The organism is Serratia sp. SM04 (assembly GCF_040280225.1).
Taxonomy (GTDB): domain Bacteria; phylum Pseudomonadota; class Gammaproteobacteria; order Enterobacterales; family Enterobacteriaceae; genus Serratia; species Serratia sarumanii.
Map to the genome: position 1 here is coordinate 288,358 of NZ_JBEOQT010000002.1, position 55,455 is coordinate 343,812.

General features: G+C 60.8%; 57 protein-coding genes (2 of these 57 cut by a window edge). 26 read left to right on the forward strand and 31 right to left on the reverse strand.

Going from position 1 to position 55,455, the window contains the following annotated elements; translation table 11 throughout:
* Positions 1-386 carry the beginning of a betaine-aldehyde dehydrogenase gene (gene betB / locus ABTW55_RS04300; RefSeq protein ID WP_033646830.1) on the reverse strand. It extends 1,087 nt beyond the left edge of the window, so only the first 386 of its 1,473 coding nucleotides appear in the window; the start codon lies at positions 384-386; its stop codon lies off the left edge, out of view.
* Positions 387-400: 14 nt separating this feature from the next.
* On the reverse strand, positions 401-1,003 hold the full coding sequence (betI, locus tag ABTW55_RS04305) for a transcriptional regulator BetI (RefSeq protein ID WP_004939107.1): 603 nt from the start codon (positions 1,001-1,003) through the stop codon (positions 401-403).
* Positions 1,004-1,402: 399 nt separating this feature from the next.
* On the opposite strand from betI, the gene ABTW55_RS04310 reads away from it, so the two are divergent.
* Complete coding sequence (locus tag ABTW55_RS04310) at positions 1,403-3,442, forward strand: choline transporter (RefSeq protein ID WP_033653535.1); 2,040 nt, start codon at positions 1,403-1,405, stop codon at positions 3,440-3,442.
* A 44-nt stretch (positions 3,443-3,486) separates the two neighbouring features.
* On the opposite strand, the gene ABTW55_RS04315 is transcribed toward ABTW55_RS04310, so the two are convergent.
* The 4 genes from ABTW55_RS04315 to ABTW55_RS04330 form a co-directional block, all read right to left on the reverse strand.
* Positions 3,487-3,957, reverse strand: coding sequence for a YkgB family protein (locus ABTW55_RS04315; protein ID WP_033637683.1), 471 nt, complete (start codon positions 3,955-3,957; stop codon positions 3,487-3,489).
* Between the two features lie 65 nt (positions 3,958-4,022).
* Positions 4,023-4,328, reverse strand: coding sequence for a pentapeptide MXKDX repeat protein (locus tag ABTW55_RS04320; RefSeq protein ID WP_060419923.1), 306 nt, complete (start codon positions 4,326-4,328; stop codon positions 4,023-4,025).
* Between the two features lie 59 nt (positions 4,329-4,387).
* The gene (locus ABTW55_RS04325) at positions 4,388-5,164 is read right to left on the reverse strand and encodes a molybdopterin-dependent oxidoreductase (protein WP_049213469.1); all 777 of its coding nucleotides are present in this window, start codon (positions 5,162-5,164) and stop codon (positions 4,388-4,390) included.
* A gap of 10 nt (positions 5,165-5,174) precedes the next feature.
* Complete coding sequence (locus tag ABTW55_RS04330) at positions 5,175-5,786, reverse strand: cytochrome b/b6 domain-containing protein (protein WP_033637680.1); 612 nt, start codon at positions 5,784-5,786, stop codon at positions 5,175-5,177.
* Positions 5,787-5,936: 150 nt separating this feature from the next.
* Here ABTW55_RS04330 and ABTW55_RS04335 point away from each other — a divergent pair, with 150 nt between their 5' ends.
* Both ABTW55_RS04335 and ABTW55_RS04340 read left to right on the forward strand, forming a co-directional pair.
* Positions 5,937-6,650 carry a response regulator transcription factor gene (locus tag ABTW55_RS04335; protein WP_041034140.1) on the forward strand — a complete coding sequence of 238 codons (714 nt, stop codon included), beginning with the start codon at positions 5,937-5,939 and terminating at the stop codon, positions 6,648-6,650.
* Between the two features lie 3 nt (positions 6,651-6,653).
* The gene (locus tag ABTW55_RS04340; RefSeq protein ID WP_060419925.1) at positions 6,654-8,120 is read left to right on the forward strand and encodes an ATP-binding protein; all 1,467 of its coding nucleotides are present in this window, start codon (positions 6,654-6,656) and stop codon (positions 8,118-8,120) included.
* Here the strand turns inward: ABTW55_RS04340 and ABTW55_RS04345 are convergent.
* The 9 genes from ABTW55_RS04345 to ABTW55_RS04385 form a co-directional block, all read right to left on the reverse strand.
* Positions 8,117-8,776 carry a fimbria/pilus periplasmic chaperone gene (locus tag ABTW55_RS04345; RefSeq protein WP_110621476.1) on the reverse strand — a complete coding sequence of 220 codons (660 nt, stop codon included), beginning with the start codon at positions 8,774-8,776 and terminating at the stop codon, positions 8,117-8,119. The genes ABTW55_RS04340 and ABTW55_RS04345 overlap by 4 nt on opposite strands.
* A gap of 18 nt (positions 8,777-8,794) precedes the next feature.
* Entirely contained in the window at positions 8,795-10,429 is a 1,635-nt protein-coding gene (locus ABTW55_RS04350) for a hypothetical protein (RefSeq protein ID WP_060419931.1), read from the reverse strand.
* Positions 10,419-12,938, reverse strand: coding sequence for a fimbrial biogenesis outer membrane usher protein (locus tag ABTW55_RS04355; RefSeq protein WP_080431144.1), 2,520 nt, complete (start codon positions 12,936-12,938; stop codon positions 10,419-10,421). The genes ABTW55_RS04350 and ABTW55_RS04355 overlap by 11 nt, the downstream gene beginning before the upstream one ends.
* Positions 12,939-12,988: 50 nt before the next feature.
* Positions 12,989-13,657, reverse strand: coding sequence for a hypothetical protein (locus tag ABTW55_RS04360; RefSeq protein WP_060419932.1), 669 nt, complete (start codon positions 13,655-13,657; stop codon positions 12,989-12,991).
* A gap of 77 nt (positions 13,658-13,734) precedes the next feature.
* Complete coding sequence (locus ABTW55_RS04365; RefSeq protein ID WP_033646847.1) at positions 13,735-14,322, reverse strand: common pilus major fimbrillin subunit EcpA; 588 nt, start codon at positions 14,320-14,322, stop codon at positions 13,735-13,737.
* Between the two features lie 426 nt (positions 14,323-14,748).
* Positions 14,749-15,378, reverse strand: coding sequence for a LuxR C-terminal-related transcriptional regulator (locus ABTW55_RS04370; RefSeq protein ID WP_060419935.1), 630 nt, complete (start codon positions 15,376-15,378; stop codon positions 14,749-14,751).
* 168 nt (positions 15,379-15,546) lie between these two features.
* Positions 15,547-16,386, reverse strand: a complete 840-nt coding sequence (locus tag ABTW55_RS04375; protein WP_033646852.1) for a winged helix-turn-helix domain-containing protein — start codon at positions 16,384-16,386, stop codon at positions 15,547-15,549.
* A 516-nt stretch (positions 16,387-16,902) separates the two neighbouring features.
* Entirely contained in the window at positions 16,903-18,324 is a 1,422-nt protein-coding gene (locus tag ABTW55_RS04380) for a heavy metal sensor histidine kinase (protein WP_060419937.1), read from the reverse strand.
* Positions 18,321-18,992 (reverse strand): heavy metal response regulator transcription factor, encoded by a 672-nt coding sequence (locus tag ABTW55_RS04385; protein ID WP_033637675.1) that lies wholly within the window; start codon positions 18,990-18,992, stop codon positions 18,321-18,323. Before ABTW55_RS04385 ends, ABTW55_RS04380 begins: the two co-directional genes overlap by 4 nt.
* Positions 18,993-19,132: 140 nt before the next feature.
* On the opposite strand from ABTW55_RS04385, the gene ABTW55_RS04390 reads away from it, so the two are divergent.
* The 4 genes from ABTW55_RS04390 (at position 19,133) to ABTW55_RS04405 (ending at position 21,788) form a co-directional block, all read left to right on the forward strand.
* Positions 19,133-19,759, forward strand: coding sequence for a hypothetical protein (locus ABTW55_RS04390; protein ID WP_033653393.1), 627 nt, complete (start codon positions 19,133-19,135; stop codon positions 19,757-19,759).
* A 12-nt stretch (positions 19,760-19,771) separates the two neighbouring features.
* Positions 19,772-20,377 carry a cytochrome b/b6 domain-containing protein gene (locus ABTW55_RS04395; RefSeq protein WP_033637673.1) on the forward strand — a complete coding sequence of 202 codons (606 nt, stop codon included), beginning with the start codon at positions 19,772-19,774 and terminating at the stop codon, positions 20,375-20,377.
* On the forward strand, positions 20,370-21,137 hold the full coding sequence (locus tag ABTW55_RS04400) for a molybdopterin-dependent oxidoreductase (protein WP_033637672.1): 768 nt from the start codon (positions 20,370-20,372) through the stop codon (positions 21,135-21,137). Before ABTW55_RS04395 ends, ABTW55_RS04400 begins: the two co-directional genes overlap by 8 nt.
* Positions 21,138-21,260: 123 nt before the next feature.
* Complete coding sequence (locus ABTW55_RS04405) at positions 21,261-21,788, forward strand: hypothetical protein (RefSeq protein WP_060419940.1); 528 nt, start codon at positions 21,261-21,263, stop codon at positions 21,786-21,788.
* A 149-nt stretch (positions 21,789-21,937) separates the two neighbouring features.
* Here ABTW55_RS04405 and ygbI read toward each other — a convergent pair whose 3' ends face one another.
* Complete coding sequence (ygbI, locus tag ABTW55_RS04410) at positions 21,938-22,708, reverse strand: DNA-binding transcriptional repressor YgbI (RefSeq protein WP_033637671.1); 771 nt, start codon at positions 22,706-22,708, stop codon at positions 21,938-21,940.
* 282 nt (positions 22,709-22,990) lie between these two features.
* On the opposite strand from ygbI, the gene ltnD reads away from it, so the two are divergent.
* The 6 genes from ltnD (at position 22,991) to ABTW55_RS04440 (ending at position 28,643) form a co-directional block, all read left to right on the forward strand.
* Positions 22,991-23,905, forward strand: a complete 915-nt coding sequence (gene ltnD / locus ABTW55_RS04415; protein WP_033646860.1) for an L-threonate dehydrogenase — start codon at positions 22,991-22,993, stop codon at positions 23,903-23,905.
* Positions 23,905-25,164, forward strand: coding sequence for a 3-oxo-tetronate kinase (gene otnK, locus ABTW55_RS04420; protein ID WP_080289896.1), 1,260 nt, complete (start codon positions 23,905-23,907; stop codon positions 25,162-25,164). Before ltnD ends, otnK begins: the two co-directional genes overlap by 1 nt.
* Complete coding sequence (locus ABTW55_RS04425; protein ID WP_033637668.1) at positions 25,161-25,793, forward strand: aldolase; 633 nt, start codon at positions 25,161-25,163, stop codon at positions 25,791-25,793. The genes otnK and ABTW55_RS04425 overlap by 4 nt, the downstream gene beginning before the upstream one ends.
* A gap of 3 nt (positions 25,794-25,796) precedes the next feature.
* Complete coding sequence (otnI, locus tag ABTW55_RS04430; RefSeq protein ID WP_060419944.1) at positions 25,797-26,573, forward strand: 2-oxo-tetronate isomerase; 777 nt, start codon at positions 25,797-25,799, stop codon at positions 26,571-26,573.
* 105 nt (positions 26,574-26,678) lie between these two features.
* Complete coding sequence (locus tag ABTW55_RS04435) at positions 26,679-28,049, forward strand: GntP family transporter (RefSeq protein WP_033646865.1); 1,371 nt, start codon at positions 26,679-26,681, stop codon at positions 28,047-28,049.
* Positions 28,050-28,112: 63 nt separating this feature from the next.
* Entirely contained in the window at positions 28,113-28,643 is a 531-nt protein-coding gene (locus ABTW55_RS04440) for a GNAT family N-acetyltransferase (protein ID WP_033646867.1), read from the forward strand.
* Positions 28,644-28,646: 3 nt separating this feature from the next.
* Here ABTW55_RS04440 and ABTW55_RS04445 read toward each other — a convergent pair whose 3' ends face one another.
* Positions 28,647-29,519, reverse strand: coding sequence for a LysR family transcriptional regulator (locus ABTW55_RS04445; protein WP_060419948.1), 873 nt, complete (start codon positions 29,517-29,519; stop codon positions 28,647-28,649).
* Between the two features lie 91 nt (positions 29,520-29,610).
* Between ABTW55_RS04445 and ABTW55_RS04450 the strand changes: the two genes are divergently transcribed.
* Positions 29,611-30,594, forward strand: a complete 984-nt coding sequence (locus tag ABTW55_RS04450) for a nitrilase family protein (RefSeq protein WP_033637663.1) — start codon at positions 29,611-29,613, stop codon at positions 30,592-30,594.
* An 87-nt stretch (positions 30,595-30,681) separates the two neighbouring features.
* Here ABTW55_RS04450 and ompX read toward each other — a convergent pair whose 3' ends face one another.
* On the reverse strand, positions 30,682-31,200 hold the full coding sequence (ompX, locus tag ABTW55_RS04455; protein ID WP_033637662.1) for an outer membrane protein OmpX: 519 nt from the start codon (positions 31,198-31,200) through the stop codon (positions 30,682-30,684).
* Between the two features lie 400 nt (positions 31,201-31,600).
* Here ompX and rhtA point away from each other — a divergent pair, with 400 nt between their 5' ends.
* Both rhtA and ABTW55_RS04465 read left to right on the forward strand, forming a co-directional pair.
* Entirely contained in the window at positions 31,601-32,488 is an 888-nt protein-coding gene (gene rhtA / locus ABTW55_RS04460) for a threonine/homoserine exporter RhtA (protein ID WP_004939202.1), read from the forward strand.
* 132 nt (positions 32,489-32,620) lie between these two features.
* A complete protein-coding gene (locus ABTW55_RS04465; RefSeq protein WP_033646871.1) occupies positions 32,621-33,088 on the forward strand; it encodes a YhcH/YjgK/YiaL family protein in 468 nt (155 codons plus the stop codon).
* Here ABTW55_RS04465 and ABTW55_RS04470 read toward each other — a convergent pair.
* Entirely contained in the window at positions 33,070-33,621 is a 552-nt protein-coding gene (locus ABTW55_RS04470; protein WP_060422237.1) for an AAA family ATPase, read from the reverse strand. The genes ABTW55_RS04465 and ABTW55_RS04470 overlap by 19 nt on opposite strands.
* 355 nt (positions 33,622-33,976) lie before the next feature.
* Here ABTW55_RS04470 and dps point away from each other — a divergent pair, with 355 nt between their 5' ends.
* The 6 genes from dps to ybiO all read left to right on the forward strand — a co-directional run bounded on the left by dps (position 33,977) and on the right by ybiO (position 39,833).
* The gene (gene dps / locus ABTW55_RS04475) at positions 33,977-34,480 is read left to right on the forward strand and encodes a DNA starvation/stationary phase protection protein Dps (RefSeq protein WP_004939215.1); all 504 of its coding nucleotides are present in this window, start codon (positions 33,977-33,979) and stop codon (positions 34,478-34,480) included.
* Positions 34,481-34,620: 140 nt separating this feature from the next.
* Positions 34,621-34,887: a DksA/TraR family C4-type zinc finger protein gene (locus ABTW55_RS04480; RefSeq protein WP_049196278.1), complete on the forward strand. Its 267-nt coding sequence runs from the start codon at positions 34,621-34,623 to the stop codon at positions 34,885-34,887.
* Between the two features lie 341 nt (positions 34,888-35,228).
* Positions 35,229-35,972: a glutamine ABC transporter substrate-binding protein GlnH gene (glnH, locus tag ABTW55_RS04485; RefSeq protein ID WP_004939223.1), complete on the forward strand. Its 744-nt coding sequence runs from the start codon at positions 35,229-35,231 to the stop codon at positions 35,970-35,972.
* Between the two features lie 102 nt (positions 35,973-36,074).
* Positions 36,075-36,734, forward strand: a complete 660-nt coding sequence (gene glnP / locus ABTW55_RS04490; protein ID WP_004939229.1) for a glutamine ABC transporter permease GlnP — start codon at positions 36,075-36,077, stop codon at positions 36,732-36,734.
* Positions 36,731-37,453, forward strand: coding sequence for a glutamine ABC transporter ATP-binding protein GlnQ (gene glnQ / locus ABTW55_RS04495; protein ID WP_004939230.1), 723 nt, complete (start codon positions 36,731-36,733; stop codon positions 37,451-37,453). The genes glnP and glnQ overlap by 4 nt, the downstream gene beginning before the upstream one ends.
* Positions 37,454-37,607: 154 nt before the next feature.
* Positions 37,608-39,833 (forward strand): mechanosensitive channel protein, encoded by a 2,226-nt coding sequence (gene ybiO / locus ABTW55_RS04500; RefSeq protein ID WP_060425330.1) that lies wholly within the window; start codon positions 37,608-37,610, stop codon positions 39,831-39,833.
* On the opposite strand, the gene ABTW55_RS04505 is transcribed toward ybiO, so the two are convergent.
* The 5 genes from ABTW55_RS04505 to rlmF all read right to left on the reverse strand — a co-directional run bounded on the left by ABTW55_RS04505 (position 39,830) and on the right by rlmF (position 44,731).
* Positions 39,830-40,780: a S9 family peptidase gene (locus tag ABTW55_RS04505; protein ID WP_060419956.1), complete on the reverse strand. Its 951-nt coding sequence runs from the start codon at positions 40,778-40,780 to the stop codon at positions 39,830-39,832. The genes ybiO and ABTW55_RS04505 overlap by 4 nt on opposite strands.
* The gene (locus tag ABTW55_RS04510; protein ID WP_033653402.1) at positions 40,768-41,406 is read right to left on the reverse strand and encodes an N-acetyltransferase; all 639 of its coding nucleotides are present in this window, start codon (positions 41,404-41,406) and stop codon (positions 40,768-40,770) included. Before ABTW55_RS04510 ends, ABTW55_RS04505 begins: the two co-directional genes overlap by 13 nt.
* 11 nt (positions 41,407-41,417) lie before the next feature.
* Positions 41,418-41,987: a TetR/AcrR family transcriptional regulator gene (locus ABTW55_RS04515; protein ID WP_033653404.1), complete on the reverse strand. Its 570-nt coding sequence runs from the start codon at positions 41,985-41,987 to the stop codon at positions 41,418-41,420.
* 178 nt (positions 41,988-42,165) lie between these two features.
* Complete coding sequence (locus tag ABTW55_RS04520) at positions 42,166-43,470, reverse strand: PAS domain-containing methyl-accepting chemotaxis protein (protein WP_033646874.1); 1,305 nt, start codon at positions 43,468-43,470, stop codon at positions 42,166-42,168.
* A gap of 295 nt (positions 43,471-43,765) precedes the next feature.
* Positions 43,766-44,731: a 23S rRNA (adenine(1618)-N(6))-methyltransferase RlmF gene (rlmF, locus tag ABTW55_RS04525; protein ID WP_165791075.1), complete on the reverse strand. Its 966-nt coding sequence runs from the start codon at positions 44,729-44,731 to the stop codon at positions 43,766-43,768.
* 118 nt (positions 44,732-44,849) lie between these two features.
* On the opposite strand from rlmF, the gene ABTW55_RS04530 reads away from it, so the two are divergent.
* From ABTW55_RS04530 to ABTW55_RS04540, 3 genes are all read left to right on the forward strand, one after another.
* Positions 44,850-45,479, forward strand: coding sequence for a flavin reductase family protein (locus ABTW55_RS04530; protein ID WP_060419959.1), 630 nt, complete (start codon positions 44,850-44,852; stop codon positions 45,477-45,479).
* A 167-nt stretch (positions 45,480-45,646) separates the two neighbouring features.
* The gene (locus ABTW55_RS04535; protein WP_060419964.1) at positions 45,647-45,907 is read left to right on the forward strand and encodes a YdgH/BhsA/McbA-like domain containing protein; all 261 of its coding nucleotides are present in this window, start codon (positions 45,647-45,649) and stop codon (positions 45,905-45,907) included.
* 287 nt (positions 45,908-46,194) lie between these two features.
* Entirely contained in the window at positions 46,195-46,830 is a 636-nt protein-coding gene (locus ABTW55_RS04540; protein WP_004939270.1) for a carbonic anhydrase, read from the forward strand.
* Positions 46,831-46,896: 66 nt separating this feature from the next.
* On the opposite strand, the gene ABTW55_RS04545 is transcribed toward ABTW55_RS04540, so the two are convergent.
* The 4 genes from ABTW55_RS04545 to ABTW55_RS04560 are packed head-to-tail and all read right to left on the reverse strand — an operon-like array spanning position 46,897 to position 51,908.
* A complete protein-coding gene (locus ABTW55_RS04545) occupies positions 46,897-48,753 on the reverse strand; it encodes a M3 family metallopeptidase (RefSeq protein WP_060419967.1) in 1,857 nt (618 codons plus the stop codon).
* Positions 48,754-48,799: 46 nt separating this feature from the next.
* Positions 48,800-49,759 carry a DNA-binding protein YbiB gene (gene ybiB, locus ABTW55_RS04550; RefSeq protein ID WP_060419970.1) on the reverse strand — a complete coding sequence of 320 codons (960 nt, stop codon included), beginning with the start codon at positions 49,757-49,759 and terminating at the stop codon, positions 48,800-48,802.
* 38 nt (positions 49,760-49,797) lie between these two features.
* Positions 49,798-50,427, reverse strand: a complete 630-nt coding sequence (locus ABTW55_RS04555; protein ID WP_060419973.1) for an FMN-binding negative transcriptional regulator — start codon at positions 50,425-50,427, stop codon at positions 49,798-49,800.
* A 56-nt stretch (positions 50,428-50,483) separates the two neighbouring features.
* A complete protein-coding gene (locus ABTW55_RS04560; RefSeq protein ID WP_060419976.1) occupies positions 50,484-51,908 on the reverse strand; it encodes an MFS transporter in 1,425 nt (474 codons plus the stop codon).
* Between the two features lie 99 nt (positions 51,909-52,007).
* Here ABTW55_RS04560 and ABTW55_RS04565 point away from each other — a divergent pair, with 99 nt between their 5' ends.
* Positions 52,008-52,847, forward strand: a complete 840-nt coding sequence (locus ABTW55_RS04565) for a helix-turn-helix transcriptional regulator (RefSeq protein ID WP_033637650.1) — start codon at positions 52,008-52,010, stop codon at positions 52,845-52,847.
* Here the strand turns inward: ABTW55_RS04565 and ABTW55_RS04570 are convergent.
* From ABTW55_RS04570 to prpC, 3 genes are all read right to left on the reverse strand, one after another.
* Positions 52,844-53,473, reverse strand: coding sequence for a LysE family translocator (locus ABTW55_RS04570; protein WP_048321374.1), 630 nt, complete (start codon positions 53,471-53,473; stop codon positions 52,844-52,846). The genes ABTW55_RS04565 and ABTW55_RS04570 overlap by 4 nt on opposite strands.
* Positions 53,474-53,552: 79 nt before the next feature.
* Positions 53,553-55,004: a bifunctional 2-methylcitrate dehydratase/aconitate hydratase gene (locus ABTW55_RS04575; RefSeq protein ID WP_060422241.1), complete on the reverse strand. Its 1,452-nt coding sequence runs from the start codon at positions 55,002-55,004 to the stop codon at positions 53,553-53,555.
* 50 nt (positions 55,005-55,054) lie between these two features.
* Positions 55,055-55,455, reverse strand: partial view of a 2-methylcitrate synthase gene (prpC, locus tag ABTW55_RS04580; protein WP_033646891.1) — the final stretch only. It continues 763 nt past the right edge of the window; the window shows 401 of its 1,164 coding nt (coding positions 764-1,164); its start codon lies off the right edge, out of view; the stop codon is at positions 55,055-55,057.

A 55,455-nucleotide genomic window follows, 5' to 3' on the forward strand; every position in this document is an offset into this window, starting at 1 on the left:
GGAATCTGTTCGCCTTCAATGGCCGGGATCAGGCCGGCGTAATACTCCAGCACGTCGGCGCCGGTGACGATGTCCACCGCGGTGGTTTCCGACATCGCTTTGCCGGTATCCAGCGTTTCCAACGCCGCCAGCTCATCGTTGCGCTCGCGCAGAATATCCACCGCGCGGCGCAGGATGCGCGAACGCGCCATCGCCGTCATCGCCGCCCACACCTTCTGCCCGCTGGCCGCGCTGGCCACTGCACGATCGACGTCTTCAGCGCCGGCGGCCTGGACTTCCGCCAGAACTTCGCCGTTCGCCGGGTTAATGGCGTTGAAGGTTTTTCCAGCGGTGCTGTCTACATAGGCGCCATGAATATAGAGCTTCTGCAAGCCAAAACGGGACATAGGATCTCCTTGGGTTATCCTCCGGGCGGCGTCTGCCCCCGGAGTTGGAACGTGATGTATTCGGTCGTGAGCGCCAGCGCCTGCGCCTGATTGAACGCCGAGCCGCGCAGCGCGCTGCGCAGCCACAGTCCGTCGATCAGCGCCGCCAGCCCCTTGGCCGCCAACCGCGCCTGCGGCTGCGGCATGACGCGGCGAAACTCGGCGCACAGGTTGGAATAGAGCCGGCGGCCGTTCACCTGCTGCAGCCGGTTGAGCTGCGGTTGGTGCAGACTGCTGGCCCAAAAGGCCAGCCAGGTCTTCATCGCCGCGCTGTTGATTTGGCTGTCGTCGAAGTTGCCGGCGACGATCGCCTGCAGCCGCGCCGCCGGGCTGTTATCGGTCAGCGCCTGCAAACGCAGCTTCACCGCCTCGCCCAGATGGCTGATCAGATAGCGCATCGTGGCTTCCAGCAGGCCGTTCTTGTCCTTGAAATAATGGCTGATGATGCCGTTGGAAACGCCGGCCCGCCGCGCGATCTGCGCGATGGTGGCGTCATGCATTCCCACTTCGTTTACCGCGGCGAGCGTGGCATCAATCAACTGCTGCCTTCTGATTGGCTGCATTCCTACCTTTGGCATATTTCGACTCTCACAAAACCGACTTCGGCCTTATCTCAGCGGGCAAATTTCACTGCCGTTTCGCCCGTGATTCAGGTCATCATGGGGACTATTAAACTTTTTTTTGATTGAACGTTCAATAAAAATTGCATATATTTTATTGCCGCCTGGTTAAAAATTTGTACTATCTGGTTGTGGAACTGGCTGATTTTTGTGAGGTAATTAACGAATCTGACCAAAATCAGTGGCTGTAAGCGGTTCCCGCCGCGAAGCGCGCCGGCGCTTCGTTAACAGGCGAAAGCGGCGTCACTCAGGCCCTCCTGATGGGGTGGCCGCCGCCTTCATTCGCCCGTTTTCCGGCGGCGCCAACGCGCCCCGAAATGCGGAGCGGCACGATTTTACTCAGTTCAGAGGATGACGATGACAACACGCGAAACCTCCTCCAAACCACAGCAGGACCGCCTCAACCCTGTGGTTTTCTTCACCTCGGCGGGGCTGATCCTGGCCTTCTCGCTGATGACCATCTTTTTCACCGACTTCTCCGGGCAGTGGATCACCCGCACGCTGAATTGGGTGTCGACCACCTTCGGTTGGTACTACCTGCTGGCGGCGACGCTGTACATCGTGTTCGTGGTGTTTATCGCCGCTTCGCGCTTCGGTTCGATCAAGCTCGGGCCGGAGCAGTCCAAGCCGGAGTTCAGCCTGATGAGCTGGGCGGCGATGCTGTTCGCCGCCGGCATCGGCATCGACCTGATGTTCTTCTCGGTCGCCGAGCCGGTGACCCAGTACATGATGCCGCCGGAAGGCGACGCGCAAACGCTGGAGGCCGCGCGCCAGGCGATGGTCTGGACGCTGTTCCACTACGGCCTGACCGGCTGGTCGATGTATGCGCTGATGGGCATCGCCCTCGGCTACTTCAGCTATCGCTACAATCTGCCGCTGACCATCCGCTCGGCGCTGTACCCGATCTTCGGTAAGCGCATCAATGGCCCGATCGGCCACAGCGTGGACATCGCCGCGGTGCTCGGCACCATCTTCGGCATCGCCACCACGCTGGGCATCGGCGTGGTGCAGCTCAACTACGGCCTCAAGGTGCTGTTCGAGATCCCGGAAAACCTGACGGTGCAGGGCTCGCTGATCCTGCTGTCGGTGATCATGGCCACCATCTCGGTCACCTCGGGCGTCAACAAGGGCATCCGCATCCTGTCTGAGCTGAACGTGCTGCTGGCGCTGGGCCTGATCCTGTTCGTGCTGTTCTTCGGCGACACCGAGTTCCTGCTCAATGCGCTGGTGCTCAACGTCGGCGATTACATCAACCGCTTTATGGGCATGACGCTCAACAGCTTCGCCTTCGATCGGCCGGTGGAGTGGATGAACAACTGGACGCTGTTCTTCTGGGCCTGGTGGGTGGCGTGGTCGCCGTTCGTCGGCCTGTTCCTGGCGCGCATCTCGCGCGGGCGCACCATTCGCCAGTTCGTGGTCGGCACGCTGATCATTCCGTTCGTGTTCACCCTGCTGTGGCTGTCTATCTTCGGCAACAGCGCGCTGTACCAGATCATTCACGGCAACGCCGAGTTTGCGCAGGAAGTGATGCAGTTCCCGGAGCGCGGCTTCTACAGCCTGCTGGCGCAATACCCCGGCTTCACCTTCAGCGCCTCGGTGGCCACCATCACCGGCCTGCTGTTCTACGTCACCTCGGCGGACTCCGGCTCGCTGGTGCTGGGCAACTTCACCTCGCGCCTGGCCGACATCAATAATGATGCGCCAAACTGGCTGCGGATTTTCTGGTCGGTGGCCATCGGCCTGCTGACCATCGGCATGCTGATGACCGATGGTGTGCCGGCGCTGCAGAAAACCACGGTGATCATGGGTCTGCCGTTCAGCTTCGTGATCTTCTTCGTGATGGCCGGGCTGTATAAATCGCTGCGGGTGGAAGACTACCGCAAGGCTAGCGCGCTCAGCACCCTGGCGCCGGTGCCGGTCTCCAGCCACGACGTGCTCAACTGGAAACAGCGCCTGTCGCGGGTGATGAACTACCCGGGCACCCAGTACACGCAGAAAATGTTGGATAAAGTCTGCCGCCCGGCAATGCAGGACGTGGCGCGCGAGCTGGAGCTGCGCGGCGCGAAAGTGGAGTTCAGTGAAGTGCCGCCGACCGAAGACGAGCGCCTGAACCACCTGGAGCTGCTGGTGCACCTGGGCGAGGAACAGAACTTCATCTATCAGATCTGGCCGATGCGCTACTCGGTGCCGGGCTTCACCTACCGCGCCCGCTCCGGCAAGTCGCACTACTACCGGCTGGAAACCTTCCTGATGGAAGGCACCCAGGGCAACGACCTGATGGACTACAGCAAGGAACAGGTGATTGGCGATATCCTCGACCAGTACGAGAAGCACCTGAACTTCCTGCACATTCATCGCGAAGCGCCGGGGGGCACCCTGACCTTCCCGGATATGTGACGGTCGATCAATAACCAGAGGGCGTAGCCAGGCTACGCCCTTTTTTATGCCTGCTCGGCCGGCAAATCGGCTTTCAGCAGCACCAGGGAACCGGCCAGCAACACCAGATCCTTGATCAAAAAGCTGGTGGCGCCGGCCATGGCCGGAAAACCGCCGGCGGAAGGCTCCCAGGCACCCGGCGTGGAAAATATCAGCGTCAGCGTGGTCAGGTAGGTCACCGTCGAACCGATCGCCCCCAGCAACCCCAGCCGCCGCGACCAGAATCCCGCCAGCAGCAGCAAACCGAAGCTCCACTCAGCGACGCCCAACGCATAGCTGGCGCCGCGGATGCCGAACGCCTGATGCATCCAGCTCAGCAGCGGGCTGTTGCCGATCAGCGGCACCAGCCCCTGCGCCTCGTAATCAAACCATTTGGCGTAGCCGAAGGCGGCGAAGATCACCACCAGCGCCGCGCGCATAAAGATAACGTCCCCGTTCGAGCGCTGAAAGCGCCGCAGCCATGTCGCCAGCATCATCCTCTCTCCTTATGTTGCCCGCGGCCGCCGCGGATCGCCCGCTGGCGGCCGCGGAGTGCGGCGGCTTAGTGCCCCATCGCGTCCTTCTTCATTTCGTCTTTCTTCATTTCGTCTTTCTTCATGCCGTCTTTGGCCATACCGTCTTTCGCCATGCCATCCTTTTTCATGGCGTCTTTGCCCATCTTGTCTTTCTTCATGCAGTCCTTGCCCATGCACTCTTTCTTCATCCCATCTTTCGCCATGCCGTCGTGCGACATCTGGCTCATGCCGTCCTTTTTCATCGCGTCTTTGCTCATGCCATCAGCGGCGTTGGCGCCGGCTACGCCCAGCATCAGCGTGCTGCACATCATCATTGCAAATAACTTTTTCATGGTATTTCCTTCCGTCATGTCAAAGGCACCGGAGTGCCGGAGAATGGCCGGCGGCCGCCTCAGCTGCCGCCAAACCAGTTGTAGCCCTGGTCTTCCCAGTAACCGCCCGGGAAGCGGTTGGTGACCTCGATCACCTGAATGTGTTTCGGGTTCTTGTAGCCCAGCTTGGTCGGCATGCGCAGCTTCATCGGGTAGCCGTACTTGCGCGGCAAGATCTGGCCGTCATAAGTCAGCGCGATAATCGTCTGTGGATGCAGCGCGGTGGCCATGTCGATGCTGGTGTAGTAGTCGTCGGCGCATTTGAAGCTGACGTAGCGGGCGCTCAGATCCGCGCCAATCACCTTGAGGAAGGTCGCGAACGGCACGCCGCCCCACTTGCCGATGGCGCTCCAGCCCTCGACACAGATATGGCGCGTCACCTGGCTGACCTGCGCCATCCGGTGCAGCTGCGGCAGGCTCCAGGCGCGTTTGTCCTGCACCAGTCCCGCCACCTCCAGCCGGTAGTCGTCGCCGTTGATGTCCGGCGCGTCCTCCTCGGCGTAGAAAGCGTTGAACGGAAACGGCCGGGTGATCATCGATTCCGGGTAGACCGGCGCCAGGCGATCGCCGTTGAACAGCCAGCCCTGCACCCGATCGTTGAAGCGCGACATGCGGCTCAGCGCCTGTTCGACGTTGGCGTTGTCGCTGAGATCGCAGCCGGTGAGCATGGCGATGCCGCCCAGCGTCAGGCCATTGCGCAGAAAGCGGCGGCGGGATGACGCGCTCAACAGCCGCTGCGCTTCTTTGACGATCGCCTGCCCTTCATCGATCGTCATGATCTGTTTATCCTTTTCCATCATTCACTCCTTAGCGTCCGCGCAGCATGGCCAGCAGCGTCCGCGGCACCAGCGCCACCATCACCAGGTGAATCGCAACGAAGGCCACCAGCGCCGACATGGCGAAAAAGTGGATATAGCGCGCCGCCTCATAACCGCCGAGCAGCGTGCGCAGCAGCGGAAACTGCACCGATTTCCACAGCACCAGCCCGGACAGCGCGCTCAGCGCACCGAGGATCATCACCGACAGATAGGCCACGCGTTGCACCATGTTGTAGTGGCGCAGGTCGGCGTGTTGCAGCCTGCCGCGCAGCGCGGCGCCTATATCGGCGAGAAACTGCCGTGGGCTGAGCGGCCAATATTTGCGTTTGAAGCGCCCGCTGGCCAGGTTGATCAGCAGGTAGCACAGCCCGTTGACACCGAACAGCCACATGCCGGCGAAGTGCCACTGCAGCGCGCCGCCCAGCCAGCCGCCGAGCGTCAGCTCATTGAGAAAGCTGAAGTTGAACAGCGGCGAGGCGTTGTAGATGCGCCAGCCGCTGGTCACCATGATCAGCATCGCCAGCGCATTCAGCCAGTGCGTCAACCGCAGCCACAGCGGATGCACCGTCTGTCGTTGTTCCGGGGTGAGAGTGAGGTTCATGCGAACTCCTGGCGACCAATGAGGCGATGAGCCGAGTATTCCCCGGATTTGTTCCCCAAGACCTCACGCAAAGTTAAATAAAATGTGATAACTCCGCCGGTGGGGGTTGTGTAGACTTCAGAGAGAAACGGGCAATCAGCGGTAATGAGAATGGACAAGCCAAAACGAATTTTGATCGTCGAGGACGACGGCGACATCGCCGAACTGCTGCAGCTGCATCTGCGCGACGAGGGTTACGCCATCAGCCACGCCGCCGACGGCAACCGGGGCATGGCGATGCTGGAACAGGGCGGCTGGGACGCCCTCATCCTCGATCTGATGCTGCCGGGCGTGGACGGATTGGAAATTTGCCGCCGGGCGCGCACCATGACGCGCTACACGCCGATCATCATCATCAGCGCGCGCTCCAGCGAGGTACACCGCGTGCTGGGGCTGGAACTGGGCGCCGACGACTATCTGGCCAAGCCCTTCTCCATGCTGGAGCTGGTGGCGCGGGTCAAGGCGCTGTTCCGCCGCCAGGAAGCGATGAGCCGCAACCTGCGCATGGACGCCGGCGTGCTCAGTTTCAACGATCTGACCATCGATCCCATCGCCCGCGAAGTGCACCTGCACCAGCAGCCGGTCGAGCTGACGCCGCGCGAATTCGACCTGCTGTACTTTTTCGCCCGCCACCCGGGTCAGGTGTTCTCGCGCCTGAGCCTGTTGAATCAGGTCTGGGGCTATCAGCACGAGGGGTATGAGCACACCGTCAACACCCATATCAACCGGCTGCGCATCAAGATAGAGCGCAACCCGGCGGAACCCGAGCGCATCCTCACGGTGTGGGGCATGGGCTATAAATTCGCGGCCGCGCCGCAAGAGTGAGCCATGAAAAACCTTACGTTAGCGCAACGCCTCACGCTGATCTTCGCGCTGCTGATCGTCATCGGCTGCGCCTTTTCCGGCTGGATGCAGGTGCGCAGCAGCACCCAGTACAGCCAGGCGGTGATCCAGCGCCTGTCCGGCAACCTGGCGCAGCATATCGCCGACAGCAACCCGCTGCTGGGGGTGAACGGGCCGGATCCGCAGGCGGTGCATACCCTGTTCGATCAGCTGATGGCGGTAAATCCCAGCGTTGAGGTTTACCTGCTCGACAAACAGGGCACGATTATCGGCAACGCCGCGCCGGCCGGGCATCTGAAGCGGCAGCGGGTCGCGCTGCCACCGCTGCAGGCGCTGCTCGGTGGCGCGCCGATGCCGGTGTATGGCGACGATCCGCGCAGCACGGACAGGCGCAAGGTGTTCAGCGTCGCGCCGCTAAAGGTTGATGGCCGGATCGAAGGCTATCTGTACGTGGTGCTGCTCGGCGAAGAGTACACGGCGCTGGCCAGCAACGCCCAGTTCAACTCGGCGGTCAGGATGGCGCTGTGGACCTCCGGGCTGATGGTGCTGTTCAGCCTGCTGGCCGGCGGTTTGGCGTTTTATTGGGTGACGCGCCCTATCCGTCGCCTGACCCGGCAGGTCAGCGCGCTGGACAGCGGCGGCATCGAGGCGGTGCAGGCCTACGCATCGCTGCCGGCGGTACGGGCCGGGCGCGACGAAGTCAGCCAGCTGCAGCAGGCCTTCCACCGCATGGCGCAGCGCCTTGCCGAACAGTGGCAAACGCTGGCGCAGCAGGATCGGCTGCGGCGCGAGTTCATCGCCAACGTCTCGCACGATCTGCGCACCCCGCTCACCTCGCTGCACGGCTATCTGGAAACGCTGTCGGTCAAAGCCGCCACCCTGAGCGAAGCCGATCGGCGGCGCTACCTAGAGATCGCGCTGGCGCAGAGCCGCAAGGTGGGCAAGCTGGCGCAGGAGCTGTTCGAGCTGGCGCGGCTGGAGTATGGCGTGGTGAAACCGCAGAAAGAGCCCTTCTCCCTCAGCGAGCTGTTGCAGGACGTGTTCCAAAAGTTCGAACTGCCGGCGGAGGCGCGCAACCAGCGGCTGCACGCCGACATTCCCCCCGGCATTCCGCCGGTGTTCGCCGATCTCAGCATGATTGAGCGGGTGCTGACCAACCTGTTGGACAACGCCATTCGCCATACGCCGCCCGGCGGCGACATCGGCGTGCGGCTGTGGCGGCAGGACGATCGGGTGATGGTGCAGGTCAGCGACAGCGGCCCTGGTATTCCGCAGACGCTGCGCGCCGATCTGTTCGTGCGCCCGTCTGTCCTGAGCGGCGCCCGGCGCCCTTCCGGCGGGCTGGGGTTGATGATCGTGCGGCGCATTTTGCAGCTGCACGACAGCGATATTCAGCTGATCGAACAAGCGCAAAGCGGCGCCTGCTTCCGCTTTGCCATTCCGCCGCGTTAATCGAGGCAGCTGCGATCGACGCTGATAAATTTGTCGTTATAAATAATGAATTTCTGCCCCTTCAGCCGAATACCGGCATGGGTCACCGTATCGCCGGGGCGCAGGTATTCGGTGACGCCCTCTTCATCCGTGCTGTTGCAGCCCGGCTTGAGCAGGAACTTGAAGTAGGTGTTGCCGGTGTTGGTGAGCGTGCCGCGCTGGGTATCGAGCCGATAGGCAAAGTTTACCTGACGCGGGCGCACCACCAGAATGGTGTCCATCACCACGATCGGCTCCAGGTTGACGCCGGCGCCCCGACGCGGCCCCGGCTCGAACAATCGGGTCGGCACTTCGCGAAATGATACCCGGTAATAACGCTCGCGATTATCCTGCGGCCCGCGGTAGAAAAACTTGTAGTACTCCGCCTGCCCGGCCTGCAGCGTCAGCTGGCGCGGCGCGAACAGCAGCTCGCCATCCGCCGGCCGGCTGCGCACCTCGCGCTCTCCCGGCCGATCGATGGCGCGAATGCTCACCTGATACAGGCGCGCGCTGCGGTTGTTATTCAACACCCGCTTGGCGGTGAATGAGCGATCCTGATCCATGGCAAACGTCAGGGTGCCGACATTGATTGCAGCGGCGGTAAAGGGGAAGGACAAACACAGCAACCCTATCAGCATAAGTTTCACGCTCTGCCCTCAATTGATGTTGCGCCAGGTGGCTTCGACATGAATTTCACCGGCGGCGCTGACGTCGCCGTACCAACCGTTGCCGTCGACGGTTCTCAGCGAGATCGGATTATTCATCGGAATGCTAAAGGTCACACGGGTCTTGTTCAGCACCCCCACTTCACCGGAAATATCATTCCACGGGGTGCTGCTCCAGAGCGCATTGGTCATGTCGTGCCACTGGCCATCGCAGCCGGCGGCGAAGCTCTGCTGGCCGTTGGTGCTGGTGGTGATGCCGAGGGTGGCGGGAAACGGCACCTGGGTACTGTTATCCGCGGAAGAAAAGAGGCAATAGTTCACCCCGTTGATCGCCTGAGTCGGCCCGGTCGCCATCACCCTCACCTGATCGGCGGCGGTTTTGCCGCTGGTAGTCACCAGGTAGCCGAACTCCAGCGCCGGCTCCGCCGGGCCGACATAACCTTCACGATGTGGGCTGTTGTCGTAATCATCGGAAATAATGCTGATGCTGAAATCACGCGGCTTGATAATCAGCTGGTTTGAGGTGGAAAACTCATACCATCCCGACTCCGGCGAGGTGGTGTTCTGAAAACGGAAATTGATCAGATCGCGGGTGCCGCTGTCGGAAATCCCCAGCGCAACCATCTGTTTGAAGAAGTTACTGGAGAAGAACACATAGACGGCATTACTGCTCTTCAGTTCGTTAAAGGTATAGTAGCTGCCGGTGCCCGACGTATTTTTCCAGGTGTTGCCGTTCAGACTGAACTGCAGATCGGCGGCGTTCACCGCGGATGACAGCGCCGCATGGTTAATCGCCGGGAAAACATGAATCGAGGTATTGCTGACGCTGCCGTCGGTCTGCAAATCATAGCTGACCATCTTGCACATGATGCCCGAGCGGGCGCCGATAGTCTGGTTCTTGCAATCGGCATTGCCCTCGCCGATGATCGGCACCCCATCGCTGTTGACGAACACCTCCGATACGGCGTTGGTATTGATAAAGCGCAGGTGGGCGGCCTTGCTGTGCGTGACGGTGCGCTTGTACCAGCTGCCGCTGGCCTGATCCTGGCAGCGGCCGCCGGCCGCGGCGTCGTAAGCCACCGACGTTTGGCAACCATTGATCTGCATGCTGAAAGCGTCACCCGCCGCCATCTGCTTCAGATACTGATAGAAGCTCGGCGACATCATGCCGTGCATCCATTTTGCGCCGCCGGACGTGACCACGGCGCCGTAAAATCCCTTTTCGTCGGTGGTCTGCGGCAGAATCAAGCTGGTATCCATATTGCAACCGGCATACCAGTTGATGCAACGCAAGCCGAGGAACGGATTCTTTATCGGCGCATTTTCCAGCCACATGTCATAGCGCCAGTTGGCATTCAGCACCGTGTTGTAGCCATTATCCACGTACCCCAGGCTTTGCTGATAAATAGTGCCGGAACCGCCGTATTTCAGCCCGGTCCACTTGTTGGCGCCGGTCATGCGCGGATCCAGCCCGCCGGCCGGCGTAACGAAAAAATTGTCGTCGGCGTTGTTCTCCACGAAGACAAATTTCATGACCGCCGCATCCGGCCAGTTGGTCTGGCTGACCGCCGCCTGCAGCGCGGGGGCGACCAGCGCCAACAACAACAGCGCAACGTTAGCTCTCATGGTCAGACTCCCCGGATGACAGATTGCCCGCATAGGTTTTCAGCCCGGTGCAGATCACGTCGCCGACCCACACCGCGCCTTGCGCCTTGCTGAGATCCAAATCCACTTCGCACGTCTGATTGCCGCTGTGGGTAAAATCGATAACCGGGAATTTTTTGTCGACGTCCATGATAAATTCGCCTTTCTCATCGGTGCGGGTGCGGCCGATATGGTTCTTGATATAGGCGTTGGCCAGCAGCGTGCCGTCCTCCGCCTTGATGCGGCCGAACACCGTCACCATCTGTTTTATCTCCGGCGAGATCACCGCCACGTTGCCCGGATACAGGGTGAGCTTGCTCTTGCGCTTGGTGACGATGTCGAAGCTCTCCGCCGAGTTTTTGTTGTTCATCAGCTCAACGTCGTACTGACCGTAAGGCGACAAAGGCAGGTAATTCTTATTGCCGCTCAGCTTCACCATCCGGCCGTCAACCCGTGCGGTCAGCAGGCCGTCGTTTTCAATGCCGGTATTGAAGATAATCCCGGCGTTGCCTTCGTTGCGGCCGCTGATGGCAATATCACGCCCTTGCCAGCCCATGCTGCCGCTCGCGGTCAGGCTGCTGTTAACATAGCCGTCGGCGGAGCTGCTGACGTTGAGCGTGCCGGCAGAATACTTGGTGTCGAAGCGCGCATAGCCACCACCGTTGAAGCGGTTGTCGCCGCGGGTATCACCGGAAATCGCCCGCGACAGGTTGGCGCCCAGGGTGCGGATCGGCCCGTCCTTGATGTCCTTGCGCGCCGCCAGGTTGGCGGTGGTGTAGCCGTTCTGGTTGGAAACGCCGGCGCTGAGCCAGTTGCCCATCGGCAGCGAAAAATCGAGCGCGATGTACTTGCCGGTATTGGCGTTGCTGCTGCCGTTGTTGTAGCGTTGCACGCCCGCACGCACGCCCAGCGTGCCGAAGCGGCCGGTAAAGATGTTCTGGTAATAGTCGGCGTTGTAATAGTGGCTGTCGTTCTTCTTATCGTCGTTGTAGCTGGCGCTCAGGGTGCCCAGCGGGGACCACAGCGCCCCCAGATTAAGGCTGCCGCCAACGGCGCGGTTATAGGCGTCATTTTGCAACAGACGATCGCCAATCTGCGTTTTCTCCTGATTGATCCATACGCTGCTGAAGCCGCCGGGCAACGCGGCGCTGACGCTATTGACCAGGCTCCAGGAGCGATCGGAGGCCGCCATATTTTGCAGGTTGATCTGAATCGACTCGGTCACCGGCAGGCTGACGCGGCTCTCGCCGACGGCGTTGCCGTCAAACGAATACCCCGACAGCGCCCAATTAAGCGTTTGCAGATTGCCGGTAGCCGAAGCGCCAAGCAAATAAGAGTCCTTTGCCGGGCGGTGGCGTTCCCGTTCGCCGCGCCAGTCGTCCATGCGCAGCATCCCGCCCCAGAATTGCCAGGCCAGCGGCGCATTGGCGCCGCGATTGGGGCTGAACAGTTTATTCACTCGCTGCATGCGTTTATCCACCACTTTGCCGTTGACCACGATCTCAACCTCGACGTCATAAATGCCGTAAGGCAGGCTGCCGGTGTCCACTTCATGGTTGCCCATCGTGAAGTTTTGCACGCTGAGCAGCCGCCCATCGCGCGACAAATGCACCTCGCCGGCCGAGGGGAAAAAAACCACGATCGGCGTCAGCGATTGGGAATTATCGAATACCGTCGAGTTGGCGCGGTTACCGTAGGACAGACCATAAATCTTGCTCGAGTTGATGGTGGTAACCGGCCCCAGCGACTGCAGATTCCAGCTGTCCAGCATGCCGGCGGCGAAACGGCGGCCGGCGAAATCACGCTCGTACATTGCTTTGTACAGCGTGGCGTTTTCATCGCCGCTGCCGATACCGTAGATGGAACCGTTCAACTCCACGTGGTGCTCACGCAACGCCGTGACGCTGTTGAGCGATAAATAACTGGAGGTGTTGCCTTCGCTGGCGCGGGCCCGGTTATCGTAGACCCCGAGGTTATAATCCAGCGTGCTGCTTACGGCATCCACGCTGGACGCGCCGATGTCGCTGGAGCGGGCGCGCAGCACCGTTCCGAGCGCGGATTCTTTCACCACCAACTGCAGGTTGAGCTGCCGGAAATCCAGCGCCAGCCAGGCGTCGTCCGCGACCCGGATATGCTGCTGCCGATCGAATGGCGCATCCTGCAAAGCCTGCAGCTGGCCGGCTATCGCCGCCGTCAGCCGGGCGCCGTCGTCGTTATCCTCCAGCGTCACCCGACGAATCGTTAGCCTGTCCTGATCCAGGTAGAGAAAGGCATGGCCGATGCGGCTGTCGTCTTTGACGCCATCGCTCTTTTCATAATGCAACAACAGCGGAATACTCATCCCCTCGCGCAACGCCAGGCTGAAGGTTTGCGGGATCAGCACGCCGTTAATCTGCGTCAAACCGGCCGCCATCGCCATACGGCCAGGCAACAGCGTCGGCAGTGCCAGCGCACCGGCAGCCAGAAGCGTTTTCAACAGCACAGCGTTCACATGCCACTCCTTGCGTGATTGTTTTGCATCCATCGTGGATAACGCGCGCATTACTTCACCGGGATAAACTGTTCGCCGTGCCACAGCGCGACGCGCCCTTTTTTATCGTTGACGTCAACCTTGCTGAAGGCGCGATCCTTGCCCGGCATCACGAAATAGTTCTCCTTGCAGTCGCTGCCGTCTTGCTTGTTCCTGCAATTGCCGTAGGCCACCACTTTGAACGTGGCGTTGCCGATGTTTTTGATCCGTCCGTTGGCGAACTGATAGGCGAAGCGATCCTGCCGAGGCGCCACCACCAAAATGGTGCCGATGCGCGCCGACGTGGTGGCCACGGCATTACGCCGATCCGAGTTTTGCCCCGCCTCGCTCAGCGCCTGATCGAACCAAACGATGCGGTAGTAGCGCTCCTGAGCATCGTTCGGCCCCTTGTAGTAAAAGCGGATCACGTCGCTGGCGTTGGCCGGCAAGATCAGGCTGGCGGGCGACAGCAGCATTTCATCCCGGCTGCTCATCGGGATCGCCGTACCGGAGGCCAGGGGGCTGGAAATGCGTTCGATCTTGATGTTCACCAGCCGGCCGCTGTCGGTGGTGTTTTTGATTTCCTTGCTCAGGCGCACGCTGTCGCCAGGCATGAAGGAGCTGATCTCACCCACATCGAGAGCCAAAGCCGGCCGCAGCAGCATTAACATCAGGGTGACGGCGAGAGAAAAGCGTGTCATTGCGGTATTCCACTGGCGTTGATGAGCGATAAATAGCAGGAGGTCTCCCCCCTGCCAGGTGCAGATCGTTCGGGGGATTAAGAAGTCCAGGTCGCGTTGAACTCGACGCTGACGTCGCCGCTCCAGATACCTTCCGGCAACGTGCTGAAATCCGTGACGGCGGTGGTGCCGTTTGACGTCGCGCCGATGATGCTGAAGGTGAATTGATCCTGCGCGCTGGTGCGGCCGGCCTGGTTATAGGCGTTGGACAGGGCGCTCAGATTGCCGCCCAAAATGCCGGCGGTGGTGTCGATCATGGTGGTTTCAGCCGTTTTCTCTACCGCAGCACCGTTGTAGTTCACCCCGACTTCCAGCGTAGAACCGGAAGTATCCAGCTGAGTCAGCGTATTGGAGACCAGTTTTGAGGTCAGTTTGAAAGCGGTGGCCGTGGTATCGCCTTCCACGGTGACGTCAAACAGGCCTTTCTGACTGTTGAAACCCTTAATGCCTTCTGCATAGTTGAAGGTCAGGCTGCCAATCGGCGTCACAACCAGTTTGCTGGTGGTGTCTTTCTTGGCGGTCGCAGACCAGGTTGCCAACGCCTGAGCGGTAACGTCGGCGGCTTGAGCAGTGCTGACCGCTGCAAAGGCGGAAACGATCGCCAGAGCCAGTGTCATTTTCTTCATGGTATAACTCCCTTCAATGTTGAATATGTTTTCTTTCTTTCGTCCATTCTCAGCCAGCCGTTTGCATCACTGCGTTTAGCCAGTCTGCTTGACGCCACAAGAATATCCCCAGCCGATCAAAAAAGAATCATTAACTATTAAAGTTTAAATATTTAGATTTAAATACCGCAATTAAGGTTTTAACCACCTCCAGTCACGTTAAAACACGGATTAAGCCTTTGATGAAAGCACAATCATATTGTGGTTTAACCCCATCAAAGCGGTTGTTATTTAACCACAAAGCAGCCCTGTTTATCCTTGCCATGTCCGTACAGAATTTCAGCGCCGCATCATTCGTTGAGGAGAGAAGATTGATTGGATTAACTCAGGAGAGCAGCAGCCAATGAAGATCGACTGCTGCAGAGAAGAGGTGACTCTTGCCACATTTCAGGAAGGATAGCGGGTTCTCAGGGTAAGAATAAGCCGCATAAAACCGGCCTGATTAAGGCCCAGTTTTCGCATAATATTCAGTTTATGGGAGCTGATGGTTTTGTAACTTCGCCGGGTCAGGTTGGCAATGCTTCGTGGAGATGCGCCGGCAGCCATCATGGCCAAAACTCGCCATTCACCGTCAGATAATGCGACAGGCGAATGGGCCAACCGGGCGCGAATATGCGGGGAACGATAGCCGGAGAACTCACCCGCAGCCGCAATGGCATCACGCAGGCAATGCAAAGGTTCCTCCTTTGCCACTATAGCTATGCGCGCATCCGTCGCTAACAGCGCTAATATACCGGGGTGTTCTACCGCGGTGAAAATCACCAAGGGAAGTTCCGGCCAGACATTTTTTGCCGTCAGAACGAACCGCAATACATCATACAAATATTCGTTCTGATGATATAACTCCATAATAAGCGCGCGCGGCTTCCCCCCTTTCAATGCTCCCTCCAGCTCGCTCAAGGTATCGATAAAATACCTGTCACTTGATCGGGTAACGAGAAATGCTTCCATTCCTGTTCTCACTAAATAGCTGGGTTCAAAAAATAGCAGCGCATCACCGAAATCGGCTTTAACCATACATAATCACCATAATGAGGTAGAAAGCGGTAGAGAAAGGGAAATACCTCTCGATAAACGCCACACGGCACCCCGCCAAATGAAAATCGAACGTTCAATTTCAATGCTGTAATATTTTTGTCATATCCACCGTCCTTTCAATCACGTTGGGCCGACGGCTATCGATGGTCAATTAATAAACTCGGCATTGTCGCTTTCCAAACCGGAACAGATCTCCATTTTATGTTCACGCAAAATCTTGCAGCGCAGCAGGAATAAGCGGGAAATGCCGGAAATGTAAGCCCTGACCTGATTGCTGCGCACCACCAGCAAAAACTCATCGCCGCTGCATTCCCCCGTTTGGTGAGCGGCGTAAGCCAGAATGTCCCGATTCAGGCTGGCGTTGACCGACGCCGAGGCGGCAGGCAAGGACATGAAAACCTTACAATTGCCGGACTTTCCCAGGTAGCTCTCCTGCCGGGCCTCCGAGCCGCTGAAATAGGCGGTGACAGCAATGGCCATGAGGATGCCCCCCAGGACCAATGCACAGATCATCAGCCAGCCGCGGCGGGAATCACCGAAAAAAGAGGTGGCCCGGTTGATGACAGTTGCGGATGGCGGGTTTATCGCCGCTTCGGGCGCAGGCTCCGGCAAAGAGGCGGCGGGTTCTGCATCGTGTCTATCTTCCGCTTCCTCATAAGACTCGATGGTAATCTCATCACGCAGCATAAAACCCACTTTAGGGACAGTGACAATAACCTCTTCTTCGACGCCCAGATTTTTAATCACCCGGCGTAATTTGCTGACGCACTGATTAAGATTATTATTGCTGGAAACCATGCCGTAATCGTCCCAGACCTTCTTGAATATCAATTCACGCCCCACGGCCTCGCCATGGTGGGCAATCAGCAGCAGCAACAACCGCTTGGAAGGACTGGATATGGATATGGGATCGTCAGAAAAATCAGTTGGGCTAAGGGTTCTGGTGTCTGCGTCAAAGAGAATATGGTCATTAAATCTATATTTCATTTTATTCACATGTTTTCACTATAGCGATAATTTATAGTTTGGCGTCAAATGTTAATGAAATATTAAATCGGGTTAATTCGCAAAAACACCCAAATGCAGGCAAGAAAAACCACGCAATCAACGCCACGAAATACGCTTTTTCACCTCACCACCGTTATATAGGATTTTTCTTGCAAACCATAACCAAAGGTTAACCAATCACCACGCCCATTGATATATTGACGTGATAAAAACCACAAAGTTAGTTTTTTATATCGCAAATTACAAACTCTAAGGAAAATCATCTCAAAAAATGGCCGAAGAACTAAATTTTAATAAAAAAATAATAACACGTGAATGTTGAGCGCAATCACATATAGCCGGCATACGCATTAGCCTGATGAATTAACGCGCTTGCCGCGACGCAAATGTTAAAGTTTAGGTTCAGCCAAGGCGCTGGGGAAATAATAATGAAAGGAAAAGCTTACGAATGACGCCTGTCGCATTATTCGCAACAGGCGAAAACATTCGCGCAGTTCATTGAACTGATGAAGGGAATATCAGGCTAAAGGTCAAGCAAGCAGCATCCTGGCCAGCGGAACACTGCGCGCGCACCTCACCGCCGTGCAGTGTCATGATGGCGCGCACGATAGAAAGCCCCAGCCCACTGGCATTATTGCCGGCGCTGCGCGCGGGATCGGCGCGGTAGAAACGATCGAACAGCTTTTCCAGCTGTGCCGGCGCGATCGGCGGCCCCTGATTGATAACCTGCACCCACCAGGCATCGGCGCGCCGTTCAGCCCGCAACGCGATCAGGCTGTTTTCATCGGCATAGCGCACCGCGTTGGCCACCAGGTTGCTCAGCGCCCGCTGGAACAACATCGCGTCCGCCTTCAGCTCGCCTTCCCCTTCGCAGCTCAGCGCGATGCCGCGTTCTTCCGCCAGCCCTTCGAAGTAATCCGCCACCCGCCGCAGTTCCAGCGCCACATCCAGACGGCCGTAGTTCAGCGCAGACTGCGCCTCCCCGGCGCGCGCCAGGAACAGGATGTTTTCCACCATGCGGGAAATGCGCTCCAGCTCATCCATATTGTTCGACAGCAGGGTTTCGTACTCCTCCACGCTGCGGGGCTGGTAAAGCGCCACCTGGCACTGGCCCATCAGCGCCCCTACCGGGGTGCGGATCTCATGGGCCAGATCGGCGGAAAACTGCGTCAGGCGCTGATAGCCTTCATTCAACCGATCGAGCATCGCATTGAACGAACGGGTCAGCTGCTGCAATTCCTTCGGCGCTCCCTGCTCGCTGAGGCGCGTCGACAGCGTATTGGGCGCAATCTGCGCTGCCTGCGCCGCCATGCGCCATAACGGCTTCAATCCCCGGCGCATGACCCCATACCCCAGCAGCGCAATCAGCAGGAAAGCCACCGCCACCGCCGCGACGATGCGCCACAGGTAACGCGCCAGCATCTTCTGCTCGTTGACCATCACGTGCGCGGCGGAGATCTGCAACAGGCTGCCGTCTTCCAGGCGCACCATCGCCGACGCCGCACGCAGCGGCACCCCCTGCGCCGTTTCCCCGCCGCGCATGGCGGCCAACGTCTGCGCCTGGCTGGCCGGCGTCGGCGCGATCGGCGGCAATGCCACCCCGGCCGGGTTCACGTTGATGAGCGGTTTTTGCCCCGGAATTTGGAAAATCAGCACGTCCTGTTCATTGCCCAGCATGTTTTCAAACAGGCCGTTATTGGCGGTCAGGCGCGCCAAAGGAAAGCGCTGTCCCAGCAAATGGCGGAAATACTCTACGCGCCCGGTCACCTGCAGATCGCTGCGCAGCGTCATTTCCTGGCGCATGGCGCTATACAGATACCCGCCCGTCCCGCTCACCACCAAAGCGGCCACCAGCGCGAACAGCGTGGCGGTGCGCAGCGTCAGCGATACCGGCCGACGTGAAGTGCGCCCGTTCACGAGCGAGGCTCGCAAACATAGCCGATGCCGCGCACGCTGTGGATCAGCTTGACGTCGAACGGCCGGTCTATTTTGGCGCGCAGGCGTTTGATCGCCACGTCAACCACATTGGTGTCGCTGTCAAAATTCATGTCCCACACCTGAGAGGCGATCTGCGTGCGCGACAGCACTTCTCCCTCGCGCCGCACCAGCAGGTGCAGCAGCATGAACTCCTTGTTGGTCAACGGGATCACCTGTTCCTGACGCACCGCCCGGCGGCGCAGCACGTCCAGCTGCAGATCGGCGATGGCGTAATGATCGGCTTCGCGCGCCGGCCCACGGCGCAGCAAGGTGCGTAAACGCAGCACCAGTTCGGTGAACGAAAACGGTTTAATCAGATAATCGTCCGCGCCCAGCTCCAGACCGTGGATACGATCCTGCACGCCGTCGCGAGCGGTGAGAAACAGAATCGGCACGTCGCTTTTCTTGCGCAGCACCTCGATGATCTGCCAACCGTCCAGCCCCGGCAGCATCACGTCGAGCACGATCGCATCGTAATCCTGCTCCAACGCGCGAAACAACCCGTCGGTGCCGGTGCGCGCCAAATCGACGCCGTACCCCGCCTCGCTCAGCCCTTTCTTCAGGTAATCCCCTGTGCCGATATCGTCTTCAACTACCAGTATTCGCATGCTCGCCACCTCGTTACGTCTGCAAAAATACTAGCAGCTTCAGCGGACAAACTTGATGACATTAATGTCATCAAACGGCCATGGCGCTGACCCAATGGCTCAACCATGCTTACCCGGCAAACTCATTTCAGGAGAACGTTATGATTACCCGTCATCGTATAGCCGGTTTACTGTTGTCCACCTTGCTGCTGTCCAGCGGCCTGGCCGCCGCCGCTCAAACGCCGGGCAAGGTTATCGCGCCGCTGCGCGGCACCATCAGCCAGGTGGCCGACGGCAATCTGCAGCTGACCGATCGCAAGGGTGAGACGCTCAGCGTCAAGCTGAACGATCAGACCAAAGTGCTCAGCGTTTCCAAGGCCACGCTGGACGACATCAAACCGGACAGTTTTATCGGCACCGCCGCCGTGCCGCAGCCGGACGGCACGCTCAAAGCGCTGGAGGTGCACGTGTTCGCCGCCAGCCTGCGCGGCACCGGCGAAGGACACTCGGCCTGGGAATCCGCCGACGGCAAAGTGGACACCATGACCAACGGCACCGTCGGCAAACTGGTGAAATCCAATGGCCGCACCCTGACCGTCACCTACGGCAACCAGCAGAAAACCGTCGTCGTGCCGGAAGACGTGCCGATCGTGACGCTGGATCCGGGCGATCTGAGCCTGCTGAAGCCGGGCGTGCACATCGTGCTGTTCTCCGCCGTCAACGATAAGGGCGAGCGCGTCGCCACCCGCATATCCGCCGGCAAAGACGGCACCGTACCGCCGATGTAACCGGAGAAAGCCATGAAAACCAACGCGTCGCGGCCGGTGCATCGCTGGCCGGTTCGAATCACTCATTGGATCAACCTGTTCGCCATGGTGTGCATGTTTATGAGCGGCTGGGAGATCTATAACGCCTCGCCGCTGTTCGATTTCCGCTTTCCGCCGCAGATGACGCTGGGCGGTTGGCTGGGCGGCGCGATTGGTTGGCATTTGGCGGTGATGTGGCTATTGGCGCTCAACGCCGCCTGCTATCTGCTGTGGAGCCTGTTCAGCGGCCATTTTCGCCGCGATCTGTTGCCGCTTCGCGTCGGCGCGCTGCGGCAGGATATCTGGCTGGCGTTGACGCTGCGCCTGCGCCACCGGCATGGCCACTACAACGCCATTCAAAAGCTGATGTACCTCGGCGTGCTGGCGCTGGGCCTATTGCTGGTGCTGTCCGGCCTGGCGATTTGGAAGCCGGTTCAGCTGCAGGGATTGGTCGCCCTGTTTGGCGGCTTCGATTTCGCGCGCTACGTGCATTTCTTCGCCATGGTCGGCATTGGCCTGTTCGTGGCGATCCACGTCTTTATGGTGATCGTCGTGCCCAAAACGCTGTGGGCGATGATAACGGGTGGCAAACATGAATGAGAAAAAGCCGCGGGCAACCGCGCCAAAACTGGAACCGGACCAAAAAAAGCAGCTGGTCAATCTGCAGCGCCGCCTGATGCTGCGCTCCGGCCTGACGCTGGGCGGCATCGCCATGCTCACCGGTTGCAACCTGCAAGACGGCGATCGGGTGGATAAGGTGCTGTGGGCCATGTCGCGCTGGAACGACCGGGTGCAGGCCTGGCTGTTCAGCGGCCAGCGGCTGGCGCAAACTTACCGGCCCGATCAGATTACCCAGCCTTTCCCCTTCAACGCGTTTTACCCGGAATACAACGTCCCCGAGATCGATCTGGCCGGCTACCGGCTTGAAGTCGCGGGGAAAGTGGAGAAAAAAGCGCCCTGGACGCTGGAACAGCTGCAGCGGCTGCCGCAGCAAAGCCAGATCACGCGTCTGATCTGCATTGAGGGCTGGAGCGCCATCGGCCAATGGGGCGGCGTGCCGCTGCGCACCTTTCTGCAGCACGTCGGGGCGGATCTGAATGCCGGTTACGTCGGCTTCAAATGCGCCGATCGCTACTACTCCAGCCTCGACATGGCCACCGCGCTGCACCCGCAGACCATTCTGGCGCTGGATTTCGGCGGCAAGGCGCTGCCGGCGGACTATGGCTACCCGCTGCGGCTGCGGGTGCCCACCAAACTGGGGTTCAAAAACGCCAAACATATCGCCGCCATCTTCGTCAGCGACGTCAATCCGGGCGGCTATTGGGAAGATCAGGGCTACAACTGGTTCAGCGGCATTTAGTTTTGCGCGGCGCTGCGCATAAGCTCCATCGGCGGCTGGAGGATCTTCTCCGCCGCAGTTAATAATCGGTTCGTCACAAAGGGGATAACTATAGGAAAAATAATAGTAAAAAGGATTTTCATCATGGAGATTGATGTGAGGGAGTCACACACAGGGATAGCATACACATACAGGTATCAGATTACTGTAAGAAAAAGTGATGGTAAAACGGCCATCTATCATTTGGATTTCAAGAAAATTGGGCAAAACATGCACCATTGGTTTGCCCCAGTGTATGTGGACACCACTCTCCTCGATAATGCTTTCTCTCTGGAATTTTATGATGTTAAGGCGCTGAGCGACGCAAGCAGGCACCAGCGCTCAGCTTTCGATACCTATACCGCAATGCATTACACCCTTCTCCAACGCGAACGTTTATTCGTCGTTGGCATCGGGGAAACCCTTCTCAAGTTTGCTTATCAGTATCATGCCAGGATCATCTTCAGTGCACCGTTAAGGCCAGCATTAGCTAAAATTTATGATTTCCTGTTGAAAAAACACGCTGAAAAAGGGCATTATTTATACAAAATAGAGTTTATAAAGGACGGCCTCTATGTCATCGAAATCCCGCATAACCCCCATAACACCCCATACTTACCAGCAGCACGTTAAGGAACAACGCCTGAAAGAGATGCAAGCCTTCCACGAAGAGTGGTGGGAACAAAGGCGCCGCGAATGGCGTGAACGCGGCGGCGTTGAAGCAAGTGAACCGCCCGCACGTGGCATCGATACCGAACTTTTATCCTGATTCCGGTTCGTTCTTACTCTTCTTCCCCTGCCGTCAGCAACGCAAGCCCCGCTTGCTCGATTGCCTCCCGCGCGGCGGCGGGCAGCCCCTCGTCGGTAATGACGGCGTCAAAGGCGGCGATCGGCAGCGCCAGGTAGGTCGCGATCTTGCCGTATTTCGAGGTGTCGCTGAGCAGAATGCAGCGGCGGCTGGCCTCGACGATGGCCTTCTTTACCATCACCTTGTCTTCGTTCGGCGTCGACAGGCCGCGCATGCTCCACGAAGAGGCGGAGATAAACGCCAGATCGATAAACAGACCGCGCAGCGCCTGCGCCGCCGCTTCGCCGACGCAGGAGCGGTTTTCCCGGCACACGGTGCCGCCGGTGTGGATGATTCTGCACTGGCTGTGTTCGATCAGGAAGCCGGCGATGACAAAGTCGTTGGTCACCACCGTCAAATCGTCACGTTCACCGATCTGCTTCGCCAGCGCCAGCGTGGTGGTGCCGGCATCCAGATAAATACAGCTATTGGCGGGAATTTGCCGCGCCGCCAGCCGGCCGATGGCGATTTTCTGCCGGCTGAACATCCCCTCTTTGGCCTGGTGCGAAGGTTCGCTCGCCACCCGCTCGGGCGCCTGCACGCCGCCCGAGACCGACTGCACCGCGCCCTGTTCCTCCAGCTTTTGCAAATCGCGGCGGATCGTCATATGCGACACCCCCAGCCGTTCGGTCAGCTCGGCAATGCTGACGACGCCGCGTTCGGATACCAGCGCAAGAATTTGTTGATGGCGTTCTACAGGTATCACGGTTCCCTCTCGTTGCTGCGGTGATAATAATTGTGATTTTACGTCAATTTTCGTTCGCCGATAGCCCTAATTTTTCGCGGCGTGACGGCGCGCGCAGTGACGCCAAAAAAACATAAACTTATTTAAAACATAACAATAATGTTGATACAGGCCAGAAACCGTACGAAGAATTCGTCTCACACATTGTTAATTATTGTGATATCGATCGCGGATAAACGGCCGTCAAGCGCTTACATTTAACACAACAAAACAAATTATCACTAAAATTAACAGGAGTGCAGTATGACACACCCAGGGAATTATGCCGTCTGCGTCATTGGGCTGGGCGCGATGGGCATGGGCGCGGCGCGCTCGTGCCTCCGCGCCGGATTGACCACCTACGGGGCGGACCTGAATCCGCAGGCGCTGGCGGCGCTGCAACAGGCAGGCGCAAAACACGCGTCTACCAGCGCGCGCGACTTCGCCGCCGAACTGGACGCCGTGCTGCTGCTGGTGGTGAACGCCGCCCAGGTGAAGCAGATCCTGTTCGGCGAACAAGGCCTGGCGCCAAAGCTCAAGCCGGGCACCGCGGTGATGGTCTCTTCGACCATTTCCGCCGATGACGCCAAACAGATCGAGCAACGGCTGCTGGACTACGGGCTGCCGATGCTGGATGCGCCGGTTTCCGGCGGAGCGGCCAAGGCGGAGGAAGGCCAGATGACGGTGATGGCCGCTGGCGCCGACGCCACCTTCGAGCGCCTGCAACCCGTGCTGGACGCCATCGCCGGCAAGGTTTACCGCATCGGCGAGGCGATCGGCCTGGGCGCGACGGTTAAAATCATCCACCAGCTGTTGGCCGGGGTGCACATCGCCGCCGGAGCGGAAGCCATGGCGCTGGCCGCCCGCGCCGGCATCCCGCTGGACGTGATGTACGACGTGGTCACCCACGCCGCCGGCAACTCCTGGATGTTCGAAAATCGCATGCGCCACGTGGTCGACGGCGACTATGCGCCCAAATCGGCGGTGGATATCTTCGTCAAGGATCTGGGGCTGGTGGCCGATACCGCCAAGGCGCTGCACTTCCCGCTGCCGCTGGCCTCCACCGCCTTCACCATGTTTACCGCCGCCAGCAACGCCGGTTACGGTAAAGAAGACGACAGTGCGGTAATCAAAATCTTTGCCGGCATCGATTTGCCGCAGAAAAAGGAGGCAATCTGATGCTGCTCGGCGTAATCGCGGATGATTTTACCGGCGCGACCGATATCGCCAGTTTTCTGGTGCAAAACGGCCTGCCGACGGTGCAGTTGAACGGCGTGCCGCAAGACGAAACGCCGGTCAGCGCGCAGGCGGCGGTCATCAGCCTGAAATCGCGCTCCTGCCCGGCAGAGCAGGCGGTCGAACTGTCGTTGCAGGCGCTGGCCTGGCTGCAAAAACAGGGCTGCCGCCAGTTCTACTTCAAATACTGCTCCACTTTCGACAGCACCGCGCAGGGCAATATCGGCCCGGTGACCGACGCCCTGCTCGCCGCGCTGGGGGAAAGTTTCACTGTGGTATCTCCGGCGTTGCCGATAAACGGCCGCACGGTCTATCAGGGCCACCTGTTCGTCGGGGAACAGCTGCTGTCCGAATCCGGCATGCGTCATCACCCGGTCACGCCGATGACCGACAGCAACCTGCTGCGCCTGATGGAATCCCAGGCCACCGGGCGCTGCGGGCTGGTGACGGCGGCGGAAATGGATCGCGGCGCCGGGGCGGTCAGCGAGAAACTGCGGCAATTGGCGCAGGAAGGCGTGCGCTACGCGGTGCTGGATACGCTCAACGAACGGCATCTGCTCAGCCAGGGCGAAGCGTTGAAAACGATGAAGCTGGTGACCGGCGGTTCGGGCCTGGCGATCGGCCTGGCGCGGCAGTGGGCGCAGAACGGCGAGCGTTCGGCAGAGGCGGCCGGCGCGCCGCAGGGCGAGAAAGCGGCGGTGCTGTCCGGTTCTTGCTCCGTCATGACTAACCGGCAGGTGGCGCACTACCGCGAACGCGCGGCGGCGCAGGCCATCGATATCGGCCGCTGTCTCGATCCGCAGGCGCGCGCCGCCTACGCCGCCGAGCTGGCGCATTGGGCGCAGCGTCACGCCGGGGAGGCGCTTGCCCCGCTGATCTACGCCACCGCAGCGCCGGAAGCGCTGCAGCAAACGCAACGGCAGTACGGTAGCGCCGCCAGCGAGGCGGTGGAGGCGTTGTTCGCCGAGCTGGTAGTGCAACTGCGCCAGTTGGGATTCAGCCGCTTTATCGTCGCCGGCGGCGAAACCTCCGGCGTGGTCACGCAGGCGCTGGGCATTCGCGGCTTCCATATCGGCCCCAGCATTTCCCCCGGCGTTCCCTGGGTGCGCGCCAGCGATCGGGCCATTTCCCTGGCATTGAAATCAGGCAATTTTGGCGATGAAGCCTTCTTCGCGCGCGCGCAAACGGAGTTTCCAGTATGACCACGACCATCGAACAGCAGGCACGAGAAGAGATGGTGCGCCTGGGTGCCTCGTTTTTCCAACGCGGTTACGCCACCGGCTCAGCCGGCAACCTCTCGCTGTTGCTGCCGGACGGCGCGCTGCTGGCGACGCCGACCGGCTCCTGTCTCGGCGAGCTGCAGGCCGACCGCCTGTCTAAAGTGAGCCTGAACGGCGACTGGCTGTCCGGCGACAAGCCGTCGAAAGAGATCAGCTTTCACCGCGCGCTGTATCTGAACAACCCGGAATGCAAAGCGGTGGTGCACCTGCATTGCACCTACCTCACGGCGCTCTCTTGCCTGCAGGGGCTGGACGTCGACAACGCCATCAAACCGTTCACCCCCTATGTGGTGATGCGCGTCGGCAAGGTACCGGTGGTGCCCTACTATCGCCCCGGCGACGAAAGGCTGGCGCAGGATCTGGCCCGCCTGGCGCCCACCCACCGCGCCTTTTTGCTGGCCAACCACGGGCCGGTGGTGACGGGTAAAGACCTGCGAGCGGCGGCGGACAATACCGAAGAGATGGAAGATGCGGCGCGGCTGATCTTCACCCTCGGCGATCGTCCGATCCGCTATTTGACCGATGATGAAATTGCCGAATTACGGAGCTGACCCATGCCTAAATTTGCCGCCAATTTATCGATGATGTTTAACGAAGTGCCGTTCCTCGAGCGCTTCGCCGCCGCTGCCGAACAAGGCTTCAACGCGGTGGAGTTCCTGTTCCCTTACGAGCATCCCGCCGAGCTGTTGGCGGAAAAACTGCGCGAACACGGCCTGCAACAGGTGCTGTTCAACACCGCGCCCGGCGATGTCGCCGCCGGCGAATGGGGGCTGGCGGCGCTGCCGGGCCGCGAGCAGGATGCGCGCGCCGATATCGATCGCGCGCTGGCCTACGCCATCGCCCTCGCCTGCCCCTGCGTGCACCTGATGGCCGGCGTGGTGCCCGCGGGCGCGGACCGGCAGCGTTATCTCGACACCTTTATCGCCAATGCGCGCTATGCCGCCGACGCCTTCGCCCCGCACGGCGTCAAGGTGCTGATCGAAGCGCTCAGCCCACCGGTCAAGCCCGACTACCTGTTCGTCAGTCAACATCATGCGGCGGAGGCGGTGGCGGCTATCGAGAGACCGAACGTGTTCATTCAGTTCGACTTTTTCCACGCGCAGTTAGTGGACGGCAATATCAGCGGGTTGCTGGAAACGCTGGCCGGGCGCTACGCGCATATCCAGATAGCCTCGGTGCCGGATCGCCATGAGCCGGATGACGGCGAACTGAATTACCCGTGGCTGTTCGACAGGCTGGATGCGCTCGGTTATCAGGGCTGGGTAGGTTGCGAATACCGGCCGCGCGGCGACACCGCCGCCGGGCTCGGCTGGCTGAAACCTTACCGCTAACGCCGCCGCCGACACCAGGAAATCGATTTTATAACAATGAAACGCACCCGTATCGCCACGCGGCGATCGCGGTGCCCAACGCTTACCCAACGAAAGGCTTTTTTCATGTCTACCTCTCTGCTGTTGCTGATTGCCGTACTCGGCGTGGTGCTGCTGTTATTGATGGTCATCAAGGCGAAGGTGCAACCCTTTGTCGCGCTGTTGGTGGTCAGTCTGCTGGTGGCGTTGGCCAGCGGCATTCCGACCGGTGAAGTGATGAAAGTGATGACCGCCGGGATGGGCGGCGTGCTCGGCTCGGTGACCATCATCATAGGCCTGGGGGCGATGCTTGGCCGCATGATCGAACACTCGGGCGGCGCCGAGTCGCTGGCGCAGCGCTTCAGCCAGGGGCTGGGGCCGAAACGCACCGTCGCCGCGCTGACCCTCGCCGCGTTTATCCTCGGCATTCCGGTGTTCTTCGACGTCGGCTTTATCATTCTGGCGCCGATTATCTACGGCTTCGCCAAGGTCGCCAAAGTGTCGCCGCTGAAGTTCGGCCTGCCGATGGCCGGCGTGATGTTGACGGTTCACGTCGCGCTGCCGCCGCACCCCGGCCCGGTGGCCGCCGCCGGTTTGCTCAACGCCGACATCGGTTGGCTGACCATCATCGGCCTCGCGATCTGTATTCCGGTCGGCGCGATCGGCTATTTCGCCGCCAACTACCTCAACCGAAAAACCTATCCGTTATCGATAGAGGTGCTGGAACAGCTGCAGCTGGCGGCGCCGGAACCGCGTCCGGAAGGGCAAGCGCCGCTCAGCGATCGCATCAACCCGCCCGGCGCCGGCCTGGTGGCGGCGCTGATCGTCATCCCGATCGCCATCATCATGCTCGGTACCGTCTCCGCCACGCTGTTGCCTGCCGGCTCGGCGCTGCGCGATACGCTGTCGCTGCTGGGCTCGCCGGCGGTGGCGCTGATGATCGCCCTGCTGCTGGCCTTCTACTTCCTGGCGCTGCGCCGCGGCTGGAGCCTGCAACACGCCAGCGATGTGATGGGCGCTGCGCTGCCGACCGCCGCGGTGGTGATCCTGGTGACCGGCGCGGGCGGCGTGTTCGGCAAGGTGCTGGTGGAATCCGGCGTCGGCAAGGCGCTGGCGGAGGTGCTGACGGCCATCGGCCTGCCGCTGGTGCCCGCCGCCTTTATCATTTCGCTGGCGCTGCGCGCTTCGCAGGGATCCGCCACCGTGGCGATCCTGACCACCGGCGGCCTGTTGTCGGAGGCGGTCAGCGGCTTGAATCAGCTGCAGCTGGTGCTGGTAACGCTGGCGACCTGTTTCGGCGGGCTGGGGCTTTCCCACGTCAACGACTCCGGTTTTTGGATCGTCACGCGCTATCTGGGGCTGTCGGTGGCCGACGGCCTGAAAACCTGGACGGTGCTGACCACCCTGCTCGGCCTGAGCGGCTTTCTGTTCACCTGGCTGTTGTGGCTGGCGGTGTGATTTCTCTGGCATACTGAACGCCGTTGTTTTTCATCGCCTTTCACCCTGTGCAGGAGCAGCAACATGACCGTAATCAACACCGCGCCAACGCTTGTCACCGAACGCCTGCGGCTGGACGCGCACAGGCTGGACGACTTCGAGTCGCTGGCCGCATTGTGGGCCGATCCGCTGGTGGTACGCTATATCGGCGGCACGCCGCGCGACCGGGAAGACTCCTGGGGGCGCCTGATGCGCTACGCTGGCCACTGGGCGCTGTTGGGGTATGGAAATTGGGCGGTGCGTGACAAACAGAACGGCGAGTACCTCGGCAGCATCGGCTTCTTCGACGGCCTGCGCGATATCACCCCGGCGCTCGACGCGCCGGAGATGGGCTGGACGCTGGTGAGTTCGGCGCACGGCAAAGGCTACGCCACCGAGGCACTGCGGGCGGCGCTGGCCTGGGGTAAAACGCACCTGCCGGGGGAGAAAACCGTCTGCATCATCTCGCCGGAAAACCAGGCTTCGCTGGCGCTGGCGAAAAAAGTCGGCTTTAGCGAAAGCCGCCGCAGCGAGTATCACCAAAGCCCGATCGTCGTGATGCATTGCCCGCTCTAAAACCTAACCGCGTTGCATCGCCAACGCCGTCTGAACAAAGTTGTCCCGCAGCGCGTCGGCGCGCTGCGGGTCCCAGGCGATACCGACCTGCCACTCCGTTTCCTCGCCGCTCAGCGGTAAAATATCGATGTCGGCCGGCGCGATATGCGTGATGCTGTGCGGCAGCAACGCAACGCCGACGCCGGCGGCGACCAGCGCCAACAGCGTCTGAATATCGCCGGCCTGCTGCACCACGTTCGGCGTCAAGCGGTGAGCGGCGATAAACCGCAGCGACTGATCGCTCAGCCCGCGCCCGCGCTTCGGAGTCAACTGCAACAGCGGCAGCTGATTGAAACGCGCCATCAGATCGTCGGCGCGCAGCGCCAGCGCGCCCGGCGCGGCCAGCACCAACCGGTCACTCAGCATTGCCACGCCGCACAGCGGCGTATTGACCGGCAAACGCACGAACCCCGCCTGCAACTCCCCCTGTAACAGCAACTGATACTGCCGCTCCGACGGGATGTCCTCCAGGCCGATCGCCACCTCGGGAAACCGTTGGCGAAAAGCCGCCACCAGCTGCGGCGCCAGATGAAAGCTGGAGAGGCCAAATCCCAGCGCCAGCCGCCCCGCTTCCCCGAGCGCCACCCGCCGGGCGCGCCGCTGAAACTGCTGGTACTGTTCCACCAGCGCCTGCGCCTCCGGGTAGAGCCGCTGCCCGCCGGCGGTGAGCACCGCGCCCTGTCGGCCACGCTCGAACAATCGAACGCCGAGCTGGGTTTCCAGCGCCTGAATCTGCTTGCTCAGCGCCGGCTGGCTGATGCACAGCCGGCTCGCCGCCTGTCGATAGTTGCCCTGCTCGGCCAGCGCCACCAGGGCGCGCAGTTGTTTTATATCCATTCCATCAGGTTATCAAATAAGGAATTTAATTGATTATACAGTAATCAATCCACCTGCTGTAATCAACGCAGACCCTAACCGGAGAGACACCATGACCATCTCATTGCGCGCCGCCACGGTGCAGTTCCAGCATCGCGCCAACGATAAGAATTACAACCTCTCGATCATTGAGCGCTTTATCGCTCAGGCGGCCGAGCAGCAGGTACAGCTGCTGGCCTTCCCGGAAATGTGCATCACCGGCTATTGGCACGTGCGCCATCTGTCCGACGCCGAAGTGCGGGCGCTGGCGGAACCGATCGCCGCCAGCCCTTCGCTGGCGCGCATTCGCCCGCTGGCGGAGCGTTACAACATGGCGATCGGCGTCGGGCTGATCGAGCTGGGCGACGACGGCCGTTGCTACAACGCCTACGCCGTATGCCTGCCGGACGGCGCGCTGCATGTGCACCGTAAACTGCACGCCTTCGAACACCCGGCTATCGCCAGCGGCGATCGCTATACCGTATTCGACACCCCCTGGGGCGTGCGCGTGGGCGTATTGATCTGCTGGGACAACAATCTGGTGGAGAATGTGCGCGCAACGGCGCTGCTGGGCGCGGAGGTGTTGATGGCCCCGCACCAGACCGGCGGCACCCATTCGCGCAGCCCGCACGGCATGAAGCCGATCCCACAGGCGCTGTGGCAGCGGCGGGCGGAAGATCCGCAGGCGATAGAAGCCGCCTTTCGCGGCGAACACGGCCGCGGCTGGCTGATGCGCTGGCTGCCCTCGCGCGCTCACGACAACGGGCTGTTTTTGCTGTTCAGCAACGGCGTGGGCCGCGATGACGATGAGGTACGCACCGGCAATGCGATGATCCTCGATCCCTACGGCCGCATCGTGGCGGAGACCTGGGCGGCGGAAGACCGGATGGTCAGTGCCGATCTCGATCTGACGCTGATCCCGCTCAGCACTGGCCGCCGCTGGATTTACGGACGCCGCCCCGAGCTGTACGGTTTACTGACCGAACCGCAAGGCTATGAGCGCGATGCCCGCAGCGCACGCTTTTCGACGCAGCCGACGGGGCGCGGCGGCCAATGACAGATAAAAAAAATCCGCCCGAAGGCGGATTTTTTATCCGCGCGGCAACCTGTGCCGCGCATTCACGCCCGCAGGCATGAAGAAATCTTAGAAGCGGTAGCCTACGCCAACGTTCCAGCTGCCAACGTCCACGCTGCGGATGCGGCTCTGCTCGTAGCCAACGTCCAGGGCAACGTTTTCGATTGGGTTGAACTGCAGACCGGCACCGTAGGTGAAGCCGTAGTCGCTGTTGCCACCCTTGTTACCACCAGCCTGGGCGTTGTCGATGTTTTTGCCGTAGCCAACACCGATCACACCGTAGATGCTCGCCCAGTCGTTGAAGCGGTAAGCTGGACCTGCGGTGATGGAATCGTACTGAGATTTCTTGTAGAAACCGTTTTCAGAACGATTTTTTTCCAGGTGGGTGAAGGAGCCGATCACACCCAGTGGGTTGTTGTCGAACTCGTAACGGTATTTCAGGTTGAAACCGTCGGCCTTGTTAGCAACGCCTTGGAGATCACCCTGCGCATAGCCAGCGGATACGGTGCTCTGACCAGCGAATGCGGTACCTGCGCTAACTGCTAATACGCAAGCTGCTACTGCGGAAAGACATGCAATTTTTTTCATAACCACCTCAAACGCGTTTTATTATTAAGTACATCCATTTGTTCATGCTTTGAAAATATAACAAAAATTAGCGTGAAACTCTGCCTTGAAATGAGTGTCTAAAGCTTTATATCGTGTAACAGAAGATTTCAAGAACAGTGTATCTGCTTCTTTTCACTCTATTTTCGGCCGTATTCTACGGCTTTCTGTGACAAAAATCACCAATTTAATATCCAGATAATTCTTAAGAAAAAGCGCACTTTTTGACCAAATCCGCCACATCTCATCCGAGGATCGGCGGATTTCACCGCGATGCGCGCTTTTCTCAGACAGATTTTCGCCATTTCATTTACACTGCTCGCATCCCCGTTTCGACCGTTTTCTCAAGGCTGAGGAACGGCGCAAAAAAGGCTCGTTAAGGATGTCGTTATCTACTTCCGGCAGAGCGCCCTCCGCGCTGCTGCCCATCTGTCTGTTAATCATCGCCATGGTGTCTATCCAGAGCGGCGCCTCGTTGGCCAAAAGCCTGTTCCCGATCGTGGGCGCCGAAGGCATTACGACGCTGCGCCTTTTCATCGGCACCCTGATTCTGTTCATTATCTTCCGCCCGTGGCGTATGCGCATCGTCGCCGGCAGCCGCTTGCCGCTGCTGATTTACGGCCTGTCGCTCGGCGCGATGAACTACCTGTTCTACCTGTCGCTGCGCACCGTGCCGCTCGGCATCGCCGTGGCGCTGGAGTTTACCGGCCCGTTGGCGGTGGCCATGTTCTCGTCGCGCCGGCCGATCGACTTTCTTTGGGTGGCGCTGGCGATCGCCGGGTTGTGGTTCCTGTTGCCGCTCGGCCACGGCGTGGGCGGGATCGATCCGTTCGGTGCCGCCTGTGCGCTCGGCGCCGGCGCCTGCTGGGCGGTCTATATCATCTTCGGCCAGAAGGCCGGCGGCGATCACGGCCCCGGTACGGTGGCGCTCGGCTCCTTGATCGCCGCGCTGGTGTTCTGCCCGATCGGCGCCTGGCAAACCGGCAGCGTGCTGTTCAATCTCGATATTCTGCCGGTGGCGCTGGCGGTGGCGATCCTCTCCACCGCGCTGCCATATTCGCTGGAGATCATCGCGCTGCCCAAAATTCCGGCGCGCACCTTCGGCACCTTAATGAGCCTCGAACCGGCGATGGCGGCGCTGTCCGGCATGCTGTTCCTCGGCGAACACCTGAGCGGCGTGCAATGGCTGGCGCTGGCGGCGATTATCGCCGCCTCCATGGGCTCCGCCCTGACCATTCGTCCCAAGCCGCGCCTCGAAAGCCTTTCCTGATCGCCTGACTCGCCTGCCGACCGCAACGTCGGAATGCAGGCGGGTTAACTGTTTTCCTCGTGACAAATCGGCATACTTCCCCTTAGCCTGTATCGCAGGCTCTTTGGACTTTCGCTCACATGGAGAATAACAGTGATTCACAACAGCCTGTTCAACCCCCGCTTCGGCCGCGGACTCGCGCCGGCGCTGGTTTCAACCCTGACCGAGTTACGCCGATGCGACCTGCCCGAACTGGCGCTGGGCCATCACCCGATCGACGGCGACAACATCTTTATGGACGTGATGACGCTGACCACCGTGCCGGCGGCGGAAAAGCGCGCCGAAATGCATCAGGAGTACATCGCGCTGCATCTGCTGATCAGCGGCGAAGAACGCATCGAATACGGCCTGGCGGGCGACTGGCACCGCGAACATCCCCACGCGGAAAATAGCGACCTGCTGCTGCTGGACATCAAACGCCACCCGCAAACGCTGCACATGACGCACGGCATGTTCGCGATCTTTTTCCAGATGGAAGCGCACAAAACCGGCTGCCTGTGGCAGCGGCCGCAGCACATCAAGAAAGCGGTAGTGAGGATCCATCACCGCCTGCTGCTGTGAACCTGCGGCAGCGTCCGTAGAAAATCGGCGGCCTGGCGGGGAGAGCGCAAGCGCTTGAAACGGCGCCCTGCATCGGTACGGGCCATCTCCGCCAGGTATTTTCGCCGGTTCTTCGAGTAAGTGCGGATCGTCCACAGCACGATCGACTCGCGGCTGAAGAAAGAACGGCGGAAACTTTCCCGATTGCCGGTGCCCGGCCACAGCTCGCGTTTGCTGGCCGCGCGCCGGCACGCGCGGCGCATGGCCTGCCACAGCGTGCGGCAGAAGCCGTAGTCCAGCCACAGGATATAATCGACCTCGCGCCACTTGATCGCCTGCGTGCGGCTGTAGTTGCCGTCCAGCACCCAGCCTCCTCCCGCTTCGGCCAGCGTCTGCTCAAGCCGCGCCAGGAACGCGTCATCGGGCGTCCCCTGCCACTCGGGCCGCCAATAGAGCCTGTCCATCTCGATATAGGGAACGTCAAGCCGTTCCGCCAGTTGACGCGCCAGGGTGCTTTTACCGCTGCCGCTGGTGCCGACGACGTTAATTTTCATCATTCGCCAATAAAGACCGGGGTTAATTCCCTTACTTTATCCGCATCAATTACGGCTATCAATCTGAATAGGCTTGAAATTAACACCCCGATAACAAAGCAAATATTTAGCCGAACCCGCATGCCGGCAGAAAATAAAATAACAGGGGTAAATCTTCACTGACATAAATAATACATTAAATTGAAATAACAATAACTTTCATAAAGTTACACAAAAACAAAAAACAAATAAAAATAGTGCCATTCGGCCATTCCTATTTGTGCAATAGCCATTTTCGTGCGGCAAAAATAAATACCCCTGCTATAATTGATCCCGTAACGAAATAGGACAACGACTAATCAAGAGGATATCTGATATGAGTACCGCTAAACTGGTGAAAACGAAATCTTCTGATCTGCTGTATACCCGTAACGATCTGGACGAAAAAGTCAAACTGGCCGCCATCAAGGCGCTGAACCATCAGGTCGTGCAATTCATCGATCTTTCGTTGATCACCAAGCAGGCGCACTGGAATATGCGCGGCGCAAACTTCATCGCGGTCCATGAAATGCTGGACGGCTTCCGCACCGCCATCATCGAGCATCAGGACACCTTCGCCGAACGCGTGGTGCAACTGGGCGGCGTGGCGCTGGGCACCGTACAGGTGGTTAACGATCGCACGCCGCTGAAAAGCTATCCGACCAATATCCACAGCGTGCAAGAGCACCTGAAAGCGCTGGCCGATCGCTACGGCGCGGTCGCGAATGACATCCGTAAAGCCATTACCGAAGTGGAAGACGAAGATACCGCCGACATGTTCACCGCCGCCTCGCGCGATCTGGACAAGTTCCTGTGGTTCATCGAATCCAACATCGAATAACGCTAAAAAGTTGCAGAGCGCCCGTCGTTCCGGGCAGAACAGGCTGGGCTTCGCCCGGCCTGTTTTCTTTTGCGCGGCCGTTGCATTGTACAAAAAACGGCCCATATTAAACGGTAAGGTTCCTTTGTCAGGAGGTAATGATGGCCAGCGGCTGGGCGGCGGACGGCGCCGTACAAGATCAGATTGATTCCACCGTCGACGATGCGGTGCAGCGCGCGCGTGAAGCGCTCGGGCACGGCGAGAGCGAGCGTTATTGCCAGGAATGTGGAGAGCCGATCCCCGAGGCGCGCCGCAAGGCGTTAACCGGCGTGCGTTTTTGCCTCACCTGCCAGACCGAACAAGACAAAAAACACGCGGCCGCCAGCCTGTATAACCGGCGCGGCAGCAAAGACAGCCAGTTGCGCTAGCATTATCTGCCCCCCCCCCTTTTCGCCGCACGCGGCTCCGCTTGCACCGTCAGTGCATCATGAAAGTTAGAGTTAGTTATCAATATTGAAGCAAAAACGTTAAAGAACGGTTGTTTCACAGCCAAAGTTTGGTTAATGATAGCCCCATGCACCAAGATAATTCTTACGCACCATTTTGGTGCCTCACGTTGGTGCATAACCATAACAATTCGCCTTTGCGGCACAACATCACGCAATAACTCTTTGTTTTTATAGTAGTTGAAAACATGGCACGATTTTTTCATGGCACCAACTGCAATATAAAAAATGGGTAATCCGCAACCTGTACAGGAATTCCTCTCATGAAGTCGATTTTTAAAGTCTCCCTGGCCGCACTCTCTCTGGCCTTTGCCGTAAGTTCCCACGCAGCAGACAAACTGGTGGTCGCCACCGACACCGCTTTCGTTCCTTTTGAGTTCAAACAAGGCGACAAATACGTCGGCTTCGACATCGACCTGTGGGCCGCCGTCGCCAAAGAGCTGAAGCTGGACTACACCCTGAAGCCAATGGACTTCGGCGGCATCATTCCGGCGCTGCAGACCAAAAACGTCGATCTGGCGCTGGCCGGCATCACCATCACCGATGAGCGCAAGAAAGCCATCGACTTCTCCGACGGCTACTACAAGAGCGGCCTGCTGGTGATGGTCAACGCCGACAACAACAGCGTGAAAAGCATCGACGATCTGAACGGCAAAGTGGTGGCGGTGAAGAGCGGCACCGGCTCGGTGGATTACGCCAAGCAGCACATCAAAACCAAGGATCTGCGTCAGTTCCCTAACATCGACAACGCCTACATGGAGCTGGGCACCAAGCGCGCCGATGCGGTGCTGCACGACACGCCAAACATCCTGTACTTCATCAAGACGGCCGGCGCCGGCAAGTTCAAAACCGTGGGCGATTCGCTGGAAGCACAGCAGTATGGCATCGCCTTCCCTAAAGGCAGCGACGAGCTGCGCGAGAAGGTGAACGGCGCGCTGAAGACCCTGCGTGAGAACGGCACCTATAACGAGATCTACAAGAAGTGGTTCGGCACCGAACCTAAGTAAGCTGTGAATTTGGCAAGCTATTAACTTAAGCACAGGGGGCGCTTACCCCCCTGCGCTTCGTTGTATCTGATACCCACGTTCGGGATCACCGGGAGAAATATCATGCAGTTCGACTGGAGCGCCATCTGGCCCGCCATTCCTATCTTGTTAGAGGGCGCCAAAATGACCCTGTGGATTTCGGTCCTCGGTCTGATTGGCGGCCTGATCATCGGCCTCGTCGCCGGCTTTGCCCGCACCTACGGCGGTTGGATCGCCAACCACATCGCGTTGGTGTTTATCGAAGTGATCCGCGGCACGCCGATCGTGGTGCAGGTGATGTTCATCTACTTCGCCCTGCCGATGGCGTTCACCGATTTGCGCATCGATCCGTTCACCGCGGCGGTGGTGACCATCATGATCAACTCCGGCGCCTACATTGCGGAAATCACCCGCGGCGCGGTGCTGTCGATTCATAACGGTTTCCGCGAGGCCGGCCTGGCGCTCGGCCTGTCGCGCCGCGAAACCATCCGCTACGTCATTATGCCGCTGGCGCTGCGCCGCATGCTGCCGCCGCTGGGCAACCAGTGGATCATCAGCATCAAAGACACCTCGCTGTTCATCGTGATCGGCGTGGCGGAGCTGACCCGTCAGGGTCAGGAAATTATTGCCGGTAACTTTCGCGCGCTGGAAATCTGGAGCGCCGTGGCGGTTATCTATCTGATTATTACCCTGGTGCTGAGCTTCGTGCTGCGTCGTCTGGAAAGAAGGATGAAAATCCTGTGATTGAATTTAAAAACGTCTCCAAGCATTTTGGCCAAACCCAGGTGCTGCATAACATCGATTTGAAGATCGACAAAGGCGAAGTGGTGGTGATCATCGGGCCGTCCGGCTCCGGCAAATCCACCCTGCTGCGCTGCATCAACAAGCTGGAAGAGGTCACCAGCGGCGATCTGATCGTCGACGGCCTGAAAGCCAACGATCCGAAAGTGGACGATCGGTTGATCCGCCAGGAAGCCGGCATGGTGTTCCAGCAGTTCTACCTGTTCCCGCACCTGACGGCGCTGGAAAACGTCGCCTTCGGCCCGATCCGCGTGCGCGGCGCGAAGAAGTCCGATGCGGAAAAGCTGGCGCGCGAGCTGCTGGCCAAGGTCGGTCTGGCGGAGCGTGCCCACCACTATCCGTCCGAACTGTCGGGCGGGCAGCAGCAGCGCGTGGCGATTGCGCGCGCGCTGGCGGTGAAGCCGAAAATGATGCTGTTCGACGAGCCGACCTCCGCGCTCGATCCGGAATTGCGCCACGAAGTGCTGAAGGTGATGCAGGATCTGGCCGAGGAAGGCATGACGATGGTCATCGTCACCCACGAAGTCGGCTTTGCCGAAAAAGTGGCGTCGCGCCTGATCTTTATCGATAAGGGCCGGATTGCCGAAGACGGCAACCCGCACGACCTGATCAACCATCCGCCCAGCCCGCGTCTGCAGGAGTTCCTGCAGCACGTATCCTGATCCTGGCGGTTTCACGGCGGGCGCGCCACGCGCCCGCCGCTTTCATTCCGCACGCGTTCCCACGCCACATCGCGCCACCTTTCCTACTATATTCATTGTTTTTCATCGTATTGCTCTGACATCCGCCGATCACAGAACGCTAAAGAGAGGAACAATGCCGCCAAACGCAGACTCCCGACGAGGTTCTCATCTGCGAGAACACCTGCTTTTCCTGCTGCTGTTGCTGACCCTGAACGTCTTCGCGCCACCGGCGCTGGCGCAAAACGCGCCGCCCGCGCCCGCCGACAAGAGCGAGCAGCAGAAGGCCGCCTACGCCGCGCTGGCCGATCTGCTGCAAGACGACAAAGCGCGCGCGGCACTCATCAACCACCTGAAACAGGCCGCCGGCGACGCCCCCGCCGCCGCCCCAACAACGCCGGAGGAATCAACGCCGGCCACGCTGAGCGACAGCCTGAACTCGCTGGCGCAGGAGGGCATCGGCACCTTTAACCAGAAGCTCGGCGCGCTGCAAAAGCTGATCGACTCCGGTCCGAAGCGCGTTTTCAATCCCGCCGGCTTTTTCCGCGCGCTGGGTTACTTTCTGCTGACGGTGGCGGTCACCTTTGCGCTGTTCCACCTGATCCGGCGGCTGATCGCGCCGCTGTACAAACGCATGGGCAGCTGGGGGCACAACGCGCGGCTACAGCGCGGCCCGTGGTATAAGCGCCCCGCCGCCATTCTCGGCGCTTTCGCCGTCGATCTGCTGGTGCTGCTGCTGGCGCTGGCGGCGGGCAACCTGTTCGCCCGCCACGTCCACGCCGACAGCGCCACCATTCTGCGGCTGCAGACCCTGTTTCTCAGCGCCTTCGCGGTGATTGAATTTTTCAAAGCGGTGCTGCGGCTGATTTTCGCCCCCAATTTCGACTACCTGCGCCCCTTCCCCTTCAGCGACCAGAGCGCGCGCTACTGGAACACGCGCCTCGCCTGGCTCAGCGGCCTGATCGGCTACGGCCTGATGGTGGTGGTGCCGGTGGTGGCGGTGCAGATCAGCTACCCGGCCGCCGCCGCCGTCAATCTGGTGGTGATGCTGGCGCTGACGCTGTACGCCATCTGGCTGATCCTGCACAACCGCAAGCCGATACAGCAACAGATCAACCTGCTGGCCGAACGGTCGATGGCGTTTTTCAGCGCGATCCTGCGCGGCCTGGGGCATATCTGGCATCTGCTGGCGATCGCCTATTTTCTGGTGTTGTTCGTGCTGTCCCAGTTCGACATCGGCAACAGCCTGCGCTTTATGATGAGCGCCACGGTGAAAAGCCTGCTGGTGGTCGGCGTCGGCGCTCTGCTGTCCGGCATGCTGACCCGCTGGATTTTCCGCCGCATTTCGCTGCCGACCGACGTTAATCTGCGCTATCCGATGCTCGAGCGGCGCATCAACTCCTACATCCCCAACGGGCTGAAGATACTGCGGGTGATGGTGGTGCTGGCGGTGACGCTGTTCCTGCTCGATGCCTGGCACCTGATCAACCTGTACCAGTGGGCGGGCAGCGAAAATGGCCAGCGAACGCTCGGCGGGCTGGTGCATATCCTGCTGATCCTGCTGATCGCCGTCTTCAGCTGGACGCTGATGGCCAGCATCATCGAGCACCGCCTGGCGCTGGAACTGAGCAACGGCGTGCGGCCGAGCGCACGCGAACGCACGCTGCTGACGCTGTTTCGCAACGTGCTGGCCATCGTTATCAGCACCATTACCGTGATGATCGTGCTGTCGCAGGTGGGGCTGAACATCGCGCCGCTGCTGGCGGGCGCCGGCGCGCTGGGGCTGGCCATCAGCTTCGGCGCCCAGACGCTGGTGAAAGACGTGATCACCGGCGTGTTCATCCAGTTCGAAAACGGCATGAACACCGGCGAATATGTCACCGTCAGCGGCATCACCGGCACCGTGGAGCGCATGACCATCCGCTCGATCGGCCTGCGCGACGACTACGGCGTCTACCACATCGTGCCGTACTCCTCGATCACCACGCTGGCCAACTATGCGCGCGAATTCGGGGTATACCGCGCCAACTACACCGTCAGCCGCGACGAGGACATCGATCGGGTCAATGAGGTGCTGCATCAGGCCGTCGCGGCGCTGAAGCAGGATGAACAGGTGAAGCATTTCCTGATTGGCGAGCCGGTCTTCAACGGCGTGGTGGCGCTGGGCGACCGCTCGTTCACCACCCGCGTAACGGTGCGCACGCAGGCGCTGAAACAGTGGGTGGTGCAATACGCCCTCGATCGGCTGGTGAAAATCCATTTCGATCGGGCCGGCATCGGCATGCCGCAGCAGGCGATGCAGATCTCCCGCGCGCCGCAGCTGCACGAAGAACAGGCGCCGCCCTCGGTCCCCGGCGGTTAGCGCCCGCAGGGCTGAGCGGCCAGAAAGGCCGCCACGTCCTGTCGGTAGGCGTCGTATTGCACCGAGCGCGGCGCAAACAGGCCAACCACGTTGATCAGCCATGGATGGCGGGCGAACAGCGGTTTGATCATCACATGATCGGCCTCGTCGATGCGCGTCACCGTCAGCAGCGAGGCCGGGATCGTTTGCCGATACACGCGCTCGGTTTCGTCCGCGTCCACGTTGACGTCGCGCCCGCCCAGGATCAGGTGCACCGGCGTGGTGAAATGCCGCAATTCCGCCGTCGCGTCGCTGGCCATGTTAGCGCGGATAAAGCGCCAGCGGTCGGCGCTCAATGCAGCGGCGGCGCCATACTCGCGGCGGTACTGCGCGTAGCCGTCCGGCTGTTCGAGCAGCGTCTGAATGTGGCGCCAATGCGCCTCGCGCGCCTGGATCAGCGCTTCATCATCCCCTGCCGGCGCTAGCGCCAGCGTGAAGGCGATGTCGGGGCGCAAACGCGCCACCGCCGGCATCACCCACCCCGCCTGGCTGGTGCCCCACAGCCCCACGCAGCGCGCATCGAAGCGCCCGTCCCGCCGGGCCCAGTCGATGATATCGGCGGTTTCCCGCGCGCGATCCGCCATGGTCTGATGCAGCCAGTTGCCGCCGGAGCCGCCAACGCCCGGCTTATCGAAGGATAAAACCGCGTAGCCCTGCTGCGCCATCGCCTCCCAAATGCCGTAATAGCCTTCGTCGCGGCTGGCGTTAGCCGGCCCATCACCGTGTACGAACACCACGACGCCGGGCTTGACCGGCGCATGCTGCGGCAACACCAGCGTGCCGGTCAGCCGGTTGCCGCCGGCGGTCACCGTGACCGGTTCAGTGACAAAACGAAAGTCGTTGACGTAAATGACCCAGCCGAGCGCCAGCAGGAGCAGCGCCACGCTGCACAATCCTATTTTGCGCACGTCGCCTCCCCGCAGCGTCTCTCCATCAACACCCAGTCGGCCTGGCCGAACAGCCATCCCAACGCAGCGTAATGCTCTTCTCGCCGCACCTGAAAACCGCAGCGCCGATACAGGCGCAGCGCATCCACGTTGCGCCGGCTGACGTGCAGGCTCAGGCGTCGGCCCGCGCCTTGCCCGGCAGCGTAGTCGTTCATCCACTGCAGCAGCCGCTTGCCCACCCCTTTGCCACGCTGACTCTCGGCCACCGCCAGGTAAGAGAGATACAGTTCATCGGCCGCCGGGGTGTGCCGCAACACCGCCATTTGCAGATACATGCGCCAAACGTTCAGCCAGCCATAGCGGCGGCACAGCCGCCAAATCGGCAAGGTGCGCGGACACCGCCCGGCGCTGTTCTCGCCAGCGGCCGCATTGAGGGCAAAGGCCGCCACCACCTGTTCATCCTGCTTCACCACAAAGCTGCGCTCCCGGCTACCGCCTTGCTTCCAACTCCATAGCCGATAGAACAAACGCCACTGAAGGCGGGCGCTCAGACGGCGCGCGCGCTGAAACTTGTCGCAGAACGCGGCGTAGATCAGCGCCGCCGTTTGCAGGCGGTCAGCATCGCGGTACGGCTCAATGTGCAGCATATCCACCTCGACTAGGGATGCCGGTAGAGCAGCTGTTCCAACAGCCGCACCGGCGTGGTCTCCTCCGGCGCAGGCGACGTAAAGATCGCCTGCCGCCAGGCCTGACTTTCGATCGCGTCCAGCACCAGCTGCGCGAGCGGCAACGGCGCTATCGCCGGTGCGATCTCACCGGTTTGCTGAGCCTCGGCGATAACCGTCGCCAGCGCCTCAATCAGCTGCCGCTGGTTGGCGCTGAACGGCTCGGCCAACGCCGGGTTGCGCGCCACCTCCGCCACGATCTCAGCCGACAGCTGCACATTGGCCGGCTCGGCGACAAAGGCGTGATAGGCGGTGAAAAAGGCCGACAGCGCCTGCTTCGGCCGCGTTCTGTCGGCCCGCAGCCCGGCGGCAAACTCGGCGAATACGCCGTTTTCCAGCAGCGCGATCTCGCCGATCAACGCTTCCTTGCCGGTAAAGTGGTTATAGAGGTTGCCGACGCTGACGCCCGCCGCCTGCGCGATATCCCGCATGCTGGTCTGGTGAAATCCCCTATGGGTAAAGCTGTGCAGCGCGGCCTCGACAATCTTTTCTCGGTTTCCCATCGGCAGCTCCCGAAACGGTGAAGGGGGCGCCTGGCGCCATCGAGTGAATATGAACGAACGTTCGTTCATATTTAAGGATAGCATAGGCCGGAAAAATTGAACCACGGCTCAACGGCGTGCGAATCGGCGGGAAGATAAAAACGCCGCCCCCGTTTTCGGCGGGCGGCGCGATGAAAAGTCAGTGCAGCGCGTCGCCCTGCTTCACCGACGTGAACGCCTGCATCAGCTTCACGACGTCGTGCATGCCGATGTTGACCTGGTTGATCACTTCCCCGGCGTCATGGGTCAGCGCCACGCCGCCGCCGGCCTGCTCTACGCAGGTTGCCATGCCGGCAATCGCCGCCGCCACGCCTTGCTGGATGGACTTGGTCATGCGTTCGATCTCGGTCGCCGCCTTGCGCGACTGTTCCGCCAGCGTGCGCACTTCGTTGGCCACCACCGCAAAACCGCGCCCGTGCTCGCCGGCGTGGGCGGCTTCGATCGAGGCGTTAATCGCCAGCAGGTTGGTTTGGGAAGCGATTTTACGAATGGCTTCGACGATGGTGCCGATCTGCTGAGAACACTTGCCCAGCTCGGTGACCACGTCCGAGGTTTCGCGCGCCGCCGCTTCGACCTGCTGCATGCCTTTCACCGCCTGCTGCACAATGATCGCGCCCTGCGCCGCCTGCCGATCGGTATCGAGCGACAGATGATGCGCGTTGCGCACCATCTCTTCTTCATGCTGCTGCTGTTGCATCAGCCGGGTGATGTCCTGGGCAATCTTCACCACCTTCACCACCTGGCCTTCGTTGTCGAGGATCGGGTTGTAACTGGCCTCCAGCCATACCCGTTCGCCGCGCCGGTTGAGGCGCTCAAAACGCCCGGTGATGAACTCGCCGCGCGCCAGGCGCTGCCAATGCCGCCGATAATCGTCGGAATTGGCGAACTCCGGCGGGCACAGCACCGCATGCGACTGCCCGCACGCCTCTTCCAGCCGATAGCCCATCAGCGCCAGCATATTGTCGTTAGCGCTGACGATGGTGCCCTGCGGCGTGAAAGCGATCATCGCCATCGATCGATTCAGCGCCGCCAGCAGGCTGCGATGCTCCTGCGCCTGGGTCACTCGCTCGGTCACTTCGCTGGCGATCTTGACGATCTCCACCACCTTACCCTGTTTATTCAGCACCGGCGCATAGGTGCCCTGCAGCCACACCGCCTCGCCGTTTTTCGCGATGCGCTTTATGGTGTCCGTGATGGGTTGGCCCTTATTCAGCGTCTCCCAATGTTTGCGGTATAGCGGGCTGGCGACATAGTTCGGATCGCAGAAAATACGGTGATGCTGGCCTATCACGTCATCGCGTTGAAATCCCAGCGTGTTGAGGAAAAGATCGTTGGCGCGCAATACCGTGCCGTCGGGCGAGAATACGATCATCGGAACGGCGTGTTCTATCGCGCTCAGTTCGGCGCCTTTGTGGGTAGTTAACTGACTGAATCGTAACAGCATAAGGTGTAGTCCTTGTGGCAGATGATGGCGCTTTTCTTATTTTTGCCTGGCCACATGCCGCGCCCACACGCAGACGTGCCATCGCGGAAGGAACGGGCAGCGCCGTTCCTTCTGGTTATTGCTATTAACCGGATTAAATTTATTTATTCAGTAAAGTAATTATTCGAATTTAAATAAACCAACAACCTAAGATTTTTATTATTAATTCCGTATTGAGAATAACGTAAGTGATGAAAATTGAAAGGTAAAATGCGGATTTTTGTCGGCGCCGGCAGGATAACCGGCGCCGGAAGGATTAGCGCCAGCGTTCGGCTGCCCAGGCGGCCTGTTGCTCGGCGTCGTGGAAGGTCCAGGCGACAAAGCGGCTGATCTTCTGCCCTTGCGCCATCTCGATGGTGCGCACCTCGGCCGCGCCCGCCACCTTCAGCGCATGGTAAATGGCCGGCAGCGTGGTGTTTTTCGAGATAAGCGAAGTGAACCACAGGCAGTTGTTGGCCTTGCCGACGCTCTCTTCCACCATCTTGCGCACGAAGGCCTCTTCGCCGCCTTCGCACCACAGCTCGTTATTCTTGCCGCCGAAGTTTTGCACCGGCTTGTCGGCCACTTCCCCTTTGCCCAATTTATGCAGCTTGCGGCGGGTGCTGGCGCGCGCTTCCTGCTCGGACGCGTGGAACGGCGGGTTGCACAGGGTGGCGTCAAATTTCTCGGCCGCGCCGATGATGCCGCTAAAAATCAGCTCAGGCTGTTTTTGCAACCGCAGACGCACGCTGTTGCGCAGCGTCGGGTTCATCTCGACGATCATTTTGGCCGCGTTGAGCGACACCGAATCGATTTCAGACCCGGTGAAACGCCAGCCGTATTCGCGCAGGCCGACGATCGGGTAAATGCAGTTGGCGCCGACGCCGACGTCGAGGATCGCCACGCCCTTGCCGCGCGGGATCTCGCCGCCGTTGCTGGTCGCCAGCAGATCCGCCAGGTGGTGCAGATAATCGGCGCGGCCGGGGATCGGAGGGCACAGGTAGTCCGCCGGAATATCCCAGTGTTCGATGCCGTAAAAGTGCTGCAGCAACGCACGGTTGAGCATTTTCACCGCCGCCGGATCGGCGAAGTCCACCGACACATCGCCCCAGGCGTTCGGTTTTACGAACGGCGCCAACGCCGGGCAGCTGGCGATCAGCGCCGGGAAGTCATAGCGTGAACGATGACGGTTGCGCGGATGCAGGCCGCTTTTCTGCTGCGGGAAGGTTTTCTTTTTTTCCACCGTGACGGGCTCTCTTGAAGGTATTTCCGGCGCGTAAGATAACACATCCCGCCCGCAATGGCGCAGCGGCGGGAAACCCGGCACAATGAAAACCTCATCGATTGCCACAGGATCCCCCATGAGCCGTGAATCTCGTTATTATTATGAACCCGCCGCCGGCCACGGCCTGCCGCACGATCCGCTGAACGCCATCGTCGGCCCGCGCCCCATCGGCTGGATCTCTTCCCGCAGCGCCGCCGGCTTGCGCAATCTGGCGCCCTACAGCTTTTTCAACTGCTTCAACTACCGTCCGCCGATCGTCGGTTTCGCCAGCACCGGCTGGAAAGACAGCGTGGCGAATATCGTGGAAACCGGCGAATTCGTCTGGAACCTGGCGACACGCCCGCTGGCGGAAGCGATGAACAACAGTTCCATCCCCCTGCCGCGCGGCGAGGATGAATTCGCCTTCGCCGGCGTCACGCCGCTGCCCGGGCGCCGGGTCAAAGCCGAGCGCGTGGCCGAAAGCCCGGTGAACTTCGAATGCCGCCTGACCCAGTGCATTCAGCTGCAAACCGCCGCCGGCGAACAGGTGGAAACCTGGCTGGTATTGGGCGAAGTGGTGGCGGTGCACCTCGATCCGGCGCTGCTGGATGAACACGGCGTCTACCAGACCGCCGCTGCCGAACCTATCCTGCGCGCCGGCGGCTCGACCGCCTACTATGGCATTTCCGAACAGCACCGTTTCGATTTGGCGCGCCCGACGCGCTGATCGTCTCCCCCGTTTAGGCAGAAGATAAACGGGGGGATTAATAATCAAAAAATCTGAATGAAACCGTCAACACTCTCCGATTTCATCCCGCCTGTCACTGCGCAATAATCTTCCCATCGAAAGGCAAACCCCTTTCTCCCTAATTCACTTTGACAGGAATGACGAACATGAAAACCATCAAAACTTTTGCTGCCGCTATCGCCCTGGCCACCGTTTCTTTCACCACTTTTGCCACTGAACACGTCAGCGCCCAGGATGCCGCCCAATTCGAAAAAGCCGGCGTGATCGTCGCCAGCGGCGCAACCGACCTGAGCAGCCTGAAGTCTCAACTGGCCGCCAAAGCCGATGCGGCAGGCGCCAAGGCCTTCACCATCACTTCCACCAGCGGTAACAACCTGATGCACGCCACCGCGGTTATCTACAAATAATCACCGCCCCAGACGCCAAAAAGCCCGCCGGCTATCACCCCGGCGGGCTTTTTTTATCTTCGCTTGCGTCAGCGCTGCATGGGCACGACAGCCGGTTTTTTGCCACCCGCTTTATCAGCAACCCACGCGTAAGCGAACCGGACAATGCTGCCTGAAACGGGTTTAAACCCCGTATTTAATGGGGCTTACAGGGGGTATGTACACACATTTTTTTACCGTGCCATTGCTGGACTAACGGAAGAGGATGATTATCATATTACGCAGACTACAGATGCAGAGAGCGTTGTATGCAACATATCATTGAAGGTTTCCTCAGTTTCCAGAAAGAGATTTTCCCGCAGCGTAAGGAACTCTTTCGCAGCCTGGCCTCCAGCCAAAATCCCAAAGCGCTGTTTATCTCCTGTTCTGACAGCCGCCTGGTGCCGGAGCTGGTGACGCAGCAAGAGCCTGGGCAACTGTTCGTTATTCGCAACGCCGGTAACATCGTTCCTTCCTTTGGCCCGGAGCCGGGTGGGGTTTCTGCGACTATCGAATACGCGGTAGTGGCGCTGGGCGTCACTGATATCGTGATTTGTGGCCACTCGAACTGTGGCGCCATGAAGGCTATCGCGTCCTGTCAGTGCCTCGATCCCATGCCTGCGGTAGCCCACTGGCTGCACTACGCGGATGCGGCCAAAGCGGTGGTCGAGAAGAAAACCTGGAATAGCGAAACAGACAAAGTTAACGCTATGGTGGAAGAGAACGTTATCGCCCAGCTAAATAATATCAAAACCCACCCTTCTGTGGCGGTGGGTCTGCGCAACAGCGGGCTGCGCCTGCACGGCTGGGTGTACGACATCGAAAGCGGCGAAATTCGTACGCTGGATAGAAACACCAAGAGCTTCGTTTCCCTGGCCGATAATCCCGACGTCTATTTCGAATAAAATAACGCCCAGATTTTATCATTAAATAAAATCCACGCTGCCGCGTGGATTTTTTTATTGTCAGCCTTAAACCAAACGCGCCTCTATCGCCGCGGCGAAATCGCGACACATCCGTTCGTCGCCGTCGGCGTTGTCCGCCAATACCGTCTCGCCGTCCACCACCCGAATATGCGCCTCCAAATCGAAATCCGCCGGCGGCTGCGGGCGCGCGGCGGCGGCGGCCATCGTCTGCTGCGCCTCGCGCCACGCCTGCGCCACCGTCTGGTTACAGGCCTGCGCCAGATAGTCCGGGTTGAACCCTTCGCCGGTCAGGCTGCGCAGCGTGTCATCATGGCTGACGCTGTTGCCCGGCAACCAGTAGTGTTGCGCCAGATCCGGGCCGATGGCCGGGTTGTCCGTCAGGTAACCGTCGCGCTGCAGGAAGAACTGGCGGGTTTGTTCCACCGCCATCATCGCCAGCAGATAACCCTGATAAGAGCAGGCGGACTCCAGCGACAGCAGGTGCGGGATCGCCAGCGTCGGGCGCGGGCTGCCGCTGATGCCGAGGATCTTCTGCTCGACCTCGCGCGCCAGCGCGGTGATGGCTTCCGGCGTGCGCTGCTCGTCATCCCACTGATACAGCGCCCACTCGAAGTACGGTACCAGCAGGATATGGCGTTCGTTGAACGCGCGCATCGGCTGGCGCGCCGCGATACCGGCTTCGATTAGCGCATCGGGCACCGCTTCGCCGGCGGCATTTTTCGCATAGCGTTTCAACCAGTCGGCGTCGTCCAGCAGGCTGTCGCAGAACATCGACTGGGTTTCGGCATAGGCCATCGAGGTCGGTGGGAATTCCTGCGAGAAGCACGGCGCATTCTGGCGAATGTTGGCGAAATGCGCCGCGTGGCCGCCCTCGTGGAACAGCGTGTTGAGCCCGTAAGCGCCGCTTCCCACCTGCCCCGGCTGCGCCAGGCTGGTGAAATTGATGCGCGCCGGCACCCATTCCCCCTGGCGCACAAACGGCGGCACCGGGCCGTGCATAAAGCCGTTCTCATACTTGCCTTTGCGCACCAGCAGATCGAGGTTCATCTCGGCGCCGCCAAAGCCGATGTGCAGACGTTTGAAGCTGTCGACCCAGCGCTCCAGCGAACGAGAAAACGGGAAGTAAGGATCCAGTTGGCGGGTGACGTCGCCGGCGCTGGCGAAGCGCACGTTCCACGGCTCCAGCGCCTGGCTGCCCTTGTCGGCCGCCAGTTGCTGCAGGCTGCGGGCGTTGGCCTCGCGGGTTTCCCGCTCGAAGCGATCCAGAATGGCGAACAGCTGCTCCGGCGTCATGCGCTCGGTTTTGTTCACCTTGTAGTCGAAATAGTTGCGATAGCCCATCTGGCGCGCAAAGCGGTTGCGCAGGCCAATCAGTTCCGGCAGGCCGTTATGCAGCAGCCATTGCTCCAGATCGCGCAGCGCCTGCTGCGAGCTGCGGCGGTAGTCTTCGTTCGGGTTGGTCGCCTGGTTGGTCAACAGCTCGCCGAGCGAGGCCGCCACCCGCTGGCCTTCGGCGTTCAGATGCGTCACCTGGTAGCCCTTGCGGCGCGAGTAGAGATCGGATTCGGCGTGGATGATCCGATCCAACAGCGCCTGCGCCTGCGGATCTTCAATGGCGTTGCAGTCGAAGAAACGCAGCCAACCTTGCAGGCCGTGGATCAGCGCATCGCGCTGCGCCTCCTGCGGCAGCGTTTCCAATCCGGCCAGCAGATTGCGGATCTCCGCCAGCCGGCGCGGTTCGGCGATAAAGCGCTTATAGGCGCTTTCCGCGGCGGCAAAGCGCGCCGACACCTCTTCACCGCCGGTGCCCATGTAGTTTTGCCAGAACAGCTCTTCTTTGGCGCGGTGAACGTCGAGGTAATCCTGGTTCAATTGATTGAAGTAATCGAGAGCCTGTTGCATAACCGTCCTTCTCTGCCGATGAGGAAATATCCCAGTATAGTCGCGCTCAGGCCTGACGCAGGCGCTGCAGCCCCTGTTCCAGCGTTTCGCTCTCGCCGGCGGCCACCAGACAACAGGCGACCTGCCGCTGGATGGCCTGCGGGATCGCCACCTCGCCCGCCAGGCAGCGCTCGATCCAGCGCGCGGTGGTTTCCGCGTCTTTCGCCGCCGGCAACGTCGGCGTTTCATCCTGCAAGGTGCGCTCCAGCAACACGCGCTGTTCGCCGCCGGCAATATAGTGAATCTGCGGGCAGCGCAGCGGGTTGGCGTAGGCTTCGCCTTCGGTGCCGTGCATCAACAGCCCGCGGGCGCCGATCTGGCGGAAAAACGACGCCACCCGGCCGACATACTCCGGGTGTGAGACGCTGGCGAGGCGCAGCGCATCCTGTTCGCCGAACGGCGTCGCCAGCTTGGCCAGCGTATGCGCGCTGTTGCGCACCCCCATGCGCCAACGCAGCCCGAGCTGCCGCGCCAGCGGCGCCGACAGCGTGGAAACCGGCATGAACACCGCCTCGCCGTTATCGAGACGCTGCTGGGCGTGAACGGCCTGTTCCGACCACGGCAGCCCCAGGGCGCGGAAAATCTCGGCGCTGGTCACGCGGGTGCTGTCGTCCAGCACGCCATGCACCACCACCGGCAGGCCCACTTTCGCGAGCAGCAGCGCCAGCAGCGGCGTCAGGTTGGCCTGCTTGCGCGCGCCGTTATAGCTCGGCAGCACTACCGGCAGCGGCCGCCCCTGCGGCGCCTGCAGCGGCAACACCTGCTGCTGCATCGCCTGGTAGAAGCCCAGCATCTCCTCTTCGGCCTCACCCTTGATGCGCAGCGCGATCAGAATGCCGCCCAGCTCCAGCTCGGGGACCGCCCCGGCCAGCATCGCCTGATACAGCTCAAAGGCGGTCTGCCGGTCCAGGTCGCGCGCATGGTTTTTGCCGCGGCCTATTTCTTTGATAATTTTGGTGTAATCCATCCGAAGGTTCCCCTTGCTCACTCTTCGGTTAGCATACCCTATCCGCGCCGCCGCTCAACCTCCTCCGCCAGCCGCCGCTGCGCGTCATCGCCGTCGCGCAGCCCGGCGATCACCCCATCGGCATCGTCGGCGCTGCGGTTTTGGCTCATCTTCCATTTGCCTTCGCGCCGGGTGACGGCGATCTCGATACCGACGATGCCTTTAAGCTGCGCGGTGATGTAGTTGGCCGGCGCGTCGTCGAGCCGCCAGGGCGCCGGGCGCCCTCCTTCCTGCTGCGCGGTCAGATCGATCAGCTGGCGCCGCAGCCAGGCCGGGTCGTCCGTCACCGTCGGTACGCCATACAGCTGCACCACGCTGTAATTCCAGGTCGGCACCACTTTGCCGGTCTGGCGCTTGCTCGGATACCAGCCGGGCGACACATAGCCCTCCAACCCCTGAAAAATCACCAGGCATTCCGCCGCGTGCTGCAGCCGCCGCCAGTGCTCGTTGGCGCGCGCCAGGTGCGCCCGCAGCCGGATCTGCCCCTGTTCGACATCGGCCAGAAACGGCAGCGGATCGGCCGTCAATCCCTGCTCGCCGTGGCTGACCAGCAGCCCCAACGGGTGGGCGCGCACCAGCGCCAGTTGGGCATCCAGATCGTCTTCGCGAAATGCGGCGGGTTGAAACATCAGTGTGGCTCCTTACGCTCTCTCATCATGACGACAGTAAAGCACCCGCCGGCGGCCTACTTAAGATCCGCTTTCTGACTATTTCGCGTGATCCGGTTTAACAAGATCAGGGCGACGCCCATCGCCAACAGATTAAATACCATGGCGCCGGCAAAGGCCTCGGCATAGCGCTCCGCCGCGCCGCCGTGCGCCAGCAGCGGCACGAAACCGACGCCGCTGACCACGATGCCCAGCGCGCCCCCCACCTGCTGCACGGTGGCAACCAGCCCCGCCGCCATGCCCGCCTGCCGCTCGTGCGCCAAACCGAGCACCAGATTCAGCAGCGGCGTCATGCTCAGCGCCTGGCCGAATCCCAGCACCACCAACCCCGGCAGCAGCCGCAGCGGATGCGCCAGCGCCGCGCCCCACAGCGCCTGCGCCATCAGCAGCGCCAGCCCGGCGGCGTAAATCGCCACGCCCGCGCTCAGCGCACGGTTGCCCCAACGCAGCGCCAGCCGGGGCGCCAACATCGACGCCAGCATAAAGGCCGCGCTGGCCGGGGCGAACAGGCTGCCCGCCTGAAAAGGCGTCAGCCCCGCCCCCGCCTGCAGCAGCAGCGCGAAACACAAGAAAAACGAGGAGGCGGTGGCATAAATCGCCAGCACCACCGCCATGCCCGGCGCGAAGCCGGCCTGGCGGAACAGCGCCGGATCGAGCACCGCATCGTCGCCGCGCTGCGCCAGACGGCGCTCCCAACGCAGGAAGCCCCACAGCGTCAGCATTGCCAGCGCCAACATCGGCACGATCCACCACGGCCAGCCGCGCGCCGGCCCTTCCAGCAGCGGCAGCAGCAACAGCGACAGGCCGGTCGCCGCCAGCCCCAGGCCAACGCCATCCAGCCGCTGCGCCTGCGCCACCCGCGATTCGGGAATGCGCCGCGCCGCCCACAGCGCCAGCGCGCCGATCGGCAGATTAATCAGAAAGATCATGCGCCAGCCGCTGCCGAACAGGTTGGCCTCGATAATAAAACCACCGAGGATCTGGCCGAAGATTGCCGCCAGCCCCAGCGTCATACCCAGCCAGGCGAAGGCGCGCCGCCGCTGTTGCGGCTCGTACAGCACCCGCATCAAGGCGTAAATTTGCGGAAACAGCAGCGCCGCCGCCGCCCCCTGCAGAATACGCGCGGCGATCAGCAGGCTGAGCGATCCCGCCAACCCGCAAAGCAATGAAGTCAGCGTGAATCCCAGCATGCCGAGGCTGAACAGACGCCGACGTCCGAAGCGATCGCCCAGACGCCCGCCGGCGATCAACAGCACCCCGAACGCCAGTTCATAACCGGCGACGATCAACCCGACGCCGGCAAAATCGGCGGCGAATTCTCGCTGGATCACCGGCGCCGCCACGTTGACCACAAACAGATCGAACACCGTGACGAAGCCGCCCAACAGCAGCACCGGCAGGCCGGCCAACCCTCGCCGTTCACGAGATAATGAATGTTCCATACCACCTCCAGAGATTATGATGGCCGCAGTATGAAACATGTTTTAAACTGTTACTATATAGCCACTTATACTATTACTAACAGCAACAGGACGGCCGCCATGCCCCCACGCACCCTCGAGCGCACTCGCCACGAACTGGCGGATTTTCTGCGTCAAAAACGAGAACAGCTGTCGCCGCAGGCGGTCGGTTTGCCGAGCGGCAGCCGCCGCCGCACGCCGGGATTGCGGCGCGAGGAGGTCGCGGCGCTGGCCGGCGTCGGCCTTACCTGGTACACCTGGCTGGAACAAGGCAGGGAAATCAATGCGTCGGTGGCGTTTTTGGAAAACCTGGCGCGGGTGCTGCAGCTCGACGCCGCCGGCCGCTACCACCTGTTTTTATTGGCGCATCAGCGCCCGCCGGTGCCGGTCGGCCATCAGTGGTGCCAGGTCTCGCCGCTGGTGCGGCGGCTGCTGGACGATTTGGCGCTGCGGCCGGCCTACGTCATGAACCTGAGTTGGGACATCATCGCCTGGAACCCGGCGGCGCAGCGGCTGTTCGCCATCGCCGAACGCCCGCCGGAAGAGCGCAACATGTTGTGGATGCTGTTTGCCGATCCGCAGCTCAATGCGCGCCTGCTGGAGTGGCGGGCGCAGGCGCCGCAAATCCTGGCCAGCTTCCGCCGCGACTACGCTCGCGCGCCGGAGGATGAGGTGATGCGCCAACGGGTACAGGCGCTGGAGCGGGTGTCGCCGCAGTTCCGCCAGCTCTGGCGGCAGCACGACATTCACGGGCGCTGCCAGGGACGGCGCAGCTTCGCCATCCCGGAAATCGGCCCGGTCACCTTTGACCACGCCTCTTTCATCGTCGACGAAGAGAATCACCTGCGGCTGGTGATGTACAGCGCGCTGCCGGACGAACCGGCCAGCGCGGCGTTTGAAGCGCTGCTGCGCGAGGGTTAGCGGCGGCTGTCGAAAATGAGCTTGCAGGCCAGCCCGGCGAACACCCCGCTCAGCAGGTAGTTCGGCCAGCGGGCGCTGAAGCGGCGGCCGGCGAAGCGGCTTTTCATGCCGCTGACCGCCAGGATCACCCCGCCGTTAATCAGCAAGCCCACCAGATTCAGCACCGTCGCCAGCGCCAGCATCTGCACCACCACCGAGCCTGAACGCGGATCGATAAACTGCGGAAACAGCGCCAGCACGAACAGCGCCATTTTCGGGTTGAGGATATTGGTGAACAGCCCCTGGCGGAAGATGCGCGCCGTCGGCACCGCTTGCAACCCGGCGGAAGCCTGCAAACTGCTGCCGGATCGCAGCGTTTTCCACGCCAGATAGAGCAGATAGGCGGCGCCCAGCATTCTTACCGCGTCGTAAGCCAGCGGCACCGCGACGAACAGTTGCGACAACCCCAGCGCCGCCGCCAGCGCGTGACAATACGTGCCGAGCTGAATGCCCGCCAGCGAAGCGAAACCGGCGCGCCGCCCCTGGCTGACGCTGCGCGAAGCGATCAGCAGCATATCCGGGCCGGGGGTCAGCGCCAGCGCCACGCAGGCACCGGAAAACAACAACAGCGTTGCGGCATCAATCATGAATCACCTGATAAGAAGAGGGACGGGAATGGAGCGTCCATCATAGCGGCGCCGACGTGGCTTGTCAGCGCCGCTCGCGTCAGATCACCCACAGATCGAGATACCCGTTGACCGGCATCTGCGCCAGCCGCTGCCGGTCCAGCGACACCTCGAGAATGCGCTGCTGCTGCAGAGCCGGGAACTGGCGCGCCAGGTTGGTTTTGAACTTCTCGACCAGCAGTGGGATGCCCTCTTCGCGCCGCCGCGCATGGCCGATAGGATACTCCACCGCCACCTCATCCAGACGGCTGCCGTCGGTAAACTCCACCGTCAGCGCATTGGCGATCGATCGTTTTTCCGGATCGTGATAATCGCGGGTGAAGGCGGGATCTTCATGGCAGCGGATCTTGCCGCGCAACGCATCGATGCGCGGATCCTCGGCCACCCGATCCTCGTAGTCCGCAGCCGTCAGCCGGCCGAACAGCAGCGGGATCGCCACCATATACTGAATGCAGTGATCGCGATCCGCCGGGTTATCCAGCGGCCCCTGCTTGTCGATAATGCGCAAGCAGGCCTCGTGGGTGCGGATGCTCACTGCGGCGATGTCGGCGGCGGTTTTGCCGGCGGCCTGCATCTGGCGGTGCAGCGTCATGGCCGCCTCCACGGCGGTCTGGGCATGGAACTCCGCCGGGAACGAAATTTTAAACAGCACGTTCTCCATCACGTACGCGCCGTACGGCCGCTGGAAGCGGAAAGGCTTGCCATTGAAAGAGACGTCGTAGAACCCCCAGGTCGGCGCCGTCAGCGCCGAAGGATAGCCCATCTCGCCGGTGGCAGCCATCAGCGCCAGCCGCACCGCGCGCGCGGTCGCATCCCCCGCCGCCCAGGATTTGCGGGTGCCGGCGTTCGGCGCATGGCGATAGGTACGCAGCGACTGCCCGTCCACCCACGCCAGCGACAGCGCGTTCAGGATCTCCGCCCGGCTCAGGCCGAGCATCTGCGCCACCACCGCGGTGGACGCTACCTTCACCAGCAGCACGTGATCCAACCCCACCCGGTTAAAGGCATTTTCCAGCGCCAGGCAGCCCTGGATCTCATGCGCCTTGATCATGGCGATCAGCACCTGCCGCATGGTCAGCGGCGCTTTGCCCGCCGCCACCGCCTGGCGCGAGAGCCAGTCGGCCACCGCCAGGATCCCGCCCAGGTTGTCCGACGGGTGCCCCCACTCCGCCGCCAGCCAGGTATCGTTGAAGTCGAGCCAGCGAATCATGGCGCCGATATTGAACGCCGCCTGCACCGGATCCAGCTGGAAGCGGGTACCCGGCACCCGGCTGCCGTTCAGCACCTCGGCGCCCGGCACCACCGGCCCCAGCAGTTTCTTGCAGGCCGGATAGCTCAGCGCCTCCAGCCCGCAGCCGAGGGTATCGAGCAGGCAATAGTGGGCGGTGCGGTACGCCGCCGGGGTATCGACGGCCTCTTTCATCACATAATCGACGATATCGACCATTTCGCGATCGAACGGCGGACGGCGGGTGTTGGCAGACTCAAGCATCATGATTCCCAAAGGCTCCATAGTGAAAACGACACGATAGCGATCGGCGCTCAGCGCTGATCCAGCGGTACGAACGCCCGCGCTTCCGGCCCGGTATAGTTGGCGGACGGGCGAATGATTTTGTTGTCCTGCCGTTGCTCGATGATGTGCGCCGACCAGCCGCTCACCCGCGCCATGACAAACAGCGGCGTGAACATTTCGGTGGGCACCCCCAGCTGGTGATAAGACACCGCCGAGAACCAGTCGAGGTTGGGGAACATCTTTTTGGTGTCGCGCATCACGCTTTCCAGCCGATCGGCGATGTCATACAGCTTCATCGCCCCCGCCTCCCGCGACAGGCGCAGCGCGATCTCTTTGATCACCTGATGGCGCGGATCGGAGACGGTGTACACCGGGTGCCCGAAGCCGATCACCACCTCTTTGTTGTCGATGCGGCGGCGAATGTCGGCCT

What these genes read in the sequence shown, in the direction of transcription:
- ABTW55_RS04405 (WP_060419940.1), top strand. Translation starts at nt 21,261, where the DNA reads ATGGAGATTGATGTGAGGGAGTCACACACAGGGATAGCATACACATAC.
- ABTW55_RS04315 (WP_033637683.1), bottom strand. Translation starts at nt 3,957, where the DNA reads ATGATGCTGGCGACATGGCTGCGGCGCTTTCAGCGCTCGAACGGGGAC.
- ABTW55_RS04565 (WP_033637650.1), top strand. Translation starts at nt 52,008, where the DNA reads ATGCCCCCACGCACCCTCGAGCGCACTCGCCACGAACTGGCGGATTTT.
- ABTW55_RS04365 (WP_033646847.1), bottom strand. Translation starts at nt 14,322, where the DNA reads ATGAAGAAAATGACACTGGCTCTGGCGATCGTTTCCGCCTTTGCAGCG.
- otnI (WP_060419944.1), top strand. Translation starts at nt 25,797, where the DNA reads ATGCCTAAATTTGCCGCCAATTTATCGATGATGTTTAACGAAGTGCCG.
- ABTW55_RS04480 (WP_049196278.1), top strand. Translation starts at nt 34,621, where the DNA reads ATGGCCAGCGGCTGGGCGGCGGACGGCGCCGTACAAGATCAGATTGAT.
- ABTW55_RS04425 (WP_033637668.1), top strand. Translation starts at nt 25,161, where the DNA reads ATGACCACGACCATCGAACAGCAGGCACGAGAAGAGATGGTGCGCCTG.
- ABTW55_RS04535 (WP_060419964.1), top strand. Translation starts at nt 45,647, where the DNA reads ATGAAAACCATCAAAACTTTTGCTGCCGCTATCGCCCTGGCCACCGTT.
- ABTW55_RS04520 (WP_033646874.1), bottom strand. Translation starts at nt 43,470, where the DNA reads ATGCTGTTACGATTCAGTCAGTTAACTACCCACAAAGGCGCCGAACTG.
- ltnD (WP_033646860.1), top strand. Translation starts at nt 22,991, where the DNA reads ATGACACACCCAGGGAATTATGCCGTCTGCGTCATTGGGCTGGGCGCG.
- ABTW55_RS04555 (WP_060419973.1), bottom strand. Translation starts at nt 50,427, where the DNA reads ATGTTTCAACCCGCCGCATTTCGCGAAGACGATCTGGATGCCCAACTG.
- ABTW55_RS04390 (WP_033653393.1), top strand. Translation starts at nt 19,133, where the DNA reads ATGATTACCCGTCATCGTATAGCCGGTTTACTGTTGTCCACCTTGCTG.
- ABTW55_RS04310 (WP_033653535.1), top strand. Translation starts at nt 1,403, where the DNA reads ATGACAACACGCGAAACCTCCTCCAAACCACAGCAGGACCGCCTCAAC.
- ompX (WP_033637662.1), bottom strand. Translation starts at nt 31,200, where the DNA reads ATGAAAAAAATTGCATGTCTTTCCGCAGTAGCAGCTTGCGTATTAGCA.
- ABTW55_RS04435 (WP_033646865.1), top strand. Translation starts at nt 26,679, where the DNA reads ATGTCTACCTCTCTGCTGTTGCTGATTGCCGTACTCGGCGTGGTGCTG.
- ybiB (WP_060419970.1), bottom strand. Translation starts at nt 49,759, where the DNA reads ATGGATTACACCAAAATTATCAAAGAAATAGGCCGCGGCAAAAACCAT.
- ABTW55_RS04440 (WP_033646867.1), top strand. Translation starts at nt 28,113, where the DNA reads ATGACCGTAATCAACACCGCGCCAACGCTTGTCACCGAACGCCTGCGG.
- ABTW55_RS04515 (WP_033653404.1), bottom strand. Translation starts at nt 41,987, where the DNA reads ATGGGAAACCGAGAAAAGATTGTCGAGGCCGCGCTGCACAGCTTTACC.
- ABTW55_RS04570 (WP_048321374.1), bottom strand. Translation starts at nt 53,473, where the DNA reads ATGATTGATGCCGCAACGCTGTTGTTGTTTTCCGGTGCCTGCGTGGCG.
- ABTW55_RS04445 (WP_060419948.1), bottom strand. Translation starts at nt 29,519, where the DNA reads ATGGATATAAAACAACTGCGCGCCCTGGTGGCGCTGGCCGAGCAGGGC.
- ABTW55_RS04510 (WP_033653402.1), bottom strand. Translation starts at nt 41,406, where the DNA reads ATGCTGCACATTGAGCCGTACCGCGATGCTGACCGCCTGCAAACGGCG.
- ABTW55_RS04375 (WP_033646852.1), bottom strand. Translation starts at nt 16,386, where the DNA reads ATGAAATATAGATTTAATGACCATATTCTCTTTGACGCAGACACCAGA.
- ABTW55_RS04395 (WP_033637673.1), top strand. Translation starts at nt 19,772, where the DNA reads ATGAAAACCAACGCGTCGCGGCCGGTGCATCGCTGGCCGGTTCGAATC.
- rhtA (WP_004939202.1), top strand. Translation starts at nt 31,601, where the DNA reads ATGTCGTTATCTACTTCCGGCAGAGCGCCCTCCGCGCTGCTGCCCATC.
- ABTW55_RS04345 (WP_110621476.1), bottom strand. Translation starts at nt 8,776, where the DNA reads ATGCTGATAGGGTTGCTGTGTTTGTCCTTCCCCTTTACCGCCGCTGCA.
- glnH (WP_004939223.1), top strand. Translation starts at nt 35,229, where the DNA reads ATGAAGTCGATTTTTAAAGTCTCCCTGGCCGCACTCTCTCTGGCCTTT.
- ybiO (WP_060425330.1), top strand. Translation starts at nt 37,608, where the DNA reads ATGCCGCCAAACGCAGACTCCCGACGAGGTTCTCATCTGCGAGAACAC.
- ABTW55_RS04450 (WP_033637663.1), top strand. Translation starts at nt 29,611, where the DNA reads ATGACCATCTCATTGCGCGCCGCCACGGTGCAGTTCCAGCATCGCGCC.
- dps (WP_004939215.1), top strand. Translation starts at nt 33,977, where the DNA reads ATGAGTACCGCTAAACTGGTGAAAACGAAATCTTCTGATCTGCTGTAT.
- ABTW55_RS04325 (WP_049213469.1), bottom strand. Translation starts at nt 5,164, where the DNA reads ATGGAAAAGGATAAACAGATCATGACGATCGATGAAGGGCAGGCGATC.
- ABTW55_RS04340 (WP_060419925.1), top strand. Translation starts at nt 6,654, where the DNA reads ATGAAAAACCTTACGTTAGCGCAACGCCTCACGCTGATCTTCGCGCTG.
- ABTW55_RS04320 (WP_060419923.1), bottom strand. Translation starts at nt 4,328, where the DNA reads ATGAAAAAGTTATTTGCAATGATGATGTGCAGCACGCTGATGCTGGGC.
- ABTW55_RS04330 (WP_033637680.1), bottom strand. Translation starts at nt 5,786, where the DNA reads ATGAACCTCACTCTCACCCCGGAACAACGACAGACGGTGCATCCGCTG.
- ABTW55_RS04560 (WP_060419976.1), bottom strand. Translation starts at nt 51,908, where the DNA reads ATGGAACATTCATTATCTCGTGAACGGCGAGGGTTGGCCGGCCTGCCG.
- ABTW55_RS04370 (WP_060419935.1), bottom strand. Translation starts at nt 15,378, where the DNA reads ATGGTTAAAGCCGATTTCGGTGATGCGCTGCTATTTTTTGAACCCAGC.
- ABTW55_RS04360 (WP_060419932.1), bottom strand. Translation starts at nt 13,657, where the DNA reads ATGACACGCTTTTCTCTCGCCGTCACCCTGATGTTAATGCTGCTGCGG.
- betI (WP_004939107.1), bottom strand. Translation starts at nt 1,003, where the DNA reads ATGCCAAAGGTAGGAATGCAGCCAATCAGAAGGCAGCAGTTGATTGAT.
- ABTW55_RS04540 (WP_004939270.1), top strand. Translation starts at nt 46,195, where the DNA reads ATGCAACATATCATTGAAGGTTTCCTCAGTTTCCAGAAAGAGATTTTC.
- ABTW55_RS04545 (WP_060419967.1), bottom strand. Translation starts at nt 48,753, where the DNA reads ATGCAACAGGCTCTCGATTACTTCAATCAATTGAACCAGGATTACCTC.
- ABTW55_RS04335 (WP_041034140.1), top strand. Translation starts at nt 5,937, where the DNA reads ATGGACAAGCCAAAACGAATTTTGATCGTCGAGGACGACGGCGACATC.
- ABTW55_RS04385 (WP_033637675.1), bottom strand. Translation starts at nt 18,992, where the DNA reads ATGCGAATACTGGTAGTTGAAGACGATATCGGCACAGGGGATTACCTG.
- ABTW55_RS04530 (WP_060419959.1), top strand. Translation starts at nt 44,850, where the DNA reads ATGAGCCGTGAATCTCGTTATTATTATGAACCCGCCGCCGGCCACGGC.
- ABTW55_RS04470 (WP_060422237.1), bottom strand. Translation starts at nt 33,621, where the DNA reads ATGAAAATTAACGTCGTCGGCACCAGCGGCAGCGGTAAAAGCACCCTG.
- ABTW55_RS04350 (WP_060419931.1), bottom strand. Translation starts at nt 10,429, where the DNA reads ATGAGAGCTAACGTTGCGCTGTTGTTGTTGGCGCTGGTCGCCCCCGCG.
- glnP (WP_004939229.1), top strand. Translation starts at nt 36,075, where the DNA reads ATGCAGTTCGACTGGAGCGCCATCTGGCCCGCCATTCCTATCTTGTTA.
- ABTW55_RS04400 (WP_033637672.1), top strand. Translation starts at nt 20,370, where the DNA reads ATGAATGAGAAAAAGCCGCGGGCAACCGCGCCAAAACTGGAACCGGAC.
- otnK (WP_080289896.1), top strand. Translation starts at nt 23,905, where the DNA reads ATGCTGCTCGGCGTAATCGCGGATGATTTTACCGGCGCGACCGATATC.
- ABTW55_RS04575 (WP_060422241.1), bottom strand. Translation starts at nt 55,004, where the DNA reads ATGCTTGAGTCTGCCAACACCCGCCGTCCGCCGTTCGATCGCGAAATG.